The organism is Tenacibaculum maritimum NCIMB 2154, assembly GCF_900119795.1.
GTDB lineage: Bacteria > Bacteroidota > Bacteroidia > Flavobacteriales > Flavobacteriaceae > Polaribacter > Polaribacter maritimus.
Map to the genome: position 1 here is coordinate 3,294,044 of NZ_LT634361.1, position 57,671 is coordinate 3,351,714.

The 57,671-nt window shown below is 32.2% G+C and carries 55 protein-coding genes and 1 tRNA gene (1 of these 56 cut by a window edge); 22 read left to right on the forward strand and 34 right to left on the reverse strand.

Translation table 11 applies throughout. The features are described 5' to 3' along the window. Positions 1 to 60: 60 nt before the first annotated feature. The 8 genes from MARIT_RS14745 to MARIT_RS14780 all read right to left on the reverse strand — a co-directional run bounded on the left by MARIT_RS14745 (position 61) and on the right by MARIT_RS14780 (position 8,270). Positions 61 to 1,482, reverse strand: coding sequence for a flotillin family protein (locus MARIT_RS14745; RefSeq protein WP_024741042.1), 1,422 nt, complete (start codon positions 1,480 to 1,482; stop codon positions 61 to 63). Positions 1,483 to 1,490: 8 nt separating this feature from the next. Beyond that, complete coding sequence (locus MARIT_RS14750; protein ID WP_100211911.1) at positions 1,491 to 2,063, reverse strand: hypothetical protein; 573 nt, start codon at positions 2,061 to 2,063, stop codon at positions 1,491 to 1,493. A 58-nt stretch (positions 2,064 to 2,121) separates the two neighbouring features. Next, entirely contained in the window at positions 2,122 to 3,294 is a 1,173-nt protein-coding gene (locus MARIT_RS14755) for a beta-ketoacyl synthase N-terminal-like domain-containing protein (protein ID WP_024741044.1), read from the reverse strand. 235 nt (positions 3,295 to 3,529) lie between these two features. After that, positions 3,530 to 5,071 (reverse strand): L-piperidine-6-carboxylate dehydrogenase, encoded by a 1,542-nt coding sequence (amaB, locus tag MARIT_RS14760; RefSeq protein WP_024741045.1) that lies wholly within the window; start codon positions 5,069 to 5,071, stop codon positions 3,530 to 3,532. Between the two features lie 140 nt (positions 5,072 to 5,211). Next, the gene (locus MARIT_RS14765) at positions 5,212 to 5,616 is read right to left on the reverse strand and encodes a hypothetical protein (RefSeq protein WP_100211912.1); all 405 of its coding nucleotides are present in this window, start codon (positions 5,614 to 5,616) and stop codon (positions 5,212 to 5,214) included. 17 nt (positions 5,617 to 5,633) lie between these two features. Further along, positions 5,634 to 7,055 (reverse strand): hypothetical protein, encoded by a 1,422-nt coding sequence (locus MARIT_RS14770; RefSeq protein WP_100211913.1) that lies wholly within the window; start codon positions 7,053 to 7,055, stop codon positions 5,634 to 5,636. A gap of 6 nt (positions 7,056 to 7,061) precedes the next feature. Further along, positions 7,062 to 7,649 (reverse strand): RNA polymerase sigma factor, encoded by a 588-nt coding sequence (locus MARIT_RS14775; protein ID WP_100211914.1) that lies wholly within the window; start codon positions 7,647 to 7,649, stop codon positions 7,062 to 7,064. A gap of 204 nt (positions 7,650 to 7,853) precedes the next feature. Beyond that, positions 7,854 to 8,270 carry a hypothetical protein gene (locus MARIT_RS14780; RefSeq protein WP_136438907.1) on the reverse strand — a complete coding sequence of 139 codons (417 nt, stop codon included), beginning with the start codon at positions 8,268 to 8,270 and terminating at the stop codon, positions 7,854 to 7,856. 85 nt (positions 8,271 to 8,355) lie between these two features. On the opposite strand from MARIT_RS14780, the gene MARIT_RS14785 reads away from it, so the two are divergent. Next, entirely contained in the window at positions 8,356 to 9,330 is a 975-nt protein-coding gene (locus MARIT_RS14785) for a LuxE/PaaK family acyltransferase (RefSeq protein ID WP_100211916.1), read from the forward strand. A gap of 92 nt (positions 9,331 to 9,422) precedes the next feature. On the opposite strand, the gene MARIT_RS14790 is transcribed toward MARIT_RS14785, so the two are convergent. Continuing rightward, positions 9,423 to 9,496: transfer RNA gene (locus MARIT_RS14790), tRNA-Asn, on the reverse strand. A 242-nt stretch (positions 9,497 to 9,738) separates the two neighbouring features. On the opposite strand from MARIT_RS14790, the gene MARIT_RS14795 reads away from it, so the two are divergent. After that, a complete protein-coding gene (locus MARIT_RS14795; RefSeq protein ID WP_100211917.1) occupies positions 9,739 to 12,471 on the forward strand; it encodes a 2-oxoglutarate dehydrogenase E1 component in 2,733 nt (910 codons plus the stop codon). A 39-nt stretch (positions 12,472 to 12,510) separates the two neighbouring features. Then, positions 12,511 to 13,719, forward strand: coding sequence for a 2-oxoglutarate dehydrogenase complex dihydrolipoyllysine-residue succinyltransferase (gene odhB / locus MARIT_RS14800; protein WP_024741052.1), 1,209 nt, complete (start codon positions 12,511 to 12,513; stop codon positions 13,717 to 13,719). A gap of 157 nt (positions 13,720 to 13,876) precedes the next feature. On the opposite strand, the gene MARIT_RS14805 is transcribed toward odhB, so the two are convergent. The 5 genes from MARIT_RS14805 to MARIT_RS14825 all read right to left on the reverse strand — a co-directional run bounded on the left by MARIT_RS14805 (position 13,877) and on the right by MARIT_RS14825 (position 18,964). Further along, positions 13,877 to 14,587: a DUF547 domain-containing protein gene (locus MARIT_RS14805; RefSeq protein WP_024741053.1), complete on the reverse strand. Its 711-nt coding sequence runs from the start codon at positions 14,585 to 14,587 to the stop codon at positions 13,877 to 13,879. A gap of 258 nt (positions 14,588 to 14,845) precedes the next feature. After that, positions 14,846 to 16,159: a Fe-S cluster assembly protein SufD gene (gene sufD / locus MARIT_RS14810; protein WP_024741054.1), complete on the reverse strand. Its 1,314-nt coding sequence runs from the start codon at positions 16,157 to 16,159 to the stop codon at positions 14,846 to 14,848. A 63-nt stretch (positions 16,160 to 16,222) separates the two neighbouring features. Continuing rightward, positions 16,223 to 16,975 carry a Fe-S cluster assembly ATPase SufC gene (sufC, locus tag MARIT_RS14815; RefSeq protein WP_024741055.1) on the reverse strand — a complete coding sequence of 251 codons (753 nt, stop codon included), beginning with the start codon at positions 16,973 to 16,975 and terminating at the stop codon, positions 16,223 to 16,225. An 87-nt stretch (positions 16,976 to 17,062) separates the two neighbouring features. Further along, positions 17,063 to 18,511, reverse strand: coding sequence for a Fe-S cluster assembly protein SufB (gene sufB / locus MARIT_RS14820; RefSeq protein ID WP_024741056.1), 1,449 nt, complete (start codon positions 18,509 to 18,511; stop codon positions 17,063 to 17,065). Positions 18,512 to 18,634: 123 nt separating this feature from the next. Continuing rightward, positions 18,635 to 18,964, reverse strand: coding sequence for a HesB/IscA family protein (locus MARIT_RS14825; protein WP_024741057.1), 330 nt, complete (start codon positions 18,962 to 18,964; stop codon positions 18,635 to 18,637). A gap of 125 nt (positions 18,965 to 19,089) precedes the next feature. On the opposite strand from MARIT_RS14825, the gene thiL reads away from it, so the two are divergent. Beyond that, positions 19,090 to 20,136 carry a thiamine-phosphate kinase gene (gene thiL, locus MARIT_RS14830; protein WP_100211918.1) on the forward strand — a complete coding sequence of 349 codons (1,047 nt, stop codon included), beginning with the start codon at positions 19,090 to 19,092 and terminating at the stop codon, positions 20,134 to 20,136. A gap of 107 nt (positions 20,137 to 20,243) precedes the next feature. Here the strand turns inward: thiL and MARIT_RS14835 are convergent, their stop codons facing one another. Next, on the reverse strand, positions 20,244 to 20,948 hold the full coding sequence (locus MARIT_RS14835) for a Bax inhibitor-1/YccA family protein (RefSeq protein WP_024741059.1): 705 nt from the start codon (positions 20,946 to 20,948) through the stop codon (positions 20,244 to 20,246). A gap of 95 nt (positions 20,949 to 21,043) precedes the next feature. On the opposite strand from MARIT_RS14835, the gene MARIT_RS14840 reads away from it, so the two are divergent. From MARIT_RS14840 to MARIT_RS14850, 3 genes are all read left to right on the forward strand, one after another. Beyond that, the gene (locus MARIT_RS14840) at positions 21,044 to 21,466 is read left to right on the forward strand and encodes a hypothetical protein (protein ID WP_136438909.1); all 423 of its coding nucleotides are present in this window, start codon (positions 21,044 to 21,046) and stop codon (positions 21,464 to 21,466) included. Between the two features lie 178 nt (positions 21,467 to 21,644). Continuing rightward, positions 21,645 to 21,926: a Sec-independent protein translocase subunit TatA/TatB gene (locus MARIT_RS14845; RefSeq protein WP_024741061.1), complete on the forward strand. Its 282-nt coding sequence runs from the start codon at positions 21,645 to 21,647 to the stop codon at positions 21,924 to 21,926. Between the two features lie 21 nt (positions 21,927 to 21,947). Then, entirely contained in the window at positions 21,948 to 22,511 is a 564-nt protein-coding gene (locus MARIT_RS14850) for a phosphatase PAP2 family protein (protein ID WP_024741062.1), read from the forward strand. A 197-nt stretch (positions 22,512 to 22,708) separates the two neighbouring features. Here the strand turns inward: MARIT_RS14850 and MARIT_RS14855 are convergent, their stop codons facing one another. From MARIT_RS14855 to MARIT_RS14865, 3 genes are all read right to left on the reverse strand, one after another. After that, positions 22,709 to 23,350: an O-methyltransferase gene (locus tag MARIT_RS14855; RefSeq protein WP_024741063.1), complete on the reverse strand. Its 642-nt coding sequence runs from the start codon at positions 23,348 to 23,350 to the stop codon at positions 22,709 to 22,711. A gap of 111 nt (positions 23,351 to 23,461) precedes the next feature. Then, positions 23,462 to 23,719 (reverse strand): hypothetical protein, encoded by a 258-nt coding sequence (locus MARIT_RS14860; RefSeq protein ID WP_231975167.1) that lies wholly within the window; start codon positions 23,717 to 23,719, stop codon positions 23,462 to 23,464. A 13-nt stretch (positions 23,720 to 23,732) separates the two neighbouring features. Next, positions 23,733 to 24,305, reverse strand: a complete 573-nt coding sequence (locus MARIT_RS14865) for a sigma-70 family RNA polymerase sigma factor (protein ID WP_024741065.1) — start codon at positions 24,303 to 24,305, stop codon at positions 23,733 to 23,735. Between the two features lie 467 nt (positions 24,306 to 24,772). Here MARIT_RS14865 and panB point away from each other — a divergent pair, with 467 nt between their 5' ends. Both panB and MARIT_RS14875 read left to right on the forward strand, forming a co-directional pair. After that, positions 24,773 to 25,591: a 3-methyl-2-oxobutanoate hydroxymethyltransferase gene (gene panB / locus MARIT_RS14870; protein WP_024741066.1), complete on the forward strand. Its 819-nt coding sequence runs from the start codon at positions 24,773 to 24,775 to the stop codon at positions 25,589 to 25,591. Then, positions 25,592 to 26,536, forward strand: a complete 945-nt coding sequence (locus MARIT_RS14875; RefSeq protein ID WP_100211920.1) for a 2-hydroxyacid dehydrogenase — start codon at positions 25,592 to 25,594, stop codon at positions 26,534 to 26,536. Here MARIT_RS14875 and MARIT_RS14880 read toward each other — a convergent pair. Genes MARIT_RS14880 through MARIT_RS14905 form a run of 6 tightly spaced genes read right to left on the reverse strand, consistent with a single transcriptional unit; the run spans position 26,511 to position 30,809 of the window. Further along, entirely contained in the window at positions 26,511 to 27,233 is a 723-nt protein-coding gene (locus MARIT_RS14880) for a hypothetical protein (RefSeq protein ID WP_100211921.1), read from the reverse strand. The genes MARIT_RS14875 and MARIT_RS14880 overlap by 26 nt on opposite strands. Beyond that, entirely contained in the window at positions 27,233 to 27,709 is a 477-nt protein-coding gene (locus MARIT_RS14885; protein ID WP_100211922.1) for a hypothetical protein, read from the reverse strand. Before MARIT_RS14885 ends, MARIT_RS14880 begins: the two co-directional genes overlap by 1 nt. A 53-nt stretch (positions 27,710 to 27,762) precedes the next feature. Next, complete coding sequence (locus MARIT_RS14890; protein WP_100211923.1) at positions 27,763 to 29,181, reverse strand: DUF3570 domain-containing protein; 1,419 nt, start codon at positions 29,179 to 29,181, stop codon at positions 27,763 to 27,765. Next, on the reverse strand, positions 29,172 to 29,384 hold the full coding sequence (locus tag MARIT_RS14895) for a DUF4266 domain-containing protein (RefSeq protein ID WP_024741071.1): 213 nt from the start codon (positions 29,382 to 29,384) through the stop codon (positions 29,172 to 29,174). The genes MARIT_RS14890 and MARIT_RS14895 overlap by 10 nt, the downstream gene beginning before the upstream one ends. Before the next feature lie 6 nt (positions 29,385 to 29,390). Beyond that, the gene (locus MARIT_RS14900; protein WP_100211924.1) at positions 29,391 to 30,362 is read right to left on the reverse strand and encodes an FAD:protein FMN transferase; all 972 of its coding nucleotides are present in this window, start codon (positions 30,360 to 30,362) and stop codon (positions 29,391 to 29,393) included. 6 nt (positions 30,363 to 30,368) lie between these two features. After that, entirely contained in the window at positions 30,369 to 30,809 is a 441-nt protein-coding gene (locus MARIT_RS14905; RefSeq protein WP_024741072.1) for a thioredoxin family protein, read from the reverse strand. A 128-nt stretch (positions 30,810 to 30,937) separates the two neighbouring features. On the opposite strand from MARIT_RS14905, the gene MARIT_RS14910 reads away from it, so the two are divergent. The 6 genes from MARIT_RS14910 (at position 30,938) to MARIT_RS14935 (ending at position 37,344) form a co-directional block, all read left to right on the forward strand. Further along, positions 30,938 to 31,858, forward strand: a complete 921-nt coding sequence (locus MARIT_RS14910) for a hypothetical protein (RefSeq protein WP_100211925.1) — start codon at positions 30,938 to 30,940, stop codon at positions 31,856 to 31,858. An 18-nt stretch (positions 31,859 to 31,876) separates the two neighbouring features. Further along, positions 31,877 to 33,520, forward strand: a complete 1,644-nt coding sequence (locus tag MARIT_RS14915; protein WP_100211926.1) for an Ig-like domain-containing protein — start codon at positions 31,877 to 31,879, stop codon at positions 33,518 to 33,520. 37 nt (positions 33,521 to 33,557) lie between these two features. Then, entirely contained in the window at positions 33,558 to 34,370 is an 813-nt protein-coding gene (locus tag MARIT_RS14920) for a gliding motility-associated C-terminal domain-containing protein (protein WP_024741075.1), read from the forward strand. A 256-nt stretch (positions 34,371 to 34,626) separates the two neighbouring features. Beyond that, positions 34,627 to 35,934 (forward strand): T9SS type B sorting domain-containing protein, encoded by a 1,308-nt coding sequence (locus tag MARIT_RS14925; protein ID WP_162288619.1) that lies wholly within the window; start codon positions 34,627 to 34,629, stop codon positions 35,932 to 35,934. Positions 35,935 to 35,944: 10 nt separating this feature from the next. Continuing rightward, positions 35,945 to 36,829 carry a PorP/SprF family type IX secretion system membrane protein gene (locus MARIT_RS14930; RefSeq protein WP_157926302.1) on the forward strand — a complete coding sequence of 295 codons (885 nt, stop codon included), beginning with the start codon at positions 35,945 to 35,947 and terminating at the stop codon, positions 36,827 to 36,829. A gap of 104 nt (positions 36,830 to 36,933) precedes the next feature. Further along, the gene (locus tag MARIT_RS14935; protein WP_024741078.1) at positions 36,934 to 37,344 is read left to right on the forward strand and encodes a hypothetical protein; all 411 of its coding nucleotides are present in this window, start codon (positions 36,934 to 36,936) and stop codon (positions 37,342 to 37,344) included. A gap of 38 nt (positions 37,345 to 37,382) precedes the next feature. Here the strand turns inward: MARIT_RS14935 and MARIT_RS14940 are convergent, their stop codons facing one another. Together MARIT_RS14940 and MARIT_RS14945 are read right to left on the reverse strand one after the other, a co-directional pair. After that, positions 37,383 to 38,423 (reverse strand): NADP(H)-dependent aldo-keto reductase, encoded by a 1,041-nt coding sequence (locus MARIT_RS14940; protein ID WP_100211929.1) that lies wholly within the window; start codon positions 38,421 to 38,423, stop codon positions 37,383 to 37,385. Between the two features lie 177 nt (positions 38,424 to 38,600). Beyond that, positions 38,601 to 39,788 (reverse strand): phosphoglycerate kinase, encoded by a 1,188-nt coding sequence (locus MARIT_RS14945; protein ID WP_024741080.1) that lies wholly within the window; start codon positions 39,786 to 39,788, stop codon positions 38,601 to 38,603. 80 nt (positions 39,789 to 39,868) lie between these two features. On the opposite strand from MARIT_RS14945, the gene MARIT_RS14950 reads away from it, so the two are divergent. Together MARIT_RS14950 and MARIT_RS14955 are read left to right on the forward strand one after the other, a co-directional pair. Further along, a complete protein-coding gene (locus tag MARIT_RS14950) occupies positions 39,869 to 40,291 on the forward strand; it encodes a molybdenum cofactor biosynthesis protein MoaE (protein ID WP_100211930.1) in 423 nt (140 codons plus the stop codon). A gap of 12 nt (positions 40,292 to 40,303) precedes the next feature. Then, on the forward strand, positions 40,304 to 40,837 hold the full coding sequence (locus MARIT_RS14955) for a GNAT family N-acetyltransferase (protein ID WP_100211931.1): 534 nt from the start codon (positions 40,304 to 40,306) through the stop codon (positions 40,835 to 40,837). Here the strand turns inward: MARIT_RS14955 and MARIT_RS14960 are convergent. Further along, complete coding sequence (locus MARIT_RS14960; protein WP_100211932.1) at positions 40,834 to 43,596, reverse strand: PD-(D/E)XK nuclease family protein; 2,763 nt, start codon at positions 43,594 to 43,596, stop codon at positions 40,834 to 40,836. The genes MARIT_RS14955 and MARIT_RS14960 overlap by 4 nt on opposite strands. 73 nt (positions 43,597 to 43,669) lie before the next feature. Here MARIT_RS14960 and MARIT_RS14965 point away from each other — a divergent pair, with 73 nt between their 5' ends. Beyond that, the gene (locus MARIT_RS14965) at positions 43,670 to 44,473 is read left to right on the forward strand and encodes a nitrilase family protein (protein WP_100211933.1); all 804 of its coding nucleotides are present in this window, start codon (positions 43,670 to 43,672) and stop codon (positions 44,471 to 44,473) included. Positions 44,474 to 44,542: 69 nt separating this feature from the next. Here MARIT_RS14965 and MARIT_RS14970 read toward each other — a convergent pair whose 3' ends face one another. Both MARIT_RS14970 and fbp read right to left on the reverse strand, forming a co-directional pair. Further along, complete coding sequence (locus tag MARIT_RS14970; RefSeq protein WP_024741085.1) at positions 44,543 to 45,151, reverse strand: superoxide dismutase; 609 nt, start codon at positions 45,149 to 45,151, stop codon at positions 44,543 to 44,545. A gap of 130 nt (positions 45,152 to 45,281) precedes the next feature. Next, entirely contained in the window at positions 45,282 to 46,304 is a 1,023-nt protein-coding gene (fbp, locus tag MARIT_RS14975; protein WP_024741086.1) for a class 1 fructose-bisphosphatase, read from the reverse strand. 161 nt (positions 46,305 to 46,465) lie between these two features. Here fbp and MARIT_RS14980 point away from each other — a divergent pair, with 161 nt between their 5' ends. The 3 genes from MARIT_RS14980 to MARIT_RS14990 are packed head-to-tail and all read left to right on the forward strand — an operon-like array spanning position 46,466 to position 50,065. Continuing rightward, positions 46,466 to 46,948, forward strand: a complete 483-nt coding sequence (locus MARIT_RS14980) for a GNAT family N-acetyltransferase (RefSeq protein WP_024741087.1) — start codon at positions 46,466 to 46,468, stop codon at positions 46,946 to 46,948. 2 nt (positions 46,949 to 46,950) lie between these two features. Beyond that, positions 46,951 to 48,195 carry an aspartate kinase gene (locus MARIT_RS14985; protein ID WP_100211934.1) on the forward strand — a complete coding sequence of 415 codons (1,245 nt, stop codon included), beginning with the start codon at positions 46,951 to 46,953 and terminating at the stop codon, positions 48,193 to 48,195. Between the two features lie 55 nt (positions 48,196 to 48,250). Then, complete coding sequence (locus tag MARIT_RS14990) at positions 48,251 to 50,065, forward strand: GNAT family N-acyltransferase (RefSeq protein WP_100211935.1); 1,815 nt, start codon at positions 48,251 to 48,253, stop codon at positions 50,063 to 50,065. A 46-nt stretch (positions 50,066 to 50,111) separates the two neighbouring features. Here the strand turns inward: MARIT_RS14990 and MARIT_RS14995 are convergent, their stop codons facing one another. Continuing rightward, positions 50,112 to 50,723, reverse strand: coding sequence for an FAD-dependent oxidoreductase (locus MARIT_RS14995; protein WP_100211936.1), 612 nt, complete (start codon positions 50,721 to 50,723; stop codon positions 50,112 to 50,114). Next, entirely contained in the window at positions 50,723 to 51,304 is a 582-nt protein-coding gene (locus tag MARIT_RS15000) for a MarC family protein (RefSeq protein WP_024741091.1), read from the reverse strand. The genes MARIT_RS14995 and MARIT_RS15000 overlap by 1 nt, the downstream gene beginning before the upstream one ends. An 86-nt stretch (positions 51,305 to 51,390) precedes the next feature. Between MARIT_RS15000 and MARIT_RS15005 the strand changes: the two genes are divergently transcribed. After that, on the forward strand, positions 51,391 to 51,963 hold the full coding sequence (locus MARIT_RS15005; protein ID WP_100211937.1) for a DUF3109 family protein: 573 nt from the start codon (positions 51,391 to 51,393) through the stop codon (positions 51,961 to 51,963). Positions 51,964 to 52,017: 54 nt separating this feature from the next. On the opposite strand, the gene MARIT_RS15010 is transcribed toward MARIT_RS15005, so the two are convergent. The 3 genes from MARIT_RS15010 to MARIT_RS15020 all read right to left on the reverse strand — a co-directional run. Beyond that, on the reverse strand, positions 52,018 to 55,179 hold the full coding sequence (locus MARIT_RS15010) for a PA domain-containing protein (RefSeq protein WP_100211938.1): 3,162 nt from the start codon (positions 55,177 to 55,179) through the stop codon (positions 52,018 to 52,020). Between the two features lie 55 nt (positions 55,180 to 55,234). After that, the gene (locus MARIT_RS15015) at positions 55,235 to 56,575 is read right to left on the reverse strand and encodes a deoxyguanosinetriphosphate triphosphohydrolase (protein WP_024741094.1); all 1,341 of its coding nucleotides are present in this window, start codon (positions 56,573 to 56,575) and stop codon (positions 55,235 to 55,237) included. Between the two features lie 88 nt (positions 56,576 to 56,663). Continuing rightward, positions 56,664 to 57,671 carry the final stretch of a ribonucleoside-diphosphate reductase subunit alpha gene (locus tag MARIT_RS15020; protein WP_024741095.1) on the reverse strand. Its footprint extends 1,377 nt past the window's final position, so only the last 1,008 of its 2,385 coding nucleotides appear in the window; its start codon lies beyond the right edge, outside the window — the gene reads right to left on this strand; its stop codon occupies positions 56,664 to 56,666.

Genomic DNA, 57,671 nt, shown 5'->3' on the forward strand with positions numbered 1-57,671 from the left:
TTATTGTTAGTGTTGTCAAAAATAAAAAATTCCACTTTAGTAGTGGAATTTTTTACTTGTTTATTTTTTACTATCGGAAGGTTTGACTTCTATTGCTTTTGAATTTTCCAATGGTAATTCTTTTCCCTTTAAATACTCTGGAAGCTGCATTCCTGCCATATCAAACATCTCTTGCAATGGCGGTACTGATTTATACATTCCTGATATAAAGTTAGAAGTTGATGATTTTCCATCTTTACCGCCTCCATTTTCCCAAACGGTAACTTTATCTATTTTAATATTTTTAATTGCCTCTGCTTGTGTTTTAACTAACTCGGGTAATTTATCCGCTATTAACAATAGGGCTGCATTTTTAGAATCATTTCCTGCTGCCTTCACTATTTGATCTAAACCTGCTGCTTGCTTTGTTAGCACTTCATATACTCCTGCTGCCTCAGCTTGTGCTTTAAATAAAATAGCATCTGCCTCTCCTTTTGCTCTTCTTCGTATTTTTTCTGCTTCTGCCTCTGCATCAATTTCTACTTTCTTTTTATCAATTTCTGCAGGAACAATCACATCAGCTATTTGAGAAGAACGCTCTCTTTCTGCCCTTGATAACTCTGCTTCTTTTTCAGCCGCATATGATTCTTCTAATGCTTTTGCTGACTGTACTTTTTCAGCTGCTATTGCTACTCTTTCTGCTTCCGCTTCTCTTTGACGACGTAAAGAATCTGAATTTGCTACTGCTATTTTAGCTGTATTTTCTCCATCTACTGCCTTTGCATTTGCGGCTGCTACTTGAGTTCTTTGATCTTGAACTGCATTTGCTTCTCCAATAGAACCATCTCTATTTTTTTCTGCAACCGATTTACGAGCTGCATTAATTGCATGTGCCGCTGCTTCCTTTCCTAATGCTTCTATATAGCCTGATTCATCAACAATATCTGTAATATTCACGTTGATTAACTTTAGTCCTACCTTTTTCAATTCTGATTCTACACTTTGAGAAATGTTTGCTAAAAACTTATCTCTATCTGAATTTATCTCTTCAATATCCATTGAAGCAACTACTAAACGTAACTGACCAAAGATGATTTCTTGCGCTAAATCTTGAATTTCATTCTGTCCAAGTCCTAGTAAACGCTCTGCTGCATTTTGCATTACCCCAGGCTCCGTAGAGACTCCTATAGTAAAACGGGAAGGGACATTTACCCTAATGTTTTGTTTAGAAAGAGCATTCACTAAGCTCACTTCTATTGAAATAGGTGTCAAATCTAAAAATTCATAATCTTGAATTACTGGAAAGATAAAAGCTGCTCCTCCATGAATACACTTGGCTGATTCTCCTCCTCCTACTTTACCATATACAACTAAAATTCTATCGGAAGGACATCTTTTATATCTTTTTATCATTGCTGTTAGCAATATAAAAATGAACAATCCTGCAATTCCTAATCCTACTAATCCTGCAAAAGGGGTGTTTTCTAATACTGTTAATAACATAGTAATTTTTATTTTTCGGGTTTTATAATTAATATTCCATTGTTTGTTACTTCAGTAACTCTTATTACTTTTCCTTGCTTTAAATCTTCATTATCATCCGTCAAAGCTTCCAATTCTCTCAATGCTCCTTGCACTTTTATTTGCACCTTTCCGATACTAGACCTGTTTGCTCCAACAGTTAGATAAACTTCTCCAATTGCATTTAATGCATTTTGCATTTTTAACGTACCACTTGAAGCTAGCTTACTTATATAGTAAAACAGCATTGCCATAATAAACATCATTACGAGCCCACAAAAAACCGAGATTAAAACCGTTACCACCTTCGTATTTCCTGCATCTATACTAGCGATTCCACTCCATCCAAAAATAGCGAAGAATGCAATCATGTTTTTTAAGGTAAAAAACTGAAATCCTATTCCCATATCTCCCTCTATCTCTGCATCAACACCTCCTACCTCATCCTCTTCTATTCCTAGAAAAGTACTTATTAGAATGCCTACAAAAATCAATGTTGAAATACCTGTAATAATCCAATACACCTTCTGAAAAGGTGCTAGATCTGAAAAATAGTCTATCATAAAGCAATTATTTTTAATGAGCTTATAAAAGTATATAATTTGATTGAAATTAACAATTTTATTTTGTCAATAAAACAGAAACAGCATTACCTCCAAAACCTACCGCATTTACTAAAACCTTTCTAACTTTCTGTGGAACAATTTGTTTTTCTGCAAAGGGTACCGCTACCACTTGCTGTTCTTTTAGCATTAATATTGCCAACTCCATACTTAAGATTCCGGAAGTAGCAAATGTATGCCCTAACTTCCATTTATTGGTTGTTAAAAAAGGAACTTGATTCTTAAATACCTTCTCTATTGCTTTCATTTCTGACAGATCTCCTTTTATGGTTCCTGGAGCATGCATGACAATCACGTCAACCTCTTCTATTGCTGTTTCCTTCAATGCCATTTTCATAGATTTCTGAAAACAAACCGCTTCTGCCGATATTGATATATTATGTTTTAGCATTTCTGTTGCATACCCTATTCCCTCAATAAACGCAATTGCATTTTTTTGTACTCCTTTTTCCAAACAAATAACAGCGGCCCCTTCTCCTAAAACCATCGTATTTTTTTCTTTGTTTAAATCGAAAGCCCTGCAAGGGTACACGACCTCCTGTTCCTTTAGAGGGAATTGCTTTGCATATACTTTCAAGGCTTGCATTTGTGCTACGGTAAAACTAGTTAAAGCTGCTTCACTTGCTCCTACTAAAAACTTATCTGACAATCCTGCTTGCAACCAAGCAATTCCATTTAACACAGAGTGTAATCCTGTGGAGCAAGTTATTGAGTGAGAAATATCTGGTCCCGCTGTTTGTAGATCATGCGCTATCCATGAAGATATATTCCCTAATGTTGTTGTAGGAGAACTTAAAGTAGCCACTTTATTCGTTTCTAAATACTCTTTATGGTATTTCTCAAACAGAAAAGTAGCCCCTCTTGAAGATCCTATATTGATTCCAAAATTATCAGAAGGTTTCCAAGCAGCATCTACTATTGCTTTCCTTGCAACCGATAAAGCATATAAAACAGTAGCATCTAAATTTTTATATTTATTATCTGAGTTCCTAAGTTCCTCTATTTTTTGCAAATCCTCTTTTGCAAGCTGCGCTACCCAAGCTTCAAATTCGTCAAATTTTTTTATGGAAAGATAGTGTTCCTTTTGCTGATAATTTTCCCAAATATCAGATTGATTACTTCCTAATGCTGAAATAGATGCTATTGCTGTTATAGAAATACGTTTTTTCAATACTTTTTATTTTCAACAAAAGTAAAATTTCTATCTTTTTTCAAATAAAAAAATAGAAATTTTATCTTATTTACTTTTTTTGTTAAGATTCAATACTACATGAAAGAATTCAAATGCAAGCAAAGTGCTTTATTAAATTTTTTCAAACCATTTTTAAATAGACTCAAAAAAGAAAATCGCCTAAAATTACTTTTTAGACGACATCCTTTTATATCATAAAAAAATAAACTCTTTCTTATAAATCAAATTTAATTCCCTGTGCTAACGGCAATTCATCTGAGTAATTAATTGTATTCGTTTGCCTTCTCATATATACTTTCCATGCATCAGAACCTGATTCACGACCACCTCCTGTTTCTTTTTCTCCTCCAAAAGCGCCACCTATTTCAGCTCCAGAAGTACCAATATTCACGTTTGCTATTCCACAATCAGATCCTGCATATGACAAAAACTTTTCTGCTTCTTTCATTTGACTAGTCATTATTGCCGAAGACAATCCTTGCGCCACTCCATTTTGTTTCTCGATAGCATTTTCTACCTCTCCTGTATATTTCATTAAATATAATATTGGAGCAAAAGTTTCATGTTGAACAATTTCAAAATGGTTTTCCGCTTCAATAATTGCTGGCTTAACATAACAACCACTTTCAAAACCTTCTCCTTCTAAAACACCTCCTTCAACCAATACTTTTCCTCCTTCAGATTTTGCTTTTTCTATTGCTGATAAATACATATTTACTGCATCTTTATCAATTAGAGGTCCTATATGGTTTTTTTCATCTAGTGGTGTACCTATTGTTAATTGGTCATAAGCTCCCACAATTGCATCTCTTACCTTATCATATACTGACTCATGAATAATTAATCTTCTTGTAGAAGTACAACGTTGTCCACAAGTACCAACAGCTCCAAATACAGCACCAGGAACCACCATCTTTAAATCAGCAGAAGGAGTAATTATAATAGCATTATTTCCTCCTAACTCCAACAATGATTTCCCAAAACGCTGAGCAACAGTAGCTCCTACTATTCTTCCCATTCTTGTAGATCCAGTTGCCGATACTAAAGGAATTCTAGTATCCATTGTCATAAACTCTCCTACTTTATAATCACCATTTATAATACAAGAAATTCCTTCTGGCAAGTTATTTTCTTTTAAAATTCCAGCTATAATATTTTGACAAGCAATAGAACATAATGGTGTTTTTTCAGAAGCTTTCCAAACACAAACATCACCACAAATCCATGCCAAAGCCGTATTCCAAGCCCAAACAGCTACTGGAAAATTAAACGCTGAGATAATACCAACAACCCCTATAGGGTGCCATTGTTCTCTCATAACATGCCCAGGACGTTCCGAAGGAATTGTTTGACCATTTAATTGTCTTGACAACCCAACAGCAAAATCGCAGATATCAATCATTTCCTGAACCTCTCCATAACCTTCTTGTAAAGACTTCCCCATTTCATAAGAAACTAACTTTCCTAATGGTTCTTTTAAATCTCTTAGCTTATTACCAAATTGACGGACAATCTCTCCCCTTTGCGGAGCTGGCATATTTCTAAAAAACTTAAATGCCTCGGTAGCGGTATCCATTACCTTTTCGTAATCTTCTCTTGTAGTTGCTTTTACTTTACCTATTAATTTTCCATCTACAGGAGAATAGCTTTCAATAAGCTCTCCATTTGAAAAATTCACAGAGCCCGTAGAAGTCCCCTCGTTTATCTCTTTTAAGCCTAATTTTACTAAAGCTTCTTTGATTCCAAAATCTGCCATTTTGCTTTAAAATTTATTTGTTTCAATTCGAAAACCAAAGCTACGAATAAAATCACAATATTTAAATTAAACAATAATCAAGCTTTTGTTTAATTTTAAACTTTCATCCTTAACGTTCCCTCTCAGCAAGAAAACAACATTTATTTGACAGGGATCACTACTTCCTTAAAAACATCTTTCCCCTCCTTATCTTTTCCTTTCCAAAATTTAAAAAGATAATCATTTCTCTGAACTGCTCTTACTGGAAACTTAAACTCATTCTTAATAACTTTTTGAGTACATGCTGTTTCTAAGTCCTCCACCACATTAACCGCTATAACCCTCGTAGTTCCCTTATATTCATAATACAAGCTACGAAAATAGGAACAGGTATTAGGAAGCTCATATGTTATTGTAATCGTTGCTACCCTACCAAATTCAAACTCCTTGGGAGCTTTTATTTCTTTAACTGGTAAAATTCTATGTTTATACATGGAAGCTTCATCTTTCGTACACGAAGACATCATACCAACTATTACAAAAAATATCGCTATTATTTTCTTCATCAATACTCCTTTGTTTCCTAAAAATTATATATAAAGCCCGTAGAGACACCTAAAGTATAAGGTTTAAACCCCCTCGAACTTCCTGAAAAAGCATTTATTTGTGCCTTAAACATTGGATTCACGTTTAAAATCCAGTTTTCATTAAAAGAATAATTAAAATCTAACCCTAAGTTTCCACTAAAATTGATTACATTCAAATTTGTAGGCCTCTTTATTTCTTTAGTAAAAAGAATTGTTTTAACCTCTGCACTACTTTTATCTAAAATTAAAGAACTAAACCCTGTAATAAAACTTGTGCTAATTTTTTCACCCCTAAACAAGGTGTACTTTATTTCAACAGGGATTTCTATATACTTCACAATTTGATCTAGTTGAGCTTCATGATCTATAATAGCGTTTTCAGGTAATCCTATATGGCTAGAAACAACTGTAGCATTTTCTATTAAAATATTTAAAAAAGCCTCTGGTGAAGAAGCCAGCCCATCTGGTCCATTATCATTCTCTGAAATCAACGTTACCTCATTCGTTGTATAACTCATATCTTGCAAATGGACTCCTGACTGAATCGACCACCTTTTTCCTAATTGATAGGCTACCTTGACACCATAAGAAAATGTACTATTTCCCTTTGTTTCTTTATCTCTAAATTCTCGTCCCATCAAAGAAAATCCAGAAAAGGAATTTGACTTTACTGCTGCTATGACAGGTGCCAACGACCATTTCTTCACATTTGCTTTTTCAATAGAAATACTATCTTTTTTTGCTATAGCTTCTATAAAATCCTGCTTTTCCTGAACATCTAAAACGCTATCTTTCTCTGTATCAACATCTGATATTACTTCTTTAATCTTCTCCACTCCTGAAAAAGATTCATCAACAAACTTTTTTATTTTATCACCGATATCTTCTTTCACAATTACTGCTTGCACAAGTTCTTGTTCTGTTGATGTTGCATTGGTTTCAAAAATAGGCTTGTGTTTGGCTTTACTCTTTTTAGATATATTTACGCGTTTTTCAACACTTTCTATTTCATTATAAACAATAGCTTCCTTCAGGTTATCTTCCTTAACACCTTCTGAAAAAGCTTCAATCTCTTCCTTCTGCAAATCCTTACCTCCTTCTTTCCTCACTATTATTTCCTCTTCATCTTTTAAGATAAACTTATTCTCAACCTTACTCTTTATTTGCTCTGTAGTTACAATATCCACCTCACCTTCTCCTAAAGAAATTATTTCTATATCACTAAAATACAAAGGATATAGAACCATTCCTACAACTAATATTGCTGCAACCCCTCCCAAAAACCACCAAATAGGGATTGGGACACGTTTCTTTTTTTCTAACTTTCGCTCAATATTACTCCACACTTCTGGTCTTGGAGAAACCGCTAAGTTTTGTAACTTTTCCTGAAATAACTTGTCTATATTATTCTCCTCCATTTAAACTTATTTTTCTATGTGCTGATTAGCTTCTATTTTTTGCTTCAAAAAACATCGTGCCCTAGAAAGATTTGACTTTGATGTTCCTTCTGAAATTTTTAACATTGCAGCAATCTCCTTATGCGAAAAACGATCTAATACATATAAATTAAAAACCAACCTATACCTATCTGGCAATTCTTGAATAAGTGACAGCAGGTAATCAACACTTATATTTTCTTTTTCAAAATTTATTTCACCTGTTCCTTCCTCTATATTTTCTTCAGGAACAGTATTCAACATTGCTTTGCTTCTATATTTCTGCAAGGCTGTATTTATAACAACTCGTTTCATCCACCCCTCAAAAGATCCTTTCTTTTTATACTGATGTATCTTACTAAAAATCGATAAAAAACTATCTTGTAAAGTATCTTCTGCATCTTCATAATTCTTTGAATACTTTAAACAAACATGAAATAATTTATCTGCAAAAAGCTGATACAACTCTGACTGAGCTCTCAAATCTTGTTTACAGCATCGTTCTATTAATTCTTTCTCGCTAAGAGTGAATTGCTCTTTATAGTTTAAAACTATAGGATAAAATAAAGACAACATCTAACTATTTATTTTCAAAGTTATTCTATGCTTTCTAAATTTTATTAGGGAGCAACTATTTGAAGTAATCATTATTCCAATACGCGTACAAAGAAGGGGTAGTAGCTTTATTATCATAAAAAAAATTAACAATTAATGTGGGACATTTTTTTCAAAAAAACAAGACTACAAAGATCATGTAATTATATTAAATAATCATAAGTTTTATATGATAGTTATTCTTTTCGTAATATATTCTGTAGCTGACTTTTTAAATTTCAACTCATAATCACCTCTTTCCTTTACTTTAAAACGATACTCTTCAATCCTCATTTTAGTAGCTGTATTTCTATTAATATCTGAATATTTAACCTCTACCTCAATGGTTCTTAACTTATTAGATCCTTCTTCTACAAACTTACTAAAAAGACTTTCATTATCAGCTAACTCAAATTTTACATTAAAAATACACTCTTCATTCACCTCTCCTTTCCTAGGTCCTGTTACTCCAACTGCAAAAGCATTTTTTCTTGTATAAGACACCATGTTTACAGTATTAGAAGAAAGACTTCCTGCTGAAACTAAAAAAACTAAAATAACTGGCTCTAAATTTGCATTGACGACCTCTTTTACATTCTTCATTTTTATAAATTTAAACGATACTATATTTATAAGATGAAAAAAAGTTAAAAGGTTGCGTGAAATAGCTTTATTTTTGCCTGCACTTATGCAAAATAAAATTTTCAACATAAAAAATAATAGCCAATTTACACAAGCTGCTTTAGAGATCTTTAAACATCAGTTTACAAACAATAAGGTATATCGCTCTTTTTGTGACCTATTATACATCCACCCTAGTGATGTAAAAAAAATAGAAGAAATACCTTTTTTACCTATTCAATTTTTTAAAACTAAAAAAGTAATTTCATCTCAAGAAGAAATCCAAGCAACCTTTACCAGTTCTGGAACTACAGGAAAGAATATTAGCAAGCACTTAATTACAGATTTATCATGGTACACAACCAGCTATTTAAAAGGTTTCGAATACTTTTATGGAAATATTGAAGAATATGCCATACTCGCTTTACTTCCAAATTACTTAGAAAGAAAAGGCTCTTCTTTAGTACACATGACCAACGATTTAATAAATCGTTCAAAGCATCCTGAAAGTGGATTTTATTTAAATAATCTAGGGGAACTAGCTAAAAAATTAAAAAACCTAGATCAAAATGGACAAAAAACACTTTTAATAGGTGTTTCTTTTGCTTTATTAGACCTGATTGAAAATCATCAATTTGATTTAAAAAACACCATTGTAATGGAAACAGGAGGAATGAAAGGGCGAAGAAAAGAACTCATTCGAAATGAGCTTCATGAAATTCTTTCGAAAGGATTTGGCGTTCAAAAAATTCACTCAGAGTATGGTATGACAGAACTACTAAGCCAAGCTTATTCAAATGGAAATGGGATTTTTACCTGTCCTCCTTGGATGAAAATACTTACAAGGCATACCGATGACCCTCTAACCATTCTAACATCTGAAAGATCAGGAGGCATGAATGTCATTGACTTAGCCAACTACAATTCTTGCTCCTTTATTGCTACACAAGATTTAGGAAAAAACCACAGCGATGGACATTTTGAAATCATTGGGCGTTTCGATAATTCTGATATAAGAGGATGCAATTTAATGGTGCTCTAATATTCGTAATCTCTCCCATTTCTAAACACCCTTTTTCAACTATTTAAAAAAAATCAAAAAAAAAGTCTTAACTAATTAAGTTAAGACTTTTGCTCCCCCTCTTGGACTCGAACCAAGGACCCTCTGATTAACAGTCAGATGCTCTAACCAACTGAGCTAAGGAGGAGTTTACATCGAGAAATCTCGTTTTGCGAGTGCAAATATACAACTCATTTTTGATTCCACAATTTTTTTTTGAAAAAAATCATCTTTTTTTTTCAGTTATTAAAAATATTAGAAAATACACTGCCCTAAAACATCTGTTTATAATGACTAAAATTAAATTAACACCTAAAAAAGAATGTCCTTTTACTAAAAATTGTATTTTTGTCGGAATTACACGCTTATACACAAAGTATTAAATTTTATATGGACAAGTTTTCGTTCTTAAACGCAGCACATACAGGCTTTATAGCTGACTTATATGACAAATATTTACAGAATCCTGATGCTGTAGAACCAAGTTGGAGAAGTTTTTTTCAAGGCTATGATTTAGCCAATGAAAATTACTCTTTTACAGATGAAGAGATAATATCAGAAATACCAGAAGAAGTTCGTAAAGAATTTTTAGTAATCGATTTGATTAATGGCTATAGAACTCGTGGACATTTGTTTACTAAAACAAACCCTGTAAGAGATCGTAGAAAATACACACCCACTTTAGATATTGAAAACTTTGGTTTATCTAAAAGCGATCTAGCCACTATTTTTAATGCTGGCGAGATATTAGGTTTAGGCCCTAAGCCTTTGGCTGAAATAATCAATCATCTAGAATCTATCTATTGTGACTCTATAGGTGTTGAGTATATGTATTTACGCAACCCTGAAGAGCTAAAATGGTGGCAAAATCGATTGAATAAAAATGATAATCACCCTAACTACAGCACAGATGCTAAAAAATATATTCTACAAAAGGTAAATCAAGCCGTTGGTTTTGAAAGTTTTTTACAAACAAAATATGTAGGGCAAAAACGTTTTTCTTTAGAAGGAGGAGAAGCTTTAATTCCTGGAATTAGTGTTTTGTTACGTGATGCTGCTGAAAAGTATGGCGTAAAAGAATGCGTTTTAGGAATGGCTCATCGTGGCCGTTTAAATACGCTCGTTAATATTTTTAAGAAACCTGTTCGTGAATTATTTAACGAATTCGAAGGAAAAGATTTTGAAGACGAAAATTTAGATGGTGATGTAAAATATCATTTGGGGCTAACACTAAGTAAGACTTATAAGGATGGGCAAACCATCAAAATGAATTTAGTACCTAATCCTTCTCATTTAGAAACTGTTGATGCAGTGGCCGAAGGGATTGCTCGTGCGAAAGTAGATAAAAAATATGAAGGAGACGATTCTAAAATATTACCGATACTAGTTCATGGTGATGCTGCAATTGCGGGGCAAGGAATTGTTTATGAAGTTACTCAAATGGCTCAGTTAAATGGCTATAAAACAGGAGGAACTGTACATATTGTAGTAAACAATCAAGTAGGGTTTACTACTAACTATTTAGATGCTCGATCTAGCACTTACTGTACTGATGTAGCTAAAGTAACACTATCTCCTGTATTACATGTAAATGCTGATGACGTAGAGGCTGTGTGCCATGCCATGGAAATGGCCATTGAGTTTAGAATGAAATTTAAACGTGATGTTTTTATAGATTTACTTGGTTATAGAAAGTATGGGCATAATGAGGGAGACGAACCTCGTTTTACACAACCCAATTTATACAAAGCAATTTCGAAGCATAAAAATCTAAAAGATATTTACGCTACTCAATTGCTATCAGAAGGCACCATTGATAAGACTTACCTTACTCAAATTACACAAGAGTTTAAGTCTATGCTAGAAGCTGAATTTGAAAAATCAAAAAATGACGCTACTTCTAAAGTAAGGGAATTCATGGAAAGTACTTGGCAAGGCTTTACCCGAAAAGGTAAAGAGGCTATGCTTTCTCCTATAAATACAACTTATTCTACAGAAAAACTAAAAGGAATTGCAAGTGTAGTTTCTTCTGTTCCTGAAAATGTAAAATTTGTGCGAAAAGCTGAGCGAATTTTAAAAGGTCGTTCAACAATGGTTTTTGAAAACAATTCTCTTGATTGGGGGATGGCAGAAACCTTGGCTTATGGTTCTTTATTAGAAGAAGGGTATAATGTTCGTATATCAGGACAAGATGTTGAACGTGGTACTTTTTCTCATAGACACGCTATATTACGTGACGAAAACTCAGAAGAACGTATTAATTTATTAAATACCAACCCTAATAATAAGGGAAAAATGACCATTTTTAACTCTCACTTATCAGAATATGGCGTTTTGGGGTTTGACTATGGGTATGCGATGGCCTATCCTAATAGCTTAACTATTTGGGAAGCTCAATTTGGAGATTTTTCTAATGGAGCACAAATTATGTTCGACCAGTATATTTCTGCTGCAGAAGATAAATGGAAATTACAAAATGGAATTGTTATCTTACTACCTCATGGTTATGAAGGGCAAGGATCAGAACACTCTTCCGCAAGAATAGAACGTTACCTACAATTATGTGCCGTAGATAATATGACCGTTGCAAATTGTACGACACCGGCAAATATCTACCATTTGCTACGCCGTCAAATGAAACGCGATTTCAGAAAACCTCTAATCGTATTTACACCGAAGAGTTTATTACGTCATCCTAAAGCTGTTAATACTATTGAGGATTTAGCTAACGGATCATTCCAAGAGGTTATTGATGATACTACTGTTGATAAATTAAATGTTAAAAAAGTAGTATTTTGCATGGGGAAATTCTATTATGATTTACTAGCTGAGCGTGAAAAATTAAATAGAGAAGATATTGCCCTTGTTAGAATAGAGCAATTGTTTCCTTTGCATGAAGCTCAATTAGAAAAAGTCTTAACTGGATATCCAAACGCAGAAAGATTTGTTTGGGCGCAAGAGGAACCTAAAAATATGGGAGCATGGAGCTATATGCTAGAACGCTTCCCTAAAATAAAATTAGAAGTTGCATCCAGAGCATATCATGCGGTACCTGCTGCTGGTTCTAGTGCAAGATTCAAAAAAAGACACCAAAGAGTAATCGATACAGTGTTTGACAAATAAAATACAAAAGAAATTCAGAGAAAATAAAATTTAGTACTGATGATTTTAGAAATGAAAGTTCCTTCTCCGGGGGAATCAATTACAGAAGTAGAAATAGCAACTTGGTTAGTTGAAGATGGTGATTATGTTGAAAAAGATCAGCCAATTGCAGAAGTAGATTCTGATAAAGCTACATTAGAATTACCTGCGGAAGAAAGTGGAATAATCACTTTAAAAGCAGAAGAAGGCGATGCAGTAGCAGTAGGAGCCGTTGTTTGTTTAATTGATATGGACGCTGCAAAACCAGAGGGTACTGCTACCGCAAACAAAGTTATCGAAGCTCCTAAAGTTGAAGCTCCTAAGGTTGCTGAAATAAAAGCACCTACTTACGCAACAGGAACTGCTTCTCCTGCTGCCAAAAAAGTACTCGCTGAAAAAGGAATTACCCCCTCTGAGGTAAAAGGTACTGGTAAAGACGGTAGAGTAACTAAAGATGATGCTGTCAAAGCGATACCGTCTATGGGTTCTCAACCAGCAAATGGTTCTCGTAGCTCTGAGCGAAAAAAATTATCAATGCTTCGTAGAAAAGTTGCACAACGCTTAGTTTCTGTTAAAAATGAAACAGCGATGCTAACCACCTTCAACGAAGTGAATATGCAACCTATATTCGATTTACGTCAAGAGTTTAAAGAAGATTTCAAAGCAAAACATGGGGTTGGTTTAGGATTTATGTCTTTCTTTACGTTAGCTGTTGTAAGAGCCTTAAAAATGTATCCTGATGTAAATTCTATGATTGATGGTGATTACAAAATTAGTCATGATTTTCAAGATATTTCAATAGCAGTTTCTGGACCTAAAGGGTTAATGGTTCCTGTTATTAGAAATGCAGAAAACTTATCTTTCAGAGGTGTTGAAAGCGAAGTAAAACGTTTAGCTCTACGTGCTCGTGATGGTCAAATTACAGTTGATGAAATGACAGGAGGAACATTTACCATTACCAACGGTGGCGTATTTGGTTCTATGTTATCTACACCAATTATCAACCCTCCACAAAGTGGTATTTTAGGAATGCATAATATTGTAAATCGCCCAATGGCGGTAAATGGAGAAGTTGTAATTCAACCAATTATGTATGTTGCTTTATCTTACGACCATAGAATTATTGATGGACGCGAGTCTGTTGGATTCTTAGTAGCTGTTAAAGAGGCACTAGAAAACCCAGTAGAGCTGCTAATGAATAATGATCCTAAAAGAGCCTTAGAAATGTAAGATTTCATGGCTACTAATTATAGTAAAAGCTTGGATAAAAATCCAAGCTTTTTTTGTCACTTCAAATAAACCTTTTATCCTGCTTTTATAACATAAAAAAGCAGCTCTAAAAAAATATAGAGCCACTTTTCAGATTGCAATAATTAAAAGAGTAATCTTATTTTCCGTTTAAGTTCCAGTCATATTCCAAATAAGTAACTGTTGCATTGTCATTCACCTTCGTTTTGGAATATTTATTTATATAGTCAACCAAAGAATTTTGCGAGGCAAAATCTTCTTGATACCATTCAAAAACCTTAGATACTTCTATTTTTTCTAGCGTTATTTTATTTTTTGCTGGGTCATTAATAAACTCACTCATTAATTTTTCTAGTTCACCCTCAATATTTTTCGCCGTAAAAGCAAAATTTACAAATCTAGGTCCTGATACAGATGCTGCATTTATGGCCACATGGATTCTAGGGTCATCATGCCATCTTCTTAAAATTTTATGTTCGATATAATCTAGTGAATACGTTTTTTTACCAATTATAGCAAAAGGTATTTTCCATGCATTTTTTCCTTTTCTCTTTATTGCTGTTACCGTTTTTAAAGGATAACTATCCAATATTATTTTAATTGAATATGCGTTGTAAGCATTAATCCAAAATGCTTTTGCTTTATTAGAAGACCATTTTCTTCCTGGAACTGTCTTTTCTAAATGACCTAAATAGAGATCTAATAAAGCTCTATTTTTACGTAGCCCTTTATAATCTACATTGCCTTTTGCATCTACATAAGTCTTTAAAAGGGCATTAAATACATCTGTTTGTGCTTGTATATTTACTGCTATAAAGAGTAATGAGAATAAAGTAAGTGTTTTTTTCATAATTTTAAGTTAGCTTTTGTTAATTTTTTAATTGGACGTAAGGTTTGTAAATACATTACAATCAACACAAATAATTTACAGCTATTTGTTATTTAATAGATATAAAAAAGAATTATACTTTATTATTCTGGCTTAAAAACACTAAAAATGAAACAGTTAAGAACTACAAATAAATATTTTAAAAACATATACACACAAAAAAAACATACAAAATTGTATGTTTTTTTTGTGTGTATATGTAGAAATATTAATGTTTATTTATAAATCAAAACCAATATTAACTCCAAGTTTATTTGCTATCAGTTTATTGATACGTTGTTTTACTTCCGGTATTTTTACACTTTCCAAAACGGTGTTTGCAAAAGCGTACATTAACAAAGCTTCCGCCTCCTTTTTCGGAATTCCTCTTTGTTGCATATAGAACAAAGCCTGGTCATCTAGCTGACCAATCGTACACCCGTGAGAACATTTTACGTCATCGGCAAAAATTTCTAACTGAGGCTTCGCGTTAATCGTTGACTTGTCACTAATCAACACATTATTATTCTGCTGATATGCATTGGTTTTTTGAGCTTCCTTTTCTACAATTACTTTGCCATTAAAAACCCCTGTAGAACGCTCTCCATAAATCCCTTTATAATCTTGATGGCTTTCGCAATTAGGTTCAATATGGTGTACTAACGTATGATGATCTACATGTTGTTTCCCTTCTAGGATGGTAATTCCTTTTAAGATAGAATCAATACGTTCGCCTTTTTGGTAGAAATTCAAATTATTTCTGGTAATGTTTCCTCCAAAAGAAAATGTATGAACAGAAACAACACTATTTGATTGCTGTTCTATATACGTATTATCAACTAAGGATGCTTTAATATGATCATTTTGAATCTTATAATAATCAACTGTTGCATTTTTAGCAGCAAATACCTCTGTAACTACATTAGTGAGCACTACATTTTCTGTCAAGCTCTGATGACGCTCTATAATTTGAACATGCGCATTTTCCTCCACTACAATTAAATTACGTGGCTGGGTCATGATAGCTTCCTCAGATCCTGTTGTAAAATTAATTATTTGGATAGGTTTTTCTACTTCAACATTTCTAGGAATATAAATATAAGCTCCTTCACTTACAAATGCTGTGTTCAAAGAAGTTAAATTATCTTGCTTAGCTACTTTATTAAAGTATTTTTCAATAATTGCTTTATATTTTGACTTGGACAATGCCGAAGACATTAAGCAAATGTCCTTACCATCATGAGTTGTATCTGATAAAAAAGAGCTGTATTTACCATCTATAAAAACAATTTTATATGTATCAATATCATGAATAAAATATTTTTTTACATCTGCTAAATCAACCGTTACCTCTTTGTTTGGGAAGAAGCTATAATCTTCATTTAAAACAGCATTTAATGATGTATATTTCCAAGCTTCTAGTTTTTTTGTAGGGAAACCAAGCTTTTCAAAATTTTGTAAAGCTATGGTGCGAATATCGTGTACATCAGAATTGATGTCAATCCCATTTTCAAAAGCTACATATGAGGATACTATTTTTTCTTTTAATTCCATTCTTTCCTTCTGTCTTGTCTTTGGTAATCTTCTAGTGCTACCAGTTTTACTGTATAGACCCTTTTATGAGTTTACTTCTTCTTTAATCCAGTCATATCCTTTTGCTTCTAACTCTAAAGCTAAAGAAGCATCTCCAGATTTTACTATTTTCCCATCATACAAAACATGTACAAAATCAGGTACAATATAATCTAATAAACGTTGGTAATGTGTGATTACAATTACAGCGTTGTCTTTAGATTTTAGCTTATTTACACCATTTGCAACAATGCGCAAAGCATCAATATCTAACCCTGAATCTGTTTCATCTAAAATAGCTAATTTAGGTTCTAACATTGCCATCTGGAAGATTTCATTACGCTTCTTTTCTCCTCCTGAAAATCCTTCGTTTAAAGAGCGTGATAAAAATTTACGATCTATCTCTAGCAGCTCTGATTTCTCACGAATCATTTTCAACATATCTTTTGCTGGCATCTCGTCCAATCCTTTTGCTTTTCGAGACTCATTTATTGCCGTTTTTACAAAATTCGTTACCGTAACACCTGGGATCTCCACAGGATATTGAAATGATAAAAACACACCATTATGTGCTCTTTCTTCAGGAGCCAACTCGCTAATATCTTCTCCATTTAATTCAATAGACCCGCTGGTCACCTCATACTCCTCTTTTCCTGCTATTACTGACGCCATAGTACTTTTACCAGCTCCATTAGGCCCCATGATTGCATGAACTTCTCCTGCTTTGATCTCTAAATTCAATCCTTTTAAAATAGATTTCTCTTCTATATTAGCGTGTAAATTTTCTATTTTTAACATTACTTACTATTCGTATTTGTTGGTTTTATATAACTAGTAAAACGATATGACGCTTACTACTAATTAACACGGTCAAAATTATAAATCTTAACCTACACTTCCTTCTAAACTAATTTCTAATAACTTTTGTGCTTCTACAGCAAATTCCATCGGTAATTTATTTAGTACTTCTTTACTAAATCCATTTACAATTAAAGCGATTGCTTTTTCTGTATCAATTCCTCTCTGATTACAATAAAACAATTGGTCTTCTCCAATTTTACTCGTTGTTGCCTCGTGTTCTATCTGAGCCGATTTATTTTTAGTTTCTATATATGGAAATGTATGTGCTCCACATTCATTTCCCATTAATAAACTATCACATTGAGAAAAGTTACGTGCATTTTCTGCTCTTGAATTTATTTGCACTAACCCACGGTAACTATTCTGCGATTTCCCCGCTGAAATTCCTTTAGAAATAATCGTAGATTTAGTGTTTTTCCCTAAGTGAATCATTTTAGTACCCGTATCTGCCTGTTGATGGTTATTGGTTACTGCTATTGAATAAAACTCTCCTACAGAATTATTTCCTTTCAGCACACAGCTAGGGTATTTCCAAGTTACCGCTGAACCTGTTTCAACTTGCGTCCATGAAATCTTAGCGTTGGTTTCACACAAACCTCTCTTTGTCACAAAATTATAAACTCCACCTTCTCCTTCTGCATTTCCTGGATACCAATTTTGAACTGTAGAATATTTTATTTCTGCATCATCTAGTGCAATTAACTCAACAACAGCTGCATGCAACTGATTTTCATCTCTACTTGGTGCTGTACAACCTTCTAGGTATGATACATAACTTCCCTTGTCTGCTACTACTAAAGTTCTCTCAAATTGTCCTGTTCCACCTTCATTGATTCGGAAATATGTTGATAATTCCATTGGACAACGAACACCTTTAGGAATATAACAGAAAGAGCCATCAGAAAAAACTGCTGAATTTAAGGCTGCATAAAAATTATCAGTTGTTGGTACTATGGTACCTAAATACTTTCTTACCAATTCTGGGTGCTCCTGAATAGCTTCTGAAATAGGCATAAATATAATTCCTTTTTCACTCAATGTTTCTTTAAATGTTGTTGCTACAGAAACAGAATCCATTACAATATCAACCGCCACATTGGCCAATCTTTTTTGCTCGTCTAGAGAAATCCCTAATCGTTTGAACGTATCCAATAATTCTGGATCAACTTCATCCAAACTATTTAACTTTGGTTTTTCTTTTGGCGCAGAATAATATGCTATTTCCTGAAAATCTGGTTTCTTGTAGTTTACATTAGCCCAATCTGGCTCTTCCATTTTTTCCCAAACCCTAAACGCTTCTAAACGCCATTCCGTCATCCATTCTGGTTCATTTTTCTTTTTAGAAATAGCACGAACCACATCTTCATTCAACCCTTTTGCAAAGGTTTCACTCTCTATGTCTGTATAAAAACCATATTCGTACTCTTTGGTTTTTAACTCTTCTCTTAAATCGTCTTCAGTGTACTTATTCATCTTAATTATTTAAAGATTGAGAAATTAAAATCTTTAATTCTATCTACTAAAATTTTCGGAAAGATATAAAAACTAAGTAAAATACTCATTCTATTGCTCTTAAAAGAGTATTACAACTTATTTTTATAGTGAAAAACTTTCTCCACAACCACATGTCCTATTTGCATTTGGGTTGTTAAAAACAAATCCTTTACCGTTCAATCCTCCAGAGTATTCTAATGTTGTTCCTACCAAGTATAAAAAACTTTTTTTATCTACTACAATCCTCACGTCGTTTTCTTCAAAAACCTTATCGTTTTCTTGCGTCGTTTTATCAAAAGTTAAATCGTATGACAAGCCAGAGCATCCTCCGCTTTTTACTCCCACACGTACAAAGTCTGTTGCAATATCAAAACCATCATCAGCCATTAATTCTATGACTTTCTTTTTTGCTGTGTCTGAAACTTTTATCATAATTTTATATAGATTAAATCTAAATCTTTTGCAAAGATAATGACAAAATATGATTTTTATCAGTTTTTATATGAATTAGGGTTATATTATAATAGTTTTTTTTGATTACTAACTATCTTTGCACCATGTTAGAAGACAAAAATCAAGAAAGAACTTCATTAGCTAAACTGGGAGAGTTTGGCTTAATTAACCACTTAACAAAATATTTCACCCCTAAAAACGATTCGACATTACGAGCTGTTGGTGATGATGCTGCTGTGTTAAAACAAACAGACAAACAAACCTTAATCTCAACCGATTTACTCGTGGAAGGAGTACATTTTGACTTGAGTTATGTTCCTTTAAAGCATCTAGGATACAAAGCTGTTATGGTGAATTTATCCGATATATATGCTATGAACGGAACTGCCGAGCAAATTACAGTTTCTATTGCAGTTTCTAATCGGTTTTCATTAGAAGCTCTGGAAGAACTTTATGCTGGTATTCAGTTAGCTTGTACTACTTATAATGTTGATTTAGTAGGAGGAGATACTACTTCCTCTACTACTGGATTATTAATTTCTATTACCGCAATTGGAACTGCTAATCAAGAAGACGTTACTTATAGAAATGGAGCTAAAGAAACAGATTTAATTGTTACGACTGGCGATTTAGGTGCTGCTTATTTGGGTTTACAAGTATTAGAACGTGAAAAACAAGTTTTTAAAGTAAATCCTCAAAACCAACCAGACTTAGATCAATACACCTACCTTATTGAAAGACAACTAAAACCTGAAGCTAGAAAAGATGTTGCTGAACTACTAAAGAGCTTAGCAGTAAAACCTACCTCTATGATTGATATTTCTGACGGTTTATCTTCTGAAATTATGCATATCTGCCAACAAAGTAAAGTGGGATGTAAAATTTATGAAGATAAAATCCCTTTAGATCCACAAGTAATTTCTACTTGCGAAGAATTCGATCTTGATAGTACTATGATTGCTTTAAGTGGAGGGGAAGATTATGAATTATTATTTACTGTATCTATAAATGACTTTGATAAAATAAAAGGGAACCCTAATTTATCTATTATCGGTCATATTACTGCAGAAACCCAAGGCATGAATTTAGTAACACGTGCTAATCAAGAGATTCCTTTAAAAGCACAAGGTTGGAATGCAATGAGCGAATAATAACTTTATAGCACAGGCAATTCAACTTCTTTCCTCTGTAAATTTATTAAAACTAGTTGGTATAAAAAGTAAAAGCGCCTTAATTAAGGCGCTTTTACTTTTTTATTTTAATCTCTTGACAAAAACAACTGTAATACATACCAAAAAAGTAACATTAATGAAGCAAATAAACCAAGAGCCGCAGGAATATAATCATTAGTACTGTACTTATTTACTAAATTAGAAGTTTGATATAAAATTGATCCTCCCGCTAGAATGCACATTCCTACCGAAAACCAAAGCCCTAAACTAAATCCAAATAGTGTTCCTGCAATAATGAGCCCTATGGCTATAAAAAAACCTACCGTTAAAGCTGATTTCAAAAAAGAAAAATCTTTCTTAGTAATAAAAACAATTGAAGATATCCCAGCAAACAATGCCAATGTTACGATCGCTGCTTGTTGAAGTAAATCAGCGCTACCCGTATATAACATTGCTATATAAATCAAAGGGATAAAAATAAATGCTTCTGCTAAAATATAAACTCCATAAGCCGCATACTGCTTGCTTTTATCTTGTGTTTTCAACATAGTACTTTCTGCATAATTCGTTACTAACATAAACCCTCCTAGTAGCAATAACCACTTAAATCCCTGAGTCATAGAAAGCGCAAATTCTACAATTGCTGTACTTTGAAGTAATAAGTATTCAAAAATCACAAATAATAAGACTCCACCTGCTACATGCGTATAGGTTTTCTTATAAAACGCTACTCTTTCAGCATCAGTAGATGCGCTTAGTAATACCTTACTATTCTCAATGTTGTTTTCCATAGTATTTATTTTATATATTAATGAATTACAAATATATTAAAATCTATAAATTCCGTAAAACCTTTTTTACAACTTGGAAATCAAAAAATCACAACATGAATACCTACAATTTTTTTATCATCGGAACACTATTTTTAGCTACGGTAAATAGCTTTTCTCAAAAGCAAGCTTTTAAGAATATACCACAAATCTTCTATCATGCAAGTACCAGAGGCTATTCAAAAGAGCTGCAAGTCAAAAGAAATATTTTCTTCTATAAAGAAGATAAAAAAGAGCTTTCTTACAACTTAAGAAATAAAGACTTAAAAAAAATTCAAAAAATCATAAACAGTATCGATTTAAAAAAGATAAAGGAATTTACAACGACATCCAAAAAACGGTTTTCTGATCGTGCTCTACAAGCTACTATTTCCATCACCATAAATGATATCACATACAACGCTCTTCCCTTTGACGAAGAACATCCTCCGAAAGAACTAACTCCATTAATTCTTTTACTAAAAGGGTTTATCAAATAAACTCTTCTTGTAAAAACATTCTCGGAACACCAAGTTTTTCATTATCATATTGCCTTTCCTTTGATAGTTGCCATACAGCTTAAAAAAGCTTCAAGAGTACTTAAAATTTCTAATTTTCACTTAAACATAAAAAAGTTTAAATGAGTTCAGCATTAAAATCTTTATCTTTGCTATAATTATGAATACATTTTTTTTATTTATTGGAGGTCCAGAAATTTTTATCATTCTACTAATTGTGGTAATGCTATTTGGTGCAGATAAAATTCCTGAAATAGCTAGAGGTTTAGGAAAAGGAATGCGCCAAATAAAAGATGCTACCAATGATATTAAGAGGGAAATAAACGACAGTGCAAAAAATCAGGGGCTTGATACCGACATTGTAAAAGATGTCAATAAAGAAATTGAAAAAGTTAAAAATGACATTGATGATTTTACGGGGCCTATAAAACGCAGCTTTTAAGCTGCTCTAAAAACAAGGCTTTTGTTAGAAGAACTTATACAATATGACTATCGCATCATCATTTTCCTTAACTCTCTTGGTGCAAAAAAATGGGATGCTTTTTGGATTTTTATAACAGAACCTACGCATTGGTATTGGTTATTTATGTTAACGACCTTACTATTTTTTAAGTTTTTCGGAATCAAAAGGGGTACCTTACTTATCTTAAATACAATCTTGACCTGTGTTGTTACGCTTATTTTAGTAGAGTTAATCAAACAAAATGTTGCTAGACTTAGACCTATAAACAATCATGAAATAAAACACTCGCTGCGGTTTATAAAGAATGCTGAAAACTTCAGTTTCGTTTCTGGTCACGCTGCTTTTTCCTTTACCTTTTCTTTTTTGGTATTTAAAATCTTGAAAGAAAAAATAAAATTTAGCTGGGTACTTTTCCTATTTCCTCTTTTATTTGCCTATAGTAGGCTATATCTAGGAGTTCATTTCCTATCAGATATTCTTAGTGGTCTTTTTTTAGGTTTTCTTATAGCCAATATCGGGTGGATTGTTTCTAAAAAATGGATTTTAAATCAAGTAAAAACTTAATTTTATTATTGACAAAACACCTATTTCAGTTAATAAAATTACGTAGCTATTTTTGCCTTACAATAAGAAAAGCTCACTCTTCTACACAAGTAACCTTTATTTTTACTTGCTAAGTATATTAAGAAACTAATCAAATTCTATTTGAAAAAGAAGTACTCGACAAACTGCTTACTTAAAAAAATACTTGAACCTAAACTTTATTTTACCCTAGAAACCGTTAAGCCATCTCTAATAGGTAACAAAACCGTTTCTACTCTTGCATCTGTATTTAACAACTCATTATATGCCAATAGAACTTTGGTATCTATATCTTTCGGATTCAGCGTTTCTACCACTTTACCGCTCCATAAAACATTATCAGATAAAATAATCCCTCCCGTATTCATCCTCTCAATTATCTGATGAAAATAATTCACATAATTTCTCTTATCAGCATCAATAAAAACAAGATCGAACTTCCCTTCAATCGTTGGAATAATACTCATTGCATCCCCTACATATTGGTTGATTTGATGGGAATATTCAGATTTTTGGAAATATTTTTGCTGCAATGTTTCTAGCTCTTCATTTTTATCAATGGTATGAAGAACCCCTTCTGGCAACAACCCCTCACACAAACAAAGAGCTGAATATCCTGTATAAGTTCCAATCTCTAAAATAGTTCTGGGCTGAATTAATTTAGAAATCATAGCTAAAACCCTTCCTTGAAAAGCCCCACTTAACATACGTGGATTCAATACCTTTTGCCAAGTTTCTTTTGTTAATTCTTTAAGTATTTCAGGTTCTCTTTGAGAGTGTTTTATAACGTAGTCATCTATTTTTTCAGGAAGAAAATGCATGTATTAAATTTTACTTCAAAGGTATAAAAAAACGGAACTTATCACTACAATAAATTCCGTTTCAATCTAACAAAAAATCAAAAATTGGTTTTTACGAAACCAAAAAAACGATTATTTCAATGTTACTTTTTTTAATTTTTCTTTTAGTAAATCTTTGTCATCTGAACTTAAGCAGTGTTTATGACTCTTACAATCAGATGCCTTCATTTTAAACAAACCTGTCATTGTACGATTTTGTATAACATATTTACTACACACCCTACACATTAACAAATGCCAATTCAATTTTATTTTTTCTAGTAATGTAGCTTCATTATATTGACTCTTATCACAAATGGTAGTAGCCTCATCACAACTAACTTTAAACATTTTAAACATCGTTTTACTTATTAAACCAATTCTCTTCCATACATTTTCTTAGCTGAGTTCTTGCTCTATGAATAATCACCCATAGATTTGACGGCGTTATATCTAACTCCTTACAAATTTCTTCTGTTTCAAATTCTTGTATTGTTTTCATCCTAAAAACCATTGCATATTTTTCAGGTAAATAATCGATACATCTATCTATTTGATCTTTCAGCTCCTTACTTTCTATTGTCTTTTCCACTTCATTACCCCACGATTGTGGAACCCTTTCTTCAATCCAACTCCCTTCATTATCTCCATCATCATAAAAATTCATTCTAACTTCAGCTTGACCTTTTTTAGAGTTTATTTTTCGGTAATAATCAATAACCTTTCTTTTTAAAATAGAAACTAGCCAAGTTCTTTCAGTTGATTTCCCCTCGAAATTTTTAGCAGATTTTAGTCCTGCAAAAAAAGTTTCTTGAACCAAATCCTTAGCAATATCACTATTATTAACACGCGCTATAGCGTAATTGAATAAGTAATCAGCATAGGTATCAACCCATGTTCCTGGATTTAATAGATTTTTTTTATCAGTTAAGTTCATCACAGAGTCAAAGATATAGTATTTTTATTTATAACAGAGTTTCAATAGATTTCATTTCACTCTTTTATAAATTATGTTTATAATTTTTCCTAAAGATCTCTTTTTTAAGCAAAAGACAATATTTATTATTATTTATTTTTCTTATTTCAATATCAATAAAAAGAATGGTTATTTATTGTTTTTTTTATTTTACACTATGATTTACTGCTAATAGCTCAATTATATGAATACACCAATTCCTTGATTTATTTAAAATAATAAAAGCACAGTAGTCAATACTAAAACAACAAGGAATAAGACAATTTTATACATAATAAGTTCAGTTTAGTGGCTAAATTTACTCAAAAAAAACAGCTAAAAAACTATTTAAAAAAACATTAACAGGTAATTAACGAAGTCGTTTCTTCTATAAATAACCGAATCATATATAATATTTTCTATTTTTACCACACTTTAAAACTAATAAAATGTCAACAGCAAAAAAACAGTATAAAAGAGTTACTGTTAAATCTCTTATAGAGATGAAAGCCCATAAAGAAAAAATTTCAATGCTTACCGCTTATGATTATACCATGGCTAAAATTGTGGATGGTGCTGGAATAGATGTAATTCTAGTAGGTGATTCTGCATCAAATGTTATGGCAGGACATGAAACTACGCTACCTATTACATTAGATCAAATGATTTACCATGCTAGTTCGGTAATTCGCGCTATTGACCGCTCTTTAGTAGTCGTTGACTTGCCTTTCGGAAGCTATCAAGGAAATTCTAGAAATGCATTAGATTCGGCTATTAGAATCATGAAGGAATCTGGAGGACATGCCGTAAAATTAGAAGGAGGAAGTGAAATTTCAGAATCAATTTCTAGAATATTAACTGCTGGAATTCCTGTAATGGGACATTTAGGTTTGACCCCCCAATCTATATACAAATTTGGCACCTATACAGTAAGAGCAAAGGAAGAAGAAGAAGCTTCAAAATTATTAGAAGACGCTAAGCTATTAGAACAATTAGGGTGCTTTGCATTAGTTTTAGAAAAGGTTCCTGCTAAACTAGCTCAAAAAGTAGCTGAAAGTTTAACTATTCCTGTAATTGGAATTGGAGCTGGAGGTGGTGTTGATGGTCAGGTTTTAGTTACTCATGATATGCTGGGAATGACACACGAATTTAATCCTCGCTTTTTACGCAGATACTTAGACTTATACACGGAAATGACAGAAGCTTTTAAAAACTATATTTCAGATGTTAAGAGTAAAGATTTTCCTAATGAAAAAGAGCAATATTAAATGAAAATACTACACCTTGATACCAACCATCCTTTATTATTAGATCAACTTATTGAATTAGGAGCTGTTAATCATGAAGACTATACTTCTTCTAAAAAAGAGATTGAATCAAAAATACATTTATATGATGGACTTATCATACGAAGCAGGTTTACTATTGATCGTTCTTTTTTAGATAAAGCCAGCAATCTCAAATTTATTGGACGCGTTGGTGCTGGACTAGAAAATATAGATTGTGAATATGCTACTAAAAAAAATATTGAGTTAATTTCAGCTCCTGAAGGAAATAGAAATGCCGTTGGAGAACACACTTTGGCCATGTTACTTTCTTTATTTAACAAACTAAATAAAGCAGATAGAGAGGTTCGTGAAGGCAAATGGTTTCGAGAAGCTAATCGCGGTATTGAACTTGACGGAAAAACAGTTGGCTTAATCGGCTATGGAAATATGGGAAAAGCCTTTGCTAAAAAACTACAAGGCTTTGATGTAAACGTTATTTGTTATGATATAAAACAAAATATTGGAGATGAAAACTGCGCTCAAGTTTCTTTAAGTGAATTGCAAAAAAGATCAGACATCCTCAGCTTACATACTCCACAAACTTCATTAACCATAAATATGGTTAATGAAGCGTTTATCAGTCAGTTTGCAAAGCCTTTCTGGTTATTAAATACCGCTAGAGGAAAATCTGTTGTAACTACTGACTTAGTTTCTGCTATTAAATCAGGGAAAATATTAGGCGCTGGGCTAGATGTTTTAGAGTATGAGAAGAAATCATTTGAAAATTTATTCACCAACACTAAAATGCCAAATGCCTTTCAATATTTAGTGGACTCAGAAAAAGTGATTTTTTCTCCACATGTAGCTGGTTGGACTATCGAAAGCAAAGAAAAGCTAGCCCAAACTATTGTGGATAAAATCAAAATAAAATTTTACTCAAATTAAAACTATAATTTAAAAATATGGCCACTTGATTATTTTGACTACTAAATTCCATTTGCTTTAAAGTAACATTGTTACTTACATTTTGAACCACTCCTTCTAGTAAAGACTCATTAGCTGAGTGGTAATATTTTACTCCTATAGTTATTGCATTCTTATTTCTTAAAAATTTCGTCAAACTCATTTTAGGAACTATATATACATTTCCAATATTAGTTGCACGGTGTGTTACTACAATTTTATCTGTGGTGTCTCCTTCTTCCTTGCTTAAATTTATTTCTTTAACAAGAGAAATTGCCGACCCTAACCCTATTGTTAGATCCAAATCTTTTTTTATTGGAACCACGTACCCTGCTCCAATAAAAAATGAATGATTAAAATTATTATTATCAACTTTAAAAGTATTGCTGACAGTACTTCCTTCAATTGATAATGTATTATATGAAATTCCATATCCCAATTCAACATCTACCCTAACAGGAGTTTTATAGGTACCTGAAATCACGAATGTATTATTAAAATTATTCCCTACAGACACATTGGTAAATGGCGCCGTGGTATTTTCCGTTGCGGTAGATAAAAATCCTAACTCATAACCTATAGATGTATACAATCCTTGGTGCAAGTATTCTTTTTGAGCATTTACAACTATGCTAAACGACGCTAATATTACGGTTCCTATATATTTTAAATTCATCATTATTGTTTTACAATGTTAATTGACGTTGAGTTACTATTTACAGAGCATCCATTTGAGCTCAACCAAGATCCATCCAATCTTTTTTTACCTTCAGAGATATTCAAAACATATGTATTATTAGTACAATATTTACCACAACCAGGCTTTGAATCTGTTTCCTCTATCTTACCAGCTGTTTTCAATGTTAAAATTCCATCTGTAAAACCCATCTTTAATTTAAATACAGCGTAATGCTCTTGTTCTGGCATATCTGATAATTTTAAACTTCCTTCTACTAAACTATTTTCATGCTTGGTAATTGTTAGCGTATAACGATATTTTCGCGAACAACAAGCTAAACAGTCCATAGCACCATCCCAGACCCCCACTAAAAAGTTTTCTGTTTCAATTAATTCAGGGTTATTGTACTCGATATCAATGCTTTTAGCACAGCCTAAAAGAAAAACACCTGTTATTAAGTATATTATTTTTTTCATATTTTGAATATTAAAAGTTATTTGAAGTGACTATTTTTTCTAATAATTTCACATTAAAATGTAAATACATTGCTAATTGTTACTGAAGTAGCTTCTAAACCTGTACTCCTACTATAATTAGACAGCTTAAACTCAAGGGTTTTAAACTGAAATTCTTTTTTTCTATTTATTTTAAAACTTAGCAAGCCATTAGTTGGTGAAAACCTAATTCCTATGCCATATTTTCTAGTACTAAATTCTGACAAATCATAATCTGAAGTATAGAACACTGCATTCAAATCATGCATAGCATAAGGCTGAAAATAATCCGCCTTGGTTTGAGTATGAAATCTATAAAAAGGATATACAGTAAAACCACTTCCTATTTTTAATGGAGCTTCTAATTCAAAAGTATGGCCAGTTATACCAAAATCATCTGTATAAAATCGATATAGAAATCGCGTAATTAAAAAACTATTTACAAAATAATTAGCTCTAAGCCCTAGTGCTTTCTTGATACGAGATCTAGGCAAACGCTCACTCTTTACTAATTTATATGCTTCATTTTGAATTCCATCATTAAAATAAACTCTATGGAATGGAGTATTTAAAATTCCTTTTTGGAAAATAGCTTCTGCGGTTACCGAAGCATTTAGTCGTTGATTAATATTTCCTCCATAAGTCACCCCAACATTATAAGTAAAACGTGTATCCTTTTCATAATTCTCAGAAAGTGATTCCTCTGAAATATAATATTCATCATCGTCATCATCTCTACTCAAACTACCCCTTCTTATTTCCTTCTTATCATAATCATCATCATCATCATCATCATCATCATCATCGTCATCGTCATCATCATCGTCATCATCATCATGATCCCCCCACTCTTTTCCTCTATTTCTACCCGCACGTATCTCCCCTGGATAAATCAACAGCCATTTATCTATAAAAATGCCTGCACTTATATTTAAAAACTTATTATTATCTTTTGAGTCTTTTTGCCAAGTAATTTTTGCATAATTAGACGTTACATCAAACTCCTTTGAATGTCCATATAATACAGAAACTACCGTATTCTTCTCTGGAATCAATCTATTCAAATTTAAAGAGCCGTACTTACGAGTATCTTCACTTGCCAAACTACTACTATTATTTATAGCTTTTCCAGCATTCGATCTACTCGCAGATGTAGTAGTCGTTCCGTATTTATCAATATTAGCTGTACTTGCAGATGTATAATGATCAAGTCCTAAAGTCATTCCTAAAGTAGCTACCTTATTTACGGGTATTGAAACCGAAATTTGCGGAGCACTATTATCTAATCTTTCCGAACCTTTACCTCCAGTAACAGCACCATTATTTCCATCTTGTTCATAGTAATTGTATAAGATATCAACCTGAGCCTTATCCAGCTTTTTTATTTTGTTTTGAGAAGAAAGAACTAATGAGCTAAGTATAAAAAAAATAGATATTGGTATTTTTAATTGCATCCACAACCTCCTCCCGCTTTGCTTCCATTTGCTCCAGAAGCACCTTCTCTATAATTTTGTGAGCTTATTTCATATTGCTCTATTTTTCTTGACGATAACTGCATATCTTCATCATTTAGATACATTTTTTGATATGGCTTCACCGTTGTACAATTTGTAGCAATTACTACAAAAAGTAATATTAAAATACTCCTTTCAATCATCTTCTTTTAGTTCAGTTTTAAATTAGTTGAGCGGTATAACTTATTATTTTCATCTATTAACAAGCATTCTATTCCTTTTAGTTCATTTATTAACATCAACCCTTTTTTCTGTCCCATTATAAATACGGCAGTGGCTAAAGCGTCAGCTAACTCTGTATTTTTGCAAAAAACGGTAACACTTTTCACTCCTTTTGCAGGCCAACCCGTTTTTGGGTTAATAATATGCGAATACCGTTTATTATCAAATTCTATAAATTTTGCATAATTACCAGAAGTAACTACAGAACTATTATACAAATCAAATATTCCTGCGTTTACTAGTTTCCCATTTGGATCAGCGATCTGCACTCTCCATTTATTCCTTAGCGGATGCTTTCCCCAAGTAGTTAAATCTCCTCCTGCATTTATAAGTCCTGCTTTTACCCCCATTTTTCTAAGGTAATTCCCCACTTTCTCTGCTACATATCCCTTTCCTATTGATCCGAAACCAATCTTCATTTCTTTTTCCTTTAAAAAAACAGTGCTTTCTTCTTCATTTATAAGAATATTTTTATAATTAATCTTATCTATAGATCTTTCAATATCAACAACATCAGGTAACTTAGGCATCGGTTTATCGAAGTACCATAATTTATCAAGGGATGCATAGCTAATATCAAAAAATCCATTTGTTAATTCAGAAATTCTTTTACTTCTCTTAATTAATTGAAGTAATTCTCTGGTAACTTTTACAGGTCTAATCCCTGCATTATTATTAATATCAGATGTTTGAGACTCTGATTTCCAAGAAGAAATTAAGTTTTCAATCCTAACGGTTTCCTTTATTGCTTCCTCTATATAAAAGGCAGCTGTTTCTTTTGTATTAGCGACCACTGTAAATTCAAAATCAACTCCCATTAACAATGCTTTTTTCTGAAAAACCTGCTGAGCATTGAGTGAAAAGGTAATACCTATGAGAAGGGGTATTATTCGACGCATTTTATATTATTTTAAATATGTATTTACATAATATTCGGCCGTTTCACTCTTGTAACCATCTATTGATTGGATCACTTTTCCCTTTTTACTTAGGATAATTACCAGCGGAAACGCTCCTTTTTCATTATATTTTTCAGCAGATTTTTCAATATATTCCAAATGCTCTTTTGTTAACTTTTTTCTATCAAGTACAAAATCGATATTTACTAAAACGTACTTATTTTCAACTTCTTTTTTAAAGAACGTACTATCAAAAACTTTTGTTTTCAGCTCCATACAAGGCTTACACCAATCCGACCCCGAAAAATATACCAATACTTGCTTATTTTCTTTTAAAGCTCTCTTTACAGACACTTCTATATTATCATGCCAAATGATACCATTTGCTTTTTGAGCATTTAAAAAAGTACTTATAAAAAAGAAAAGTGTTAGAATAATATTCTTCATTGTTTTAAAAATTTCGGCAAAAGTAATTTTTATTTAGAATAAATAAATATAGATTTGTCGAAATTTTTCAATTAATTTTATTTAGACTAAATAATAAACCGCCCAAATAACTTATTTTATATCGATTTATGCGCAAAGTAACCCTCATCTTATTTTTTTGCATTTTTACTAACTTAAAAGGCTTTTCACAACTTATAGAAATCAATCCTTCCAGCTCTGGTTGTGGCAACTCTATAAGCAGCTCTGTTCCTTCAAAATATGATGATTGGACCTCTAAAACATCTTGGTCAGCATCCATTTATAATAAAAAGAACTTCAATACAAATTCTTCCGTTGCTACTATCGAATATTTTATAGACTGTGGTAGCTGTAACTACGGAGTCGCAAAAAATCAAAAAATATACTTAGGGCATATTTCAAAAGATCAATTTAGTAATGTAAATATTCCCGATAATGATCCTGATATCACGAATTTAACCTTAGTACATAGCGGTGATATACAATGGAATGCTGGTCAATGGAATAAAATTATATTCAATACCACTTCTTTCAACTATGATAACACAAAAAATCTAATTGTTTACTTTGTTAACGAACATGGGGGTAAATTAGTTGGCGGTTTTTTTTGTGGTAACCCTATTGCTATTGTTGAAACTTTTGGAGCAAACACCACAAAATATGCCAATACATCTTCTTCCAGCTTACCTGCTACAGGCTACCTACAAAACCAAGGACCTATTATAAAGGTTCATGCTAATACTATTACCTCACTACCTGTTCTATCAATGGAAGAAAATAGATCTGTTTGCAGCGGTGAAAAATTTTCTTTTTCCAAAGTACATGGATCTGACTATACAAGTTTAAAATGGATATCATCTGATGGAGGTACATTTAATAATGATACGATTCTAAACCCTACATACACCCCAAGGACTAATAATGGAACAGTTCTTTTAACATTAACCGCTACCAATAACAGCGGAAGCTCTTCAAAAAACTTTACACTAACAGTTCTTTCAAAACCAACAGCCAATATCATAAAAAAATAAATATTAATTTTCAACGTGATGCAAAAAAATCTATTGATATTACTCATAACTATAACCACTATATTATCCGCTAATGCACAAACACATATTGCTACCGTAAATGGAGGAACTAGTAGAAACGACTTCCCTTTAAATTTATCTTGGAATTATAGTTATAGTCAGTTCATCTATTTAGGAACAGAAATAAACAAATCAGGAAATATTAAAAGCTTAACCTTTAAACTAATAGGTACAGCTCCTGCTAATATTGATACTTGGAAAAACTGGAAAGTTAGTTTAAAAGAAATAAATAACAATGAATTTCCGAATGCACAAACTAACCCTTGGTTAAGCCCTAAGTACTCTCCTTTTGGAAGTTTAACAGAAGTTTTTAATGGAGATATCATATACAGTCAAACAGCAAAAACAGCAAAGATCATTCTAACCACCCCTTTTAAATATGACCACTCTAAAAACTTACTAGTTGAAATTTACGATCAAACAGTTGGAACTGCGTATAATGTATATTTTGATACCAAAAATAATCTTTCTGAAAAAAGAGGTATCAACGCATCTAGTACAACTTTTACTCACTATACTAGCAGCTCAAACATGTCTAGAAGTTTAACATCAATTCCTGCCATAGATATTGAAATTCAAGATATAGCTACCAGTCCTGCAACCTCCACCACTAACTTGAATTACTGTGAAGGAGATAATTTAAAACTAACTGCTGAGGATGCAGGTATAGGCGCTACTTATTTATGGACAATACCAGACGGTACAACTGTAAACCAGAAAGACTTAACCATAAATAACGTTACCGCTTCTGAAACCGGAATATACTCTTTAACAGTTACTAAAAATGGGTGCCAAAATACAGCTAGTTCTAACATTAAAATTTTCCCTTCTCCTTTATTAACGGCTACTTCTTTTGAAGTATGCGTAGGTGAAAACTTACAATTAATAACAAATGGAAATCCGGATCCAGCCGCAACACTTCCTTTTACTTCTTCCGATACTTCAATAGCAACGGTAACTGACACAGGAATCCTTTCAGCTATAAAATCAGGAAAAGTCCACATTACCTATACAAATAACAATGGTTGCTCTATCACAAAAGAAATAACCATTCATTCTCAACCAATAGCTAACTTAGTGAATGATACTGCTTCTAATATAATTTGTACAGACATCTTGGTAACATTTACTGCTAATGGAGGTGACGAATATGAATTTTTTGTCAACGGATTAAGTGTACAAGGAAAATCTGCAAATCATATATATACTTCTTCTACATTAAATAACGGTGATCGAATAAAAGTTAAAGTATGGAATAGTAGGGGATGCAATCGGGAAAGTGCAGAAACAATAATAACAGTAAAACCAACTCCTATCATTACAAAACTTGAAGCCATAAACACACCTTTATGTATGGGTGAAAATGCTCAATTTTTAATTGAAGGAACTCCTGGCGCTGTAATTAGCTATATAATAAATGCTGGCTCTATAAAAACTACTACATTAACTGGAGGAACTAGCACCATCATACTTTCTTCCCTCACAGCAAACCAAACCATCACTCTAAATAAAATTTCTATAAATAATTGTGAAGCCATTATCAATAATACATCCTCTATAATTGTAACTCCTAAACCTATTGCAATAATTAAACGCAAATAAAAATAGCCATAAATTTTTCTTATTTAAATCATATCTAATGATAAAAAAGATAACATTATTAATTATCCTATGCTATATCAAAAGCGCATTTGGGCATCACCTATTATATAAAAACTCTTATGAAATATTTAATAATAGCCTATCCGAAATAACTATTTGTGAAGGAGAAACACTTGAATTAACAGCAGCACCTATACAAGGAGCTCAATATGAATGGAAAACTGTTAAAAATGAAACAGTTATGGGAATAGACTTAATTCGCACCAATATTTCTATTGATATGGAGGGAGAGTATTCTTTAAAAGTAACCTTAAATGGTTGTACAAATATTGCTTTTATTAATGTAATTGTATTACCCAAGCCTAATGCAGGAATCAATGGAACTTTACATCTTATTGAAGGAATAACTCCTACTACTGAAGAATTGTTCAGCGCTTTAGGCGGAAATCCCAGTACAAAAGGAACTTGGTCTTTTAAAAACAATATATATACCTATACTGTAACCGCTACAAACTCCTGTAAAAGCACAGCTACATCAACCGTTACTATAACTAATACAATATCAATTGTAAATGGTTTCTCTCCTAATGGAGATAACATAAATGATACTTGGCAAATTTTACCTGACTTATTAAATAGGTATCCTAATAACATACTTACCGTTTTTAACAGATATGGTAATATTGTATATAAAGCAGCTCCTTATAAAAATGATTGGAATGCTGTTTCAAATGGAAAAGCAATTATTAACAACAGAAAAAAACTCCCTCCAGCATCATACTATTATGTTTTACAACTTAATAATCCTCATAAAACTATTTTTAAAGGCTGGGTGTATATCAATTACTAATCTGTGAGAAAATTACACTACGTTCTATTTTTTGAAAACTTGCATTCTTTTTTCTCAAAACACAACAGACTATACTCTATTTAATCATAACCTAGGTATAACTCCCATTTTTACAGATCAAAACAACACCATACAACCAGCTACAAACTATAAAAGAATTCATGATTTTCTGACAGGATACATTTTTGAAAATGCACAAAGAATAACTTTAAATAAAAGCTCAACTACTTCCAATAAAACTAAATATACAACATATATGAAAAAAATAAAACTACTTACTCTTTTACTAATATCAGTAACCTTAAACACTTTTTCTCAAGGGCATGAAGTTACAGTAGGAAATCCAATATGTGGCACTTCCATAACTAAAAATGCACCCGCTAATTATGATTATCTCTTAGATAAAAAAAATAGCTGGACTACCATGCTTTATACAGCTCCAAGAATCAATACTTCAGGAGCAATAAAAGGTATTGCATTTTTTACTGATTGTGTTGTGACTTCTAATTGTTCTTTTGACGAGGCTAAGCATCAGAAAATATATTTAAAAGAGATAGAGGAAACACAATTTAACGCTACTAATGAGCCTGATTTATCAACATACACATTGGTATATGACGGAAAAATCACTTGGAGAAGGGGGCAAGGAAATGTAGAAAATTCTAAAACACAAATAATTTTTCAAAACTCATTTCAATACTCAGGAAATAAAAATTTAGCTATTTATTTTTTAAATGAAAATAATAACGCTTTAGGTGGCTTCTTAGGATGTGGAAGTTCTCCTCCTTTTCTATGGGATTATGCCGGAGAAAAAACAATCGTTCGCGAATTTTTTAAACAGGGTGAAAAAAGTGGAAGTGGAACTTTTGATACTACACTACCTATCATCCGTTTTTATTTTGACGCGTTAAATACAGATGATTTTACTCCTTCTCCTCAAACTACGCAAATAACTGCAACCCCTACAGAGATTTTAGCAAACGGAGTTTCTTCAAGTAAAATAACCGTACAACTTTACAACGAAAAAGGAGGTACATTAAATCATTCTGGGCAACGTATAGAACTCAATACTACAGCGGGAAGTTTAGGTGCCGTTACAGATAATAATAATGGAACCTATACAGCTCTCTTAACGAGTGGCACTCTTATAGAAGTTGCTACAATTTCAGGGATTTTAAACGGCACTAATATCAGCGACACAGCTGAGGTAAAATTCATTGATAAGAATACTCCTATTGACCCTATTGATCCTGTTGACCCTATAAATCCAGTGTTTAATTCAAACATAGTTCAAGGTTTTTCTCCTAATGGAGATGGAAAAAATGATACTTGGAAAATTATGCCAAATGTATTTAATAACTACCCAAATAATTCTTTACAGGTTTTTAATAGACAAGGAAATTTAGTGTTTCAAGCAGCTCCTTATAAAAATAATTGGGATGGTATTTCTACCGGTAAAATAACCATTTCAAAAGAAACGAAACTTCCCATAGGTCCTTATTATTTTGTTTTTAATACAGGAACAAATAAGACTCATAAAGGTTGGGTATATATTAATTATTAAAAAATTACAAATGTTTTTAAAAAGAATTACATTATTACTTCTGATAATAAACTATTACAAAGTTACAGCTCAAAACAATGTAGATTACTCATTATACAACTATAGTTTAAATCTTATAAATCCAGCTTTTGCTGGTCAAAAAAAACATAGTGAATTACTTATAAATTCAAAAATGCAATGGGTTGGTATAGAGAACGCCCCAAAAACTAGCACTTTCTCTTTAAACATCCCATTGAAAAATAACATAGGAGTTGGCGTGAATGTTATCAATGATAAAATTTTTATTTTCAATCAAACTAAAATAGCCTTAGATTTTTCTTATAAGTTAAAAATAACTAATGAACACGATTTACAGTTTGGACTAAAAGCTCTAGGAAATATTTATAGTGGCAACATCAATACCATAAAAACAGAGCAACAAAATGATTTATTCTTTTCAGAATCCATTAATAAATTCAGCCCTAATTTTACAATTGGTGCAGCCATTACCCACGAAGATTATTATACGCACTTAGCCATTAATAATCTTTTAATTGATAGTAGATACTCAAAACTGAGTAGTTCTAAAAATATTAGCAGACTAAATATTTCTTTAGGTGGCGGATATATATTTACATTAAACAATACTCTAAAGCTCATTCCGTCAACTTTAATAAGAATTGAAGAAGGCGTTCCTTTATCATTTGATATAAATAGCACATTAAAAATTAATGAAAAGCACCGTATAGGTCTTTCTTATTTCTGGAACAATTCTGTATCAATTAATGGGCTACTAGCCATATCAAATACCATCCAACTAGGGTATGGATATCGACTAACTACCAATGATTTAAGCACTGAACAAAACGGAACTCATGAATTTATAATTCTTTTTAATATGGATAACCTACTTTAGTATATCTTTTTTATTTTTACCTAGCTAATCATACTCTTTATAAATAATAAGGGCTTTCTTTTATAGTCATTTTAATTTATAAAGGGTCTTAAAAAGAACAGACAATGTCGAACAAGAGTAAAATAGTTGAAGAGCATTTAAAAAACGGAATTAATAAAACAAAAGAAACAGTAAATAATATTAGTAGAGAAACCAAAGATACCTTTGAGGATGTCAAAGAAAAGGCTAGTGAATTAGCTAGTAAAGCAGGGGAGCATTTAGCCGATTTTTCAGAAGATACCAAAGATGCTTTTGAAGATGTTAAAGAAAAAGTAACTAAAGTACTATCTGATGAAAACATCAAAAGTTTAAGAGAAAAAACCAGTGAGTTTGCAGAAGAAATTTCTGGAAAAACCGCTGAAATAGTAGGTGAAGCCAGCGAGCAATTAGCAGATTTTGCAGAAGATGCTAAAGAAGAATTGAAAGAATCTGCTCAAAAAACAAAAAAAATTCTACAAGATTTATTAAAAAAGTAGAGGGAAATTTTTCCTCTACTTTTTTATTTTAAAAGTAACTATGGTGCTGGGTTAGGTATCAATGCATGAATTGCCTCTATTTCGTTCAAAATTTCTGAAGATAACTCAATATGAATACTATTGATATTTTCTTTTAGTTGGCTCATTTTTGTAGCTCCAATAATATTACTAGTTACAAACGGTAATTGATTGATATACGCTAATGCTAACTCTGATAATGTTAAACCATTTTTCACAGCGATTCGCTGATATTCCCTTACAGCTTTCTGAGAGCCTTCAGAAGTATAACGTGCAATAAACCTAGGAAATAATGTTCCTCTAGCTCCTTCTGGAGTCTTTCCATCTAAATATTTACCTGATAAAACTCCTTGTGCCAATGGAGAATAAGCAAGTAACCCTATATTTTCTCGCAAAGAAACTTCAGACATTCCATATTCATAAGCTCTATGAATTAATGAATAAGAATTTTGAATAGTTACAGGCTTCAATAAATTATGCTGCTTTGCTGTTTGCAAATACTTCATTGTTCCCCAAGGAGTTTCGTTTGACAAACCTATCTGTCGAATTTTTCCTTGTTTTACAAAAGAATTTAAGGTTTCTAAGATTTCCAGATGATTTTCCGCTTCTTTAGCCGTTGTCTTATAAGGATAATCCCTTACTCCAAAACAATTTACTCCTCTTTCTGGCCAATGAAGTTGATACAGATCAATATAATCTGTTTGCAAACGTTGAAGACTATTTTCGATAGCTTCTGCAATAGCTCTTTTGCTAAATCCATCTTTTCTAATATGCGCTGTATAATCTCCTCCTCCAGCAATTTTAGACGCCAATATTACCTTGTCTCTATTTCCTGTTTTTTTGAACCAAGACCCAATGATTTTCTCCGTAGCTCCATAAGTTTCAGGTGTAGCAGGTACTGAATACAGCTCTGCTGTATCAAAAAAATTTACTCCTTGTTCTAAAGCATAATCCATTTGTTCATGACCTTCAGCTTCTGTATTCTGTTTTCCCCAAGTCATCGTTCCTAGGCAAATCTTGCTAACTTTTATGGTTGTATTTGGTAATGTTGTGTATTTCATTTTCAAAATATTTGATCTTTTAGTGACTCCGTAAAACGGGTATTTTTAACTAGTCGTTTTACTTCTTTTTTCTTTTCATTTTTTATTATTTAATGAAAAATAATTTTCTTGCCTTTGTAAAAAACAATTCCCACAATAATTTATTGCAGGAATTAGTTCATAAAACACTTAAGGTGTTTATTTCAGTATTGCTTCTATTCCTGGTAAGGTCTTTCCTTCCAACATTTCTAACATAGCCCCTCCTCCTGTAGATACATAGCTTACTTTATTACCAAAACCAAATTGCTTTACAGCAGCTACAGAATCACCTCCTCCTACAAGAGAAAATGCGCCTTTTTCTGTGGCTTTAGCAATTGCATCTCCTAAGCTAATCGTTCCTTTTGCAAAGTTTTCCATTTCAAACACTCCTAAAGGTCCATTCCATAAAATAGTTTTAGATTGCTCAATAATCTCTGCAAAATTAACAGAAGTTTGCGCTCCACAATCCAATCCCATCCATCCATCTGGAATAGTATTCGTATCTACTTCTTTTGTGCTTGCCTCATTACTAAACGCATCTGCTATAACAGCATCAACAGGCAAATGAATTTGTGTATTTTTTTCTTTAGCCAATTCTAATATTTCAAGGGCCAATGCTAGCTTATCATCTTCTACCAAAGAACTTCCAATTTTTCCTCCTAATGCCTTGATAAATGTAAAAGTCATTCCTCCTCCTACAATAATATGATCTACCTTATCCAAAATATTTTCAATGACTCCTATTTTTGAAGAAACCTTTGCCCCTCCTAAAATTGCGGTTACTGGTTTTTCTGAATTATTCAGTACTTTATCAATACTCTCTATTTCTTTAGCCAATAAATTACCAAAACATTTTTTTTCTGGGAAAAACTGTGCAATAACTGCCGTTGATGCATGAGCTCTGTGAGCTGTACCAAAAGCGTCATTAATATATACATCTCCCCATTTAGATAATTGCTCTGCAAAAGCAATATCCCCTGACTTTTCCTCTGCGTAAAAGCGTAAGTTTTCTAATAATAAAATTTCCCCATTTTTTAAATTGTCAACTGCTGCTGCTACCTTATCTCCAATACAGTCTTCAACAAACTTTACATTGCACCCTATCACATTTACAACTTCGCTTACAATATGCTTTAATGAATACTTTTCTTCTATCCCTTTAGGCCTTCCTAAATGAGACATTAACACACAACTCCCTCCATCTTCTAAAACCTTAATAATTGTAGATTTTGCAGCTTGAATTCTAGTGGAATCTGTTACTTGAAATTCGTCATTTAAAGGCACATTAAAATCTACTCGAATTAATGCTTTTTTATTTTCAAAGTTAAAATCGTTGAGTGTTTTCATTTATCAGTTATTTTGAACAAAAATAAGTATTTATCAGTAAATTCCTATTATATAGAATTCTATTATATTTGTTGTAATTTATGAATACAACCTCAATTAAAATAACTTCTAAAAAACTAAGCATTCATGAAGGGTACGAATTCGTTAGAGATGATTCTTGCGGCGGTATCGCTACGTTTATAGGTACTGTTAGAAATGCTACACAAAATAAAGAAGTAACGCAATTAGATTTTTCTACATATAAGCCAATGGCTATTAAAGAAATGCAAAAAATAGCTGATACTGCACTAGAAAAGTTTAAGATAAAAAAAATAGCGATTCACCACTCAGAAGGACTTTTAGAAATTGGAGACATCCCTGTTATTATTGCTGTCTCTGCTCCTCATAGAAAAGCTGCTTTTCAAGCGTGCGAATACGCTATAGACACCTTAAAAGAAACAGTTCCTATTTGGAAAAAAGAGTTTTTTACCGACGGAGAAGTTTGGGTAAATGCTCATCCTTAAATTATATATATCATGGTTCAGTTTAATGTATCATCTTCTATTGAAGAATTAGAAGAAATTTTAACCTTACAAAAAGAAAACCTTCCTTTTAATTTGTCTGAAGTAGAACGACAAGAACAAGGATTCGTAACAGTAGAGCATAATTTAGCTATTTTAAAAGAAATGCATTTAATTCACCCGCATATCATCGCTAAAGATAAAGGAAAAGTTATTGGATATGCCCTTTCTATGTCTTCTAAGTTCAAAGATGATATTGCTATTTTAAAGCCAATGTTTACAGAAATCAACAACTCTTCCAAAGCCAATGAACGTTTTATTGTTATGGGACAAATTTGTATTCATAAAGAATATCGTGGAAAAGGAGTTTTTAAAGGTCTATATACTAAGATGAAAAAAGAATTTTGCAATGATTACACTGCTATAATCACTGAAATAGACCTCTTAAACACAAGATCCATCAATGCACATAAGGCCATTGGTTTTAAAAACTTATCAACTTATACCGCTAACAATCAAAATTGGCAAGTTGTTTTTATGGAACTCTAAAACGGTAACTCTTTAGGTTCTAAAAATGATGTATCAGGGTTATAAATGTCCTCTAAAACATTCTTAACCTCTCCCATAAATTCTTCCAATCTCTCCAAGGTAATTGCATTATCTGGAGTTCTATAATTTGATGAGAAATTCATTTTTAAAAACCCCTTTTTTAAGTTTTTAAAAGAAATGATACCCGCTTCTAAAGGTTTATTAAAATCAAAATTGATATTCTTGGTATATAAAAAAGCATATAACATGACTTGTATTGCTTTGTGGTACTTATACTCTCTAATATTTTCATAATCAAGAATCTTTAAATTAGAAGCCTCTACCTTACCTGTTTTATAATCTATAATCCTAGTAACACCATTCAATTCGTCTATTCTATCTACTTGTCCGTGAATTTTAATAGGATATTCAATTCCTGCCACATGTATTTCTGTAGCTAAATTTTGTTCCGTAGCTATGATTTTCAATTGGTTATCGCTATCTTTTAAAAGTTCTTGCTCTTGTTTTAAAAAATTTAACACAAACCGATTAGCAACTTCAAAAATCAATCTATTCTTTCCTGTTTCAATATCTCCATTTTTAAAATGCTTTTTAAAATATTTCGCAACCAAGTTTTTTGATCGTTTTTGGAAATTATCAAGATCTTCTTTTTTAATAAACTGGCCTCCGTTTTTTGTAAATGGTGTGTATAACTCATCTAAAACATCATGAACAACAGTTCCCATCGTATTTATAGCAACCGTTTCTTCTATTTCTTCAAATTCATTTATTTTTAATACTTTTTGCTTATAAAAAGCAATAGGATTGTATAGGTAATTGGTAAAAGCTGATGGAGAGATTCCTTTCTTCCCTAATTCTTTTAGCCTTTTTAAAACTTCCTCATTCTTTGGTATTTCTTTTAATTTTGATAAGGAAGTTACTACTTTAGGAGCTATTGTTTTTTGAATAATATTTTCTTTCATTAACTCTAACTGAGTTACGAATCTACTTTTTTCTCCTCCACCAAAAGCATCGCTTTCTGTGTTGAATAAAATAAAGATATTTTTTGCTCGTTGAATCAACCTAAAGAAATGGTAAGAAAATACAGCATCTTTTTCTTTATGTGTTGGCAATCCGAATTCAATCTTTACATCAAAGGGAATGAATGAATTTTGCATACTATTTGCTGGTAACACTCCTTCATTTACAGAAGTTATGATTACATTTTCAAAATCTAACACCCTTGTTTCTAGCATTCCCATCAATTGTAATCCTTGCAGTGGTTCTCCTTGAAAAGACAAACTTTCCGATTGAATTAATTGCTTAAAAAACTGATATAATGTTTTTAGATCTTGTACATAATTAAACGCTGAATGCAAGTTTTGTAACTGGGTAAATGCGGTATAAAAACGAAATAAATACTCCTTTTCTAGTTCATTTGCATACTCTTTTACACGATCTATTAATCGGATGACCCTTATCATAAAATCAGAAATATTGGTAAAAGGCGCAAATATCGAAAACAATACACTCTTATCTTCTTCTTTTAATTTTTCAAAAAAGGTAAGAATTACTTCTTGGTTAACAAATGTATTATTCTGACTAATAATGCTATCAAAAAGAATGTTATCTATTTGTATATTATTATTTCTTAAAATCTTATAAATAGAAGCTTGTTTTACAAACTGAGTAACATCTTTATAATAAAATACGTTTTGTTCCTTTTTTTGGAGTTTTTCTTGAGAAAGAAATAGCTGGAAAACTGAAAGAATTAGCTGAGTTGTTGGAATATCTTTTAGAGGATACCCCATAGTGATATTAATTTCTTCTATATTTTCTGGTAATGAATTTAAGGTTATAGGTAACAATGTTTCATCAGAAAGCACTAGCGCTGTATTTTGATGATTCGGTAATTTCTCTAAGATTTCTCCTGCATATTTTATTTGGGTGATATTTTTGGAGGTTCCAATAACCTGAATTTCCTTCTTTTTAGAAAACCAATCTCCTACACTTTGAAGTTCATGTTTTTCATAGTACTTCCATTTTTTTTTGTACTTTCTAACAAAATTTCCTGCTTGGTGATTATTGCTTAAAAAAGCCTCATCAATATCCCAAAAAATATTGGTATTGCCTGCTGCTAACATTTTTTGAAATAGAAACTCCTCTGATTTATTCAATGCATTAAACCCTATTAAAAAAAATTTCTTATCCAGATTTTCTGAAATATACTCCTCTATTTTTGCAGTAGCCTCCCTATACATTACCCCTTGATAACCAATAGAGTTACCTACTAAAAACTGATAAAATTGGGTATAATAAGTTCCTAACTTTTCCATAAAGTAAAAGTGATCTTTTACCAGTTCTGTTTCTTTAAATGTTCCTTTAACCGACCATTTCCTCAATCGCTCTATATCTCTTAAATAAGTAAAAATGTCTTTCGGATTTATCAAGTGCTGATCCACTTCATTAAAATCTTGAATCGCGGTAAATGCCCACGATGAAAAAACATCAAAAGAATCAGGTTTTTCTTCTATTTTTTTATAGATACCGTAAAAATAAAAAAGCAACTGAACCGTATCTACCTTTTTTAGCTTGGAAATTTCTCCAACAAACTCTTCTATATTTAAAATTTGAGGCAAAAAACCTGTAAAAATCTTATCCTTTAATTCTTTTTTTACAAAAACACCTGCTCTTTGAGAAGGTAGTACAAAAACCACATTATCAAAAGAGTGCGTTGTTTTTAAAATAATATCTAATGTTTCTGAAATAAAAGATTGCATGATTCTAGGTTCTCGGAGCAAAGTACAATTTTTATCTTATTTTTGATCTGCTAAAAATACTAATTTTACATCTTTGGAAGCTTCGAATACTTTAGAAATCGCATTTATACAATCAGATCTAATTTGGGAAAGCCCTATTAAAAACAGAGAAAAGTTTACTTCTAAAATCAAGCAAATTGAACAACCTGTTGACTTAATAATTTTACCAGAAATGTTTACCACTGGGTTTACTATGAATGCTAAGAAATTTGCAGAGTTAATGAACGGAGAAACAGTTTTATGGATGCAAGAAGTAGCAGCATCAAAAAAAGCTGCTCTTGTAGGAAGTATCATTATTATTGAAAACAATAGCTATTATAACAGATTATTGTTTGTGTATCCTTCTGGTAAAATCGCTTTTTATGATAAAAAACATACATTTAGCTTAGCTGGAGAAGGAGAGGTGTTTTCATCGGGAAATAAAAAATGTATTCTAAAATATAAAGGCTGGAAAATTTGCCCTCTAATTTGCTATGATTTAAGATTTCCTGTTTGGGCTAGAAATACTGAAAATTATGATCTTTTACTATACATAGCCAATTGGCCAAAACGCAGGATCAATGCTTGGGATGCTTTATTAAAAGCTCGTGCTATTGAAAATATGAGCTATACGATTGGTGTTAATAGAGTAGGAAAAGACATTCATAATTATGAATACACAGGAAATTCGATTGCTTTAGATTGTTTAGGAGAGCATCTTTCTAACACAGCAGAAACAAAAGCATTAACTACTGGAAATGAAATTATCATTAGTAAAACCCTATGCAAAAAAAGCCAAGATACACTAAGAAATAAGTTTCTTTTTTTAAAAGATAGAGATACTTTTTCCTTTGAATAATTACTATAAAAAAGAGTACTGTTTTTTACCAACAGTACTCTTCTTTTTGTCTTTTAAGTCAGTTAGCGCTTATTTTGCTTCAGCGTATCTTCTCTCCACTTCATTCCAGTTAATTACATTAAAAAATGCATTGATATAATCTGGTCTTCTGTTTTGATAATTTAAGTAATAAGCATGTTCCCATACATCTAATCCTAAAATAGGAGTTCCTCCACAAGTTACCCCTGGCATTAAAGGATTGTCTTGGTTTGGAGTTGAGCAAACCTCTACCTTTCCTCCTTTATGCACACATAACCAAGCCCATCCTGAACCAAACTGCGTTGCTGCAGCTTTTGCAAAAGCATCTTTAAAGGCATCCACAGAACCGAATTCTGCTTCAATAGCATCTTTTAGCTCTCCTGATAAACGTCCTTTCCCTTCAGGATTCATTACTGTCCAAAATAATGAATGGTTGTAAAACCCTCCTCCATTATTACGAACAGCTGCGTTGTTCATGTCTAAGTTTGCTAAAATATCTTCAATAGATTTTCCTTCTAAATCAGTTCCTTCAACTGCCGCATTTAACTTGGTAGTATAGCCATTATGGTGTTTACTATGGTGAATTTCCATAGTTCTCGCGTCTATATTTGGTTCTAATGCATCGTAAGCATATCCTAATTCTGGTAATTCAAAAGCCATAATTATTTGGTTTTTATATGATTAATTTTCCCTTGTTACTGCAACAAATTTAGCGCAAAAAAATAAGGCAAACAACCATTTGCCTTATTCAAAGTTTTTCTAGGGCATTTAACTTCTATAATTCATTACTTTAATAGTTAGCATCCTCAGGATATTTTGCCATAAATTCTTCTGCTTTTTCCACCATATCTCTACCTCCACAGAAAAAAGGAACTCTTTGATGTAATTCTGTAGGTTCTAAATCTAAGATTCTTCGATAGCCATCTGTTGCTTTACCACCTGCTTGCTCTGCTATAAATGCCATTGGATTACATTCATATAATAAACGAAGTTTCCCTTTAGGACCAATAGTACTCGTAGGATACATGTAAATTCCTCCTTTAATCATATTTCTATGAAAATCAGAAACTAAAGAGCCTATATATCTAGACGTATATGGCCTGTTTTCTTTTTCTTCTTGACAAAATTTCAAATATTCTTTAACCCCTTTTGGGAAGTGTACATAGTTTCCTTCGTTGATAGAATAAATATTCCCTTGCTCTGGAAATTTGATGTTTGGATGCGATAAATAAAAAGTTCCTATAGCTGGGTTTAATGTGAATCCATTTACTCCATTACCTGTTGTAAAAACTAATATTGTAGAAGTTCCATAAGCAACATAACCTGCCGCTACCTGCTCGCTTCCTTTTTGTAAAAAATCTTTTTTTGTTACAGGAGTTCCTTCTTTTGAAACCCTTCTATAAATAGAAAAGATAGTTCCCACAGATACATTTACATCAATATTAGACGAGCCATCTAAAGGATCCATCAACAATACATATTTATTTTCATTTCCTTTATTCTTTCCTTCTACTACAACAAAGTCATCCTCTTCTTCACTTGCTATTCCACAAACAATCTCTCTATTAATTAGCGTTTGCTTGAATAAATCATTCGCTAAAACGTCTAATTTTTGTTGAGTTTCTCCCTGTACATTTATATCTCCAGAAGCTCCCGTTATATCCACTAAACCTGCTTTTCTTATTTCATGATTAACCACTTTTGCAGCTAAACGTATGGAATTTATTAAGCGAGAAAGTTCTCCCGACGAATATTTAAAATGATTCTGATTATCAATGATATACTCTCCAAGAGTCATATGTTTATTATCCATTTCCAAATTGAATTGTGTTTCATACAAAGATGCCAACTTTTTTACGCAACTACAACGTTTTCGGCAAATAATCTTCGCTTCTAATAAAAAAGATTTTTTGAAATTTATTTTTACGTTGGAGTACCTCCAAATAAATTATCTTTGAAGTTAATTTTTACATTATGAGTTTTACAATTAGGATAGGTAAGAAAAAAGACATGCAAGACGTGTTGAGGCTAATTAAAGAACTAGCCCTTTTCGAAAAATTACCAAAAGAGGTCATTATTTCAGCCGATGATTTAATTTCTGACGGATTTGGTGATACCCCAAAGTTTAAAACATTTATTGCTGTAGAAGATAATGGTAATGTTATAGGAATGGCTCTGTTTTATGAACGTTACTCTACCTGGAAAGGTAAAACAATTCATCTGGAAGATTTAATGGTTACAAAAACCAAAAGAAATATTGGCGCTGGCAAAGCCCTATATTCCGCCGTTTTGAAATATGCTTATAATAATGGCTATAAACGAGTTGCTTGGGAGGTTTTAAACTGGAATAAAAATGCCATTGATTTTTACGAACGTAGCGGTGCCCTCATTTTAAATGATTGGCAAGTAGTACATATGACAGAAAATAATTTAAAACAATTTATTCAAAACAATTAGTGATGAAAATATTTAAGTTTGGTGGAGCTTCTGTTAAAAATGCTGACGGGGTTAGAAATGTAGGAACTATATTACAACAAGAAGGGGTTGAAAACACATTGGTTGTTATCTCTGCAATGGGTAAAATGACTAATGCTTTTGAAAATATTATTGATGCCTATTACTACCAAAAAGAAAGTCTTCCAAAGTACCTAAATTTCGTGACAAGCTTTCATGAAGGGATAATGAATGAGCTATTCCCTAAAAATCATCATATCTACACAATCGTTAATGAACTACTTGGTAAGCTCAGTAACTTTATGATTCATAATACTTCTAAAGATTACGATTTCGTATATGATCAAATAGTAGGTTTTGGCGAATTGCTTTCTACTAAAATTGTGAGTACCTACTTAAACGATATAGGAATACAAAACAACTGGATTGATGTGCGTAATTATATTAAAACTGACACGAATTATAGAGACGCTAAAGTAGATTGGGAGCTTACTGAAAAAAACATGCAACGCGCAATAAACACCTCCAAGTTAAATATTACGCAAGGTTTTCTAGGAAGCAATAAAAATAATACCACCTCTTTAGGAAGAGAAGGGTCTGATTATACTGCTGGAATTTTTGCTTATTGTTTAAATGCTGAAAGTGTTACTATTTGGAAAGATGTTAAAGGGGTATTAAACGCTGATCCTAGGATCTTTAATAAAACAGAGCTCTTACAACAAATATCTTACAAAGAGGCTATTGAAATGGCTTTTTATGGCGCTTCTGTAATTCATCCAAAAACCATTCAACCACTAGAAAGAAAACAAATCCCTTTATTTGTTAGATCTTTCCTAACTCCTACCCTAAAAGGTACTAAAGTATGCAAAGGTTTAGATATAAAACCTATTGTTTCTTGCTTTATCGTAAAAAAATATCAAATTTTAATTTCTATCTCCGCAAATGACTTCTCATTCATGGTAGAAGACAATATCAGTTATATTTTTAAAAAATTACATGAATACAAACTCAAAGTCAACTTAATTCAAAATTCAGCTATAAGTTTCTCCGTATGTGTTGATGATCCCTTTAGAAACTTCAAAAAATTTTACGACGAATTAAAACAGTCTTTTCAAATAAAATATAACGAAAATACTAACCTATACACAATTCGTCATTTTAGTGAGCAAGACATTGCCGCAATTGAAAGTGATAAAACTATTTTATTAAAACAAATTAATCGAGAAACAGTGCAGTTGGTTACAATATAACTCAAATCTGTATTTTATTTTTTTGTACATTTGCAGTTACGCCAAATTGAAATTAATGGGATTAGTTACATCTAAAGAAATTGCTAAAGTTATTGGAGTTGAGAAGTTCGGTGTTTTTGGAACTTTTACGGGCTGGTTATTGATTAAAATTTTACGTATTTCGGCTATTAACAAAATTTATAACAACAATAAAGACAAATCAGATTTAGATTTTTTAAATGGTGTTTTAAATGATTGTAAAATAGAATTTGAAATACCTGAAGAAGATTTAAAAAGAATACCTAAAGAGGGACCTTTTATTACCATTTCTAATCACCCTCTAGGAGGAATCGATGGGGTTTTATTATTAAAATTATTGATTGAAAAAAGAGCTGACTATAAAATTATTGCTAATTTCTTATTGCATAGAATAAAGCCTTTAAAGCCTTATATTATGCCTGTCAATCCTTTTGAAAATCATAAAGATGCAAAATCAAGTGTTGCGGGCATAAAAAATGCTTTGTTGCACTTAAGGGAAGGGAAACCTTTAGGGATATTTCCGGCAGGAGAAGTTTCAACGTATAAAGACGGAAAGCTAATGGTTGACAAACCATGGGAGGAAGGTGCCATTCGTCTAATAAAGAAAGCAAAGGTTCCTGTAATCCCTATCTATTTTCATGCAAAAAATAGTCAATTATTCTATTTTTTATCTAAAATCAACGATACACTACGCACCGCTAAACTTCCTTCAGAGGTTATCTCTCAAAAAAATAGAGTTATAAAAGTGAGAATAGGAAAGCCTATATCTGTAAAAGATCAAGAGCAATACAAGGACGTTCCTTCTTTTTATGAGTTTATAAGAAAGAAGACGTATATGTTAGCGAATCCTTTTGAAAAAGCTCCTCAAAAAATACTTTCAACTCAAAGTTTAAAAATTCCTAAAAAAGTAAAAAAAATAACTTCTCAAAGAAGTCCTGAGTTTTTCAGAAAAGAGGTTACTAGTTTACGTGATAAAGGACAACGCTTACTTGAAAGCAAAAACTATGAAGTTTTTTTTGCCAGTGCAAAAGAAATTCCAAATCTACTACACGAAATAGGTCGACTAAGAGAAGTTACTTTTAGAGATGTTGGAGAAGGAACCAATAACCCTATAGACCTAGATAAATTTGATAAATTTTACCACCACTTATTCTTATGGGATAATGAAAAAAATGAATTGGTAGGTGCTTACAGAATGGGGCTTGGAAAAGATATATATAAAAAATACGGTATCAATGGCTTTTACATACATACTTTATTCAGAATAGAACCAGAGCTGTATTCAATGATGCAAAATACTATTGAGTTAGGCCGTGCTTTTATTGCTAAAAACTACCAGCAAAAACCCATGCCTTTATTTTTATTATGGAAAGGAATTGTGCATACAACCTTACGTTATCCTGAATATAAGTACCTAATGGGAGGGGTAAGTATCAGTAACCAGTTTTCAGAATTTTCTAAATCACTAATGATTGAATTTATGAAATCTCACTACTATGATCCTTACGTTGCTCAATACATTCATCCTAAAAAAGAATTCAAAGTAAAGCTAAAAGATGGAGACAAAGACTTTGTATTTGATGCTACTAAAGCAGATATGCAAAAATTTGATAAAATTATAGACGAGATTGAACCAGGGGCACTGAGAATTCCTGTACTTATTAAAAAATATGTAAAGCAGAATGCTCGTTTAGTAGCTTTTAATGTAGATCCTAAATTTAATAATGCTATTGATGGATTAATGTACATAAAGGTTGCTGATATTCCTGAAAGCACTGTAAAGCCTGTTATGGAAGAGTTCCAAGCAGAACTAGAACGAAAAGCTACAGAGGATCTTAACACTACCTTGTAAAAACCCTAAAATGGAAACAAAATGATAAAGCCACTATTATTATAAATTAATTAGTGGCTTTATCATGAATTTTTGTAGGAATATGCTCATTCCATACTGTTAATATATCCGTCGCTACACTCGCTCCACTTCCTGCTGCTATAGCAAATTGGCTACGCCATCCAGCTATTGTTCCACAAACATATAATTCTTCTTTAATCAAATGATTAAAATTACGTAATTGAATCCTATCTTTCATTGAATTTGCACGCATATGGGGTTCTACATACTGCTCTAATCCAACAATATCAAATGGTTTTGAATAATTCAAAGCAATAACGACAATCTTACTGAAGTACTCTGTTTTGTTAGTAACTATCTTATATCCCTTCTCATCGTCAAAAACTGCAAGCACCTTTTCATTTTCAATTTGACGTATATGAGGATATGTTTTTTCTAAATGTTTTTTCCCTTCTGTTAATATTTCTTTTCCCAGCGTTCCTGAAGCCACTCCTAAAACATTATTAAAAACAGCATCTTGTAAATGTGACGATCGCTGATGCATTATAATAGCCACTTTCTTACCTTCAGCATAAGGCTTCTCTTTAGCAGAACCCAACACTAAAGCACACTGCATTCCAGCAACTCCTCCACCAACAATCAACACATCAAAAGCCATTATGCTAAAAGTTCTTTTATATTGGCTGCAAACAATTTAACTGCAATTGCTAATAAGATAACACCAAAAATCTTTCTAATAATTTTAATTCCATTTTGACCAATTACCTTTTCTATTTTAGCCGATGTTTTTAACACTATGTAAATAACAAGTACATTCAGTAATACAGAAATAATAATATTTTCAATACGAAACTCCGCTCGTAAAGAAAGTAACGTTGTTAAACTACCTGGCCCAGCAATCAAAGGAAAAGCTAAAGGAAATACAGTTGCACTTAACGCATTATCTTCATCTTCTTTATATAAGGTAATTCCTAAAATCATTTCTAAAGCAATAAAGAATAAAATAAACGCCCCAGCAACAGCAAAAGAATGTACATCAATTCCTATTATACTTAATAACCTTTGTCCTACAAAAAGAAAGAGAATCATTATAAATCCAGCTATAACCGATGCTTTTTCTGATTGAATATGCCCTACCTTCTTTCTCAAATCAATAATTATTGGAATATTCCCGATAATATCAATTACAGCAAACAGCACCATAAAGGCTGTAAAAATTTCTTTCAAACTAAAGTTCATATCGTTCTATTTTAATGCTGCAAAATTAGGCAACTAACTTTACCTAATGGTAAAGAAATAGAAAAAATAAAATGTATTTTTGCAAAATGTTTCAATTAGGAAAAACCATTATATCTGAAGATATTATCAAAAAAGACTTTGTTTGTAATCTTTCCGCTTGCAAAGGAGCTTGCTGTATTGATGGAGATGCAGGTGCCCCCTTAGAGAAAGAAGAGACTGATATTTTAGAAAAAATATATCCAAAAGTTAAGCCTTTTTTAAGAAAGGAAGGGATTCAAGTAATCGAAGAACAAGGAACTTGGATTACTAGCGATTTCGGAGAATTAGAAACCCCTTTAATTGGCGATGCTGACTGCGCTTATGTCATCTTTGATGATAAAAACACCGCTTTATGTGCCATAGAAGAAGCCTACAACCAAGGGATTATAGATTGGAAAAAGCCTATTTCTTGTCATTTATATCCTATTAGAGTACAAAACTATACTGAGTTTTCTGCTGTTAACTACAACAAATGGAAAATATGCAACGATGCTTGTTCTTTAGGAAAAGAGCTACAAGTCCCTATTTATAAATTTGTTAAACAGGCCTTAATTAGAAAATTTGGACAAAATTGGTATGATGAATTGGAAAAAGAAGCCGATAAAATTTTAAAGCACTAAATAAAAAATGCTCAGATTAAAATCTGAGCATTTTTATTACAAAGTTTAAAGCTGTTATTTTATAATGATTCTAGCAGATTCTTGCTTATTATCATTTCCTAAAACATTTAAAATATACATACCTGGATTCAAATTTACAGAAACCTTCTGCTTTTCTTTTATACTAAAATCTAGATCTTGCGTATGCACTTGCTTACCATTCAAATCAAAAATAAACACCTTCGAAGTACCTAACGTATTTTTAGCAAAAACTGTAAATTCCCCATTAGATACTGTAGGATAAGCCGTAAAAACCTTAGTTCCTAAAGCTACTTCCTCTACTGATGCTGTAGCCTCTCCTTTAAATTTGCCTGAAAAAACGCCTCTACCATAAGTAGCCGCAAAAACCATATTATCATCTCTCAAATCTAAATCCATTACCTTAACATTACTCATTCCGTTATATGATTGCGTCCAATTAGGAGAAACGGCACTAAAATCTGTAGTTTTCCAAACCCCTAACTCTGTTCCTATAATCACCTCTTCTAAATTTAACGGATTCTGAAGAATTGTTTTTACTGGAATATCAGGAAAATCACCTTCTTTGTTTTGCCAAGTTACACCTCCATCAGGAGAATACCATACGCTGACTACATTGTAGTTATGCATGGTTAAAAATATTTCATTTTCACTAGCTCCGTACTCAATATCAGAAACACTTCCAACAAAATCAGGTCCTGAAATTTCTGTCCATACTGGTGTTCCATTAGCATTTGTAACCTTCAATAAATCTCCTAGTTTAGTACCTACTAAAAGCGTTGTAGAAGTAGTTGTATATGGAGAAACCTTCATTGCTGAAGGAGCAGAGGTTAATAATTCATCTTTTAAATCTGTTTTAAAAATAAAACCTGATAATAAGTTCGAGTATCTTTTTATTTTAATGTCAGAGCCACTTGAATAATTAGAATATAGAATATTCAAATTAGAATCTAACTCTTCTTGGTTAATAAAATCTCCATTTGGAGACCCTTCTCTATTAATCTGTACTTCAGAATTAGTAGCATAGTTATACAACACGATGCTTTGGTTGTAAACATAATTCGTAATATAATATTTATCTGTTCCATCTTGATCAAAGAAGCTATAAGCACCATCACCACCTGTAGCCTCTCTAGAATCAGCTGGTCCATTCTCAGAGGCATTTTCAAATAACTGAGAACCATTATCTTGAGCCCCTGCTACGAAGAAATCACCTGTATAATTTGCAGTTGGAGCCACTCCAACAGTATAAAATTGCGTTACATTAAGCCCTTTGATTCTAGCCTCTGTTTTCTCTCCTCCATTAGAAGTGTAAAAAATACCTCCATCATTTCCAAATACCATTTTACTACTATCTCCATTAGCAAAAGCTGCTAAATGTTGATCTGCATGCACTTCTTGCTGTGAAAAACCACCATACCAATGAGAAAACTGATTCCATGTTGCTCCTCCATCAGTAGATTTAAACAAATCAATTCCTCCTACGTACAAATTATTATCGTCAGTTGGACTCACTGCTAATAATAAATTATAAGAAGCCTGCCCTCTTGTAAAATCTGATGCAGAAATTCCTGAATCAGCATCATTAGGTAAAGGCAAACTTGAGGGCTCCGTTTCAAAAGCATCTTCTGTTTCAAGAATAGAAACGCTACCTCCAGCAGATAATTCCGCTAATAAATATATTTTGTTAGGGTTTGTTCTTGAAACCTCTATTTGAGTTCTTACCCCATTTTCTACTAAGTATTTCTCTTCAAAATTCACGCCATCAGAAGATGAAAATATTCTTCCTCCTCCATTTCTATATGCATTACTATTTGTTGAGCTTACCCATATTTTATTATCTGCACCTATCTCTATATCATTAGGAACTATATCATTAGGATTTGCTCCTTTTGGTAAGTTTAATTTATTCCAAGTTGCTCCTCCATCAGTAGATTTATACAATCCATAAGTTAATCCTCCTAAAATAGTTCTAGAATTAGACGATCTATAAGAAGCATCTGCTACTGCTACATATATTTCTGATACACCTGCATTATTTCTTATTTTAAGATCATTTATATGCTGTTGCCCTGGCACTACCACCGCAGTGAATGTTCCTTTAGAAGGGTTTAACGAAACGTTTACAGTTCCTGATTTCAATGCGTTTTCTAAAGCATCTCCATTTTCCTTAGAAATCATAAGAGAAGGTATCATAATTGTTGTATCATCTCCTCCCATTGGAATCGGATCTCCTGGAATATTATTCATCATAATTACCGCTATAGCACCTGCATTTTCTGCATTTTTAACTTTATCATCAAAATTACAAGAACCTCTTCTAATTAAAGCTATTTTTCCGTTCATGGCCGCTGTATTTGCAAACGCATTGCATCCTTCACTAGGAGTTTCAGCACCACCATCAGCTAGAACAATATCACTCGTTATGATAGCATTTATAGTAGTACCAAAAGCTGTAGTTGGATAAGAAATATAATTCCCTTGAATACTAGCAGGAGCGTTCACTGTAATATCATCAGATGACTGAAAAAAGGTATCTCCTGTAATTCCCCCAAAAATCCTTGTCCAAGTATTTCCTCTATCGCTAGATTTCCACAACCCATCTCCACTTACGTCTCCTCCTACATAAGATTCTCCTGTTCCTACGTAAAAGATATTGGAGTCATTAGGATCTACAACTATAGATGACACTGATAAGTTTTCTGGAATTCCTACTCTAACCCATGTTGAGTTTGCATCAGAGATTTTTGTATTTTTCCATAGACCTCCGCTAACTCCTCCTGCAAAAACAGTTTCATTTGTAGCGTCATTAGGATCAAAAATGGCAGCTCTAACTCTACCTGAAACATTATTAGGCCCTCTTTCAATCCAAGAGTTATCATCTCCATCTCCAGGTACTCTTCTCCCTGCTCTTTCTTTGTTTAATACCTCTCTAACTTTGAAAACATTTACGGGACTTGTTTTACCAGTAGTAGGATCCATTTCACTTAAATACTCCTGCTCCATAAAAGCATTTGGAGGTAATCCTTTTGCTTTACGTTCTTTTTTAGATAAAAGCATCGATTTTTGATAAGGATGGCTCCTTAAAAAATTAGCATGTTTCTCTCTTAGTTTATTAGTGTTTTCCTTATTTAAAAATAAGGATGTAGTAGCTATACCAGCCGCTAAAACACCAAAAGTAAGTAACTTTTTATTCATTTGGAAAGCGTTAAATTAATTGTAAATCTCCCAAATCTAATTATTTATCTTAAGATTAAATAATATTTCCCATTATTTTTTTATGTAATCTAATAGCATAGCCATCGGATAATCCAGCGATATAGCTACATATTTGCATAATTCTATCATATAAATTTTCTTTTTCTAATTGGTATTCTTCAGGTAAAATTTTCAATACTAATTCATCATAATTAGAGGCTATATTATCAAATTTATGATTCAAAGCTGTTACAAAAACATCTAACAAATCTGCTATAATCTTATACCCCGCAACCTCTTTTTCTACAACTTCCTTACTTTGATAAATTTTAGCGACACTTGTTTTTATAATATCATTAATTTGAGCTTCATACTTACATTTATCTAATAGCGACTTTTCAAAGCTCCCACTTAAGATAGCTTTTTCATTAGCTAAGAAAATAGCTACGGCCTCATTAATTAAAACCCCAATAGCCAATGCTCTTAAATAGCTGACCCTATTTTTTTTATGTTTTAGCGAGTTATATTTTTTAATATCAATAGTGTCTTTTACCAATTTAACCATAAATTCTAAAGCAAGTTCCTCTTCTATTAAACCTAAGTTAATTCCATCTTCAAAATCTATAATTGTATAGCAAATATCATCTGCTGCCTCTACTAAATAAGCCAAAGGATGCCTATAATAAGAAATTGCCCCTTCTGATGCCTTCTTCTTTAATCCCAAATCGTTAGCTAGGTCTATAAACGCATCTTTCTCCGACTGAAAAAATCCATATTTCTTATCTACAATATGCTTCGTTGGTTTCTTAGGTAAGCTTTCTTTGGGGTATTTTAAGAAAGCTCCTAAAGTTGCATATGACAATCGCAGTCCTCCTGAGATTCCTTTCTTACTTTCCGTTAATATTTTGAATCCATTTGCATTTCCTTCAAAATCTATAAGGTCTTGGTATTCTTTTTGAGTCAATTGAGTTTGATATTGGCGTCCTTTCCCTGTGTTAAAATACTCTCCAATAGCCTTCTCTCCTGAATGCCCAAAAGGAGGATTTCCTATATCATGCATTACTGAAGACGCCGCCACAATAGCTCCAAAATCATTAAAAGTATACCCCAGTGATACCAAATTAGGGTGGCGTTCCAATAGCACCTTACCTACTCTTCTTCCTAATGTTCTACCAACTACTGAAACTTCTAAACTATGAGTTAATCTTGTATGCACAAAATCTGTTTCGGAGAGTGGAATTACCTGTGTTTTATCTTGTAAGCTACGAAAAGCAGATGAAAAAATAATCCTATCAAAATCTACCTCGAAACCTAAGCGAGTTTCATCTTGTTTTGCGCGTTCACGTTTTTGCGTGTCTCCAAATCGCTTTAAAGAAAGAAGTTGTTCCCAATTCATCATTGTTAAAAATTTTGCCGAATTTACAAAAAAAGAGAAGCATTACTACCTCTCTCCTTATCCGTTTTAATTTAATTCTTATAAACAATTATGATCCACACATTAAACAATCATCTGCTTCTCCATTTTTAGAAGCATCTATCATTGCTTTAAATTCATCTGAACTAATTGACTTATCTTCTTTTTTCTTTTCTTTCGAAAGTGTGAATTGAATTGCATTTACAGCCGATTTTGTTCGTAAATAGTACATTCCTGTTTTTAACCCTGATTTCCAAGCATAAAAATGCATTGACGTTAGTTTTGCAAAATCAGGATCTTTCATAAATAAGTTTAATGACTGAGACTGATCAATAAAATATCCTCTATGGCGCGCCATATCAATGATATCTTTCATACTCATTTCCCAAACTGTTTTATATAGATCCTTTAAATCTTGTGGAATTGCCTCAATATGCTGAATAGAACCATTAGCCCTCATAATTTCTTCTTTCATACTATTATCCCATAAACCTAATTCTACTAAGTCTTCCAACAAATGCTTATTTACAACAATAAACTCTCCCGACAATACTCTACGAGTATAAATATTAGATGTATATGGCTCAAAAGCTTCATTATTCCCTAGAATTTGAGAGGTTGATGCTGTTGGCATTGGAGCTACTAATAACGAATTTCTTACACCATGTTTTATTACGTTTTTACGCAGTTTTTTCCAGTCCCAATTACCACTTAAATCATCTTCATTAATTCCCCACATATTAAATTGAAACTCTCCTTCAGACATTGGAGATCCTTTAAATGTTGAGTAAGCTCCTTTTGCTTTCGCAATTTCCATAGACGAAGTTACTGCCGCAAAATATATTGTTTCAAATATTTCTTGATTTAATTTTTTAGCTTCTTCTGAGGTAAAAGGTAAACGCAGTGTGATAAAAGCATCTGCTAGCCCTTGCACCCCTAGACCTACTGGCCTATGACGAAAGTTAGAGTTTTCAGCTTCTTTTACAGGATAGTAATTCATATCAATTACTGTGTCTAAATTACGAGTTACCTTTTTGGTTACGTCAAATAACTTTTTATGATTAAAATACTTTTCTCC

Bases quoted from the DNA above. Each gene is read 5' to 3' on its own strand.
- MARIT_RS14745 (WP_024741042.1), bottom strand. From the start codon at position 1,482: ATGTTATTAACAGTATTAGAAAACACCCCTTTTGCAGGATTAGTAGGA.
- MARIT_RS14750 (WP_100211911.1), bottom strand. From the start codon at position 2,063: ATGATAGACTATTTTTCAGATCTAGCACCTTTTCAGAAGGTGTATTGG.
- amaB (WP_024741045.1), bottom strand. From the start codon at position 5,071: ATGGCAGATTTTGGAATCAAAGAAGCTTTAGTAAAATTAGGCTTAAAA.
- MARIT_RS14765 (WP_100211912.1), bottom strand. From the start codon at position 5,616: ATGAAGAAAATAATAGCGATATTTTTTGTAATAGTTGGTATGATGTCT.
- MARIT_RS14770 (WP_100211913.1), bottom strand. From the start codon at position 7,055: ATGGAGGAGAATAATATAGACAAGTTATTTCAGGAAAAGTTACAAAAC.
- MARIT_RS14775 (WP_100211914.1), bottom strand. From the start codon at position 7,649: ATGTTGTCTTTATTTTATCCTATAGTTTTAAACTATAAAGAGCAATTC.
- MARIT_RS14780 (WP_136438907.1), bottom strand. From the start codon at position 8,270: ATGAAGAATGTAAAAGAGGTCGTCAATGCAAATTTAGAGCCAGTTATT.
- MARIT_RS14785 (WP_100211916.1), top strand. From the start codon at position 8,356: ATGCAAAATAAAATTTTCAACATAAAAAATAATAGCCAATTTACACAA.
- MARIT_RS14795 (WP_100211917.1), top strand. From the start codon at position 9,739: ATGGACAAGTTTTCGTTCTTAAACGCAGCACATACAGGCTTTATAGCT.
- odhB (WP_024741052.1), top strand. From the start codon at position 12,511: ATGATTTTAGAAATGAAAGTTCCTTCTCCGGGGGAATCAATTACAGAA.
- MARIT_RS14805 (WP_024741053.1), bottom strand. From the start codon at position 14,587: ATGAAAAAAACACTTACTTTATTCTCATTACTCTTTATAGCAGTAAAT.
- sufD (WP_024741054.1), bottom strand. From the start codon at position 16,159: ATGGAATTAAAAGAAAAAATAGTATCCTCATATGTAGCTTTTGAAAAT.
- sufC (WP_024741055.1), bottom strand. From the start codon at position 16,975: ATGTTAAAAATAGAAAATTTACACGCTAATATAGAAGAGAAATCTATT.
- sufB (WP_024741056.1), bottom strand. From the start codon at position 18,511: ATGAATAAGTACACTGAAGACGATTTAAGAGAAGAGTTAAAAACCAAA.
- MARIT_RS14825 (WP_024741057.1), bottom strand. From the start codon at position 18,964: ATGATAAAAGTTTCAGACACAGCAAAAAAGAAAGTCATAGAATTAATG.
- thiL (WP_100211918.1), top strand. From the start codon at position 19,090: ATGTTAGAAGACAAAAATCAAGAAAGAACTTCATTAGCTAAACTGGGA.
- MARIT_RS14835 (WP_024741059.1), bottom strand. From the start codon at position 20,948: ATGGAAAACAACATTGAGAATAGTAAGGTATTACTAAGCGCATCTACT.
- MARIT_RS14840 (WP_136438909.1), top strand. From the start codon at position 21,044: ATGAATACCTACAATTTTTTTATCATCGGAACACTATTTTTAGCTACG.
- MARIT_RS14845 (WP_024741061.1), top strand. From the start codon at position 21,645: ATGAATACATTTTTTTTATTTATTGGAGGTCCAGAAATTTTTATCATT.
- MARIT_RS14855 (WP_024741063.1), bottom strand. From the start codon at position 23,350: ATGCATTTTCTTCCTGAAAAAATAGATGACTACGTTATAAAACACTCT.
- MARIT_RS14860 (WP_231975167.1), bottom strand. From the start codon at position 23,719: ATGTTTAAAGTTAGTTGTGATGAGGCTACTACCATTTGTGATAAGAGT.
- MARIT_RS14865 (WP_024741065.1), bottom strand. From the start codon at position 24,305: ATGAACTTAACTGATAAAAAAAATCTATTAAATCCAGGAACATGGGTT.
- panB (WP_024741066.1), top strand. From the start codon at position 24,773: ATGTCAACAGCAAAAAAACAGTATAAAAGAGTTACTGTTAAATCTCTT.
- MARIT_RS14875 (WP_100211920.1), top strand. From the start codon at position 25,592: ATGAAAATACTACACCTTGATACCAACCATCCTTTATTATTAGATCAA.
- MARIT_RS14880 (WP_100211921.1), bottom strand. From the start codon at position 27,233: ATGATGAATTTAAAATATATAGGAACCGTAATATTAGCGTCGTTTAGC.
- MARIT_RS14885 (WP_100211922.1), bottom strand. From the start codon at position 27,709: ATGAAAAAAATAATATACTTAATAACAGGTGTTTTTCTTTTAGGCTGT.
- MARIT_RS14890 (WP_100211923.1), bottom strand. From the start codon at position 29,181: ATGCAATTAAAAATACCAATATCTATTTTTTTTATACTTAGCTCATTA.
- MARIT_RS14895 (WP_024741071.1), bottom strand. From the start codon at position 29,384: ATGATTGAAAGGAGTATTTTAATATTACTTTTTGTAGTAATTGCTACA.
- MARIT_RS14900 (WP_100211924.1), bottom strand. From the start codon at position 30,362: ATGCGTCGAATAATACCCCTTCTCATAGGTATTACCTTTTCACTCAAT.
- MARIT_RS14905 (WP_024741072.1), bottom strand. From the start codon at position 30,809: ATGAAGAATATTATTCTAACACTTTTCTTTTTTATAAGTACTTTTTTA.
- MARIT_RS14910 (WP_100211925.1), top strand. From the start codon at position 30,938: ATGCGCAAAGTAACCCTCATCTTATTTTTTTGCATTTTTACTAACTTA.
- MARIT_RS14915 (WP_100211926.1), top strand. From the start codon at position 31,877: ATGCAAAAAAATCTATTGATATTACTCATAACTATAACCACTATATTA.
- MARIT_RS14920 (WP_024741075.1), top strand. From the start codon at position 33,558: ATGATAAAAAAGATAACATTATTAATTATCCTATGCTATATCAAAAGC.
- MARIT_RS14925 (WP_162288619.1), top strand. From the start codon at position 34,627: ATGAAAAAAATAAAACTACTTACTCTTTTACTAATATCAGTAACCTTA.
- MARIT_RS14930 (WP_157926302.1), top strand. From the start codon at position 35,945: ATGTTTTTAAAAAGAATTACATTATTACTTCTGATAATAAACTATTAC.
- MARIT_RS14935 (WP_024741078.1), top strand. From the start codon at position 36,934: ATGTCGAACAAGAGTAAAATAGTTGAAGAGCATTTAAAAAACGGAATT.
- MARIT_RS14940 (WP_100211929.1), bottom strand. From the start codon at position 38,423: ATGAAATACACAACATTACCAAATACAACCATAAAAGTTAGCAAGATT.
- MARIT_RS14945 (WP_024741080.1), bottom strand. From the start codon at position 39,788: ATGAAAACACTCAACGATTTTAACTTTGAAAATAAAAAAGCATTAATT.
- MARIT_RS14950 (WP_100211930.1), top strand. From the start codon at position 39,869: ATGAATACAACCTCAATTAAAATAACTTCTAAAAAACTAAGCATTCAT.
- MARIT_RS14955 (WP_100211931.1), top strand. From the start codon at position 40,304: ATGGTTCAGTTTAATGTATCATCTTCTATTGAAGAATTAGAAGAAATT.
- MARIT_RS14960 (WP_100211932.1), bottom strand. From the start codon at position 43,596: ATGCAATCTTTTATTTCAGAAACATTAGATATTATTTTAAAAACAACG.
- MARIT_RS14970 (WP_024741085.1), bottom strand. From the start codon at position 45,151: ATGGCTTTTGAATTACCAGAATTAGGATATGCTTACGATGCATTAGAA.
- fbp (WP_024741086.1), bottom strand. From the start codon at position 46,304: ATGGATAATAAACATATGACTCTTGGAGAGTATATCATTGATAATCAG.
- MARIT_RS14980 (WP_024741087.1), top strand. From the start codon at position 46,466: ATGAGTTTTACAATTAGGATAGGTAAGAAAAAAGACATGCAAGACGTG.
- MARIT_RS14985 (WP_100211934.1), top strand. From the start codon at position 46,951: ATGAAAATATTTAAGTTTGGTGGAGCTTCTGTTAAAAATGCTGACGGG.
- MARIT_RS14990 (WP_100211935.1), top strand. From the start codon at position 48,251: ATGGGATTAGTTACATCTAAAGAAATTGCTAAAGTTATTGGAGTTGAG.
- MARIT_RS14995 (WP_100211936.1), bottom strand. From the start codon at position 50,723: ATGGCTTTTGATGTGTTGATTGTTGGTGGAGGAGTTGCTGGAATGCAG.
- MARIT_RS15000 (WP_024741091.1), bottom strand. From the start codon at position 51,304: ATGAACTTTAGTTTGAAAGAAATTTTTACAGCCTTTATGGTGCTGTTT.
- MARIT_RS15005 (WP_100211937.1), top strand. From the start codon at position 51,391: ATGTTTCAATTAGGAAAAACCATTATATCTGAAGATATTATCAAAAAA.
- MARIT_RS15010 (WP_100211938.1), bottom strand. From the start codon at position 55,179: ATGAATAAAAAGTTACTTACTTTTGGTGTTTTAGCGGCTGGTATAGCT.
- MARIT_RS15015 (WP_024741094.1), bottom strand. From the start codon at position 56,575: ATGAATTGGGAACAACTTCTTTCTTTAAAGCGATTTGGAGACACGCAA.